Here is a 57,184-nt window from a genome sequence, read left to right as displayed (position 1 = left end):
AAAGCCGACGATGATGCTCTGGACGCAGAAATAGAACGCGACCGCCGTTCCCGCCGTGTCGCCAAAGGCGGCGAGCGCGCCGTTGGCCGTGACCGCCGTTGCAAGGACGATGCCGATTGCGATGATCCACATCGGCATGACGAAGCTGACCAGGGAAGGCTGCAGAAACAACTCTCCGAAGACAAGCAGCGCGGCGCCGAGAAGCAGCACTGCCATGCCTCTGGCAAGGCTGCCTGCAATGCCCCAGCGCATCACGAAGCCTTTGGCGAAACGCGCCGTCACGATCATCACCAGCGCCACCGTAGCAAAGACGAAGCTGAAGCCGATGCCGGAGAAGCCGGCTTCGTCGATCAAGATACGAGGTGCCGTCGAGAAGAAGACGAAGAAGGCGCCCATCGCCGTGCTGAAGCCACCCGTATAGACCCAGAAGGGAAGGCTTGTAAGGATCGGGCGGACATCGATCTTCGCGGTAACGGCAGGGCGGGTTTCGTGCCACCGCATGCTGGCGTTGAAAAGCGCGGCGATGGAAAGGAGACCGATGACGAGGAAGATGGCGCGCCAGCCGAAGCGATCCGATATCAGAGCTCCAGCGATCGGACCCAATGCGGGCACGAACGAGAGAATGGAGCCGAGAAGGCTATAGATCGTGCTGCTTTCGGGACGCCCGCCGTAGACGTCACGCACAGTTGCGAAAGTTGCGACGAGGGTCGCCGACGCGCCGACTGCCTGCAGCAATCTCAAGACCACGAAGAGCGGCGCCGACGAGGAGCCAGCAAGCAGAAAGGATGCAGCGGCAAAGAGTGCAGCACCTCCAAGCAGGACAGGCCGTCGTCCGATAATATCGGAAATTGGGCCGAAGACGATCTGGCCGACACCGAGCACGATCATGTAGAGGCTGAGGGTCAGTTGGATGATGGCCGGCGAAGTGCCGAGTGCCTCCGGCATCATCGGCACGATCGGCAAATAGATATCCATGGCGAGCGAGGCCAGGATGTCGAACGGTGCCATCAGCAGCAAGGCTGTCGGCAGGGAATAAGTCCAGTGCTGGATTTTGGGATAAGACATGGGAAAGAACCCGCTCAAATGATTTCATTCGGCGGCGATCTGTCTCTTCATCGGTATCGGGATTCACCGGACAGACGCCGCAACAACAGGACAAAGTTGTTGCGGCCTATTTGTCTGCGGACTTGGTTGTTCCCATCATGCGCCCCTGACTGCGGCTCCGCTCATTCCCGAAGCGCTTTGCCAAGTTTCTACCAGCAGAACTGGTATGCGACAATGGCATGCCAACACGCTTCCGATTGATTTAAGCAGCGCAAAACAAAAAGGCCGGGTTGCCCCGGCCTTCGTAAATTCCGTCTGTCCGAAGCGATTAACGCTTGGAGAACTGGAACGAGCGGCGGGCCTTTGCCTTGCCGTACTTCTTGCGTTCGACGACGCGGCTGTCGCGGGTCAGGAAGCCGCCCTTCTTCAGCACCGCGCGCAGGCCCGGTTCGAAGTAGGTGAGCGCCTTGGACACGCCATGGCGAACGGCACCGGCCTGGCCGGAGAGGCCGCCGCCGGCAACGGTTGCGACGATGTCGAACTGGCCGTCACGGGCAGCCGCAACGATCGGCTGGCGCAGGATCATCTGCAGCACCGGACGTGCGAAATATTCCGCGAATTCCTTGCCGTTGACGGTGATCTTGCCGGAGCCCGGCTTGACCCAGACGCGGGCGACGGCGTTCTTGCGCTTGCCGGTCGCGTAGGAGCGGCCGAGCGAATCGACCTTGCGGACGTGGGCCGGAGCAGCAGCTTCGGAAGCCGTGCCGAGATCCTTCAGGGAGGAGAGGTCAGCCATATCAGGCGCTCCTTACGTTCTTTTTGTTGAGCGCGGCAACGTCGAGGGCGACCGGCTGCTGGGCTTCATGGGGATGGTTGGAGCCGGCGTAAACGCGCAGGTTCTTCATCTGGCGACGGCCGAGCGGGCCACGCGGAACCATACGTTCGACGGCCTTTTCGAGGACGCGCTCCGGGAAGCGGCCTTCGATGATCTGGCGTGCGCTGCGTTCCTTGATGCCGCCGGCATAACCGGTGTGCCAGTAGTAGACCTTGTCGGAATACTTCTTGCCGGTGAAAACGACCTTTTCGGCATTGATGACGATGACGTTGTCGCCGTCGTCAACGTGAGGCGTGAAGGTTGCCTTGTGCTTGCCGCGCAGGCGCATAGCTATGATGGAAGCGAGACGGCCAACGACCAGCCCTTCGGCGTCGATGATCACCCACTTCTTCTCCACCTCTGCAGGCTTCTGGGAGAAGGTTGCCATAGTGAATACTCTCTTTTGGGACCCTTGGCCCGAAGGCTTGAAGGGCGTTTCTTGTTGCTTGGATTAGCAGGCTTGAGGCATGCCAAAAAGAAAGCAGCCCGGATAGGCTGCGTTCTGGCGCGGTGTATAAAGGGAATGTGATATTCGGTCAATATCGACTTTTCTGAGAGATCGGAAAAAAGAATAAGTGAAAACAACTAGTTATGTATATGGTATTATAATACCTCACATTTGTCGGCCGCAGATGTGCCGTGTTTGGCCTTTTCCGCGTCGCTTTCACCGGGTTTGAACCAACGCTCCACGGCCGAAAGCCGTTTTAATCCTCGAACTCGCGCAGGCATTTGATCATTTCGCGAAGACCGCGGGTCAGATGTTTGTCTCGCCGTAGAACCATGCCGAGGCGGCGCGTGAGCTGCGGGTTCAGCGATGAAGTCGTGACGAGGCCGGCGCGGTCGCGCTTCAGCGCCAGCCCCGGCAGGATCGACCAGCCGAGCCCCACGGCCACCAGCTCCTTGATCGCCTCGATGCTGCCGAACTCCATCGCAGGTCGGATCCTGGTATCCGGTGCAGCCAGCCACGTGTCGATTGCCCGCCTGGTATTGCCTCCCTCATAAAGCAGCAGTGTCCTGTCGCGCATGAACGCGGCGTCCGGTCCGCCGTCGGGCATGAGACTGCCCGCGGGGGCAACGGCCAGCAATTCCTCCTCGTAGAACGGTTCGATCTCGAAGTTCCGTCCCGATGCCGGCAGGGCGACGACGGCGATATCGAGGCTGTTGGCCTCCAGATCGCGCAGAATGTCGTCGGCATCGCCGATGCGCACGGTGATTTCGAGGCCGGGCATGGATTTTCTGGCGACGGCGATGGTGCGAGGAAGCAGATGGATCGACGCCGTGCCGCCGCTACCGATGCGCACGCGGCCGCTGGCTCCATCTCTGTACGGCATCATCGCTTCTTCCGCGGCGGCCGATTCCTGGAGCAGCCGCCTTGCGTGCACGAGCAGGTCGAGGCCTGCCGCGGTCGGCTGCGCCCGCCGCCCGACACGCTCGATCAGCCGGACGCCGAGCCGCTGTTCGAGCCCCTTGACCTGCAGGCTGACGGCCGGTTGCGTCAGGCCTTCCTTGTCGGCCGCAGCCGTAAAGCTTCCGAGATCGGCGACGTTGACGAAGGCGGCAAGCTGATCGAGGTGGAGAGGCATACAAAAGAAATCCTTATGCATATCATAATATCCATAAGCTTCTTTCGCGGCATCTTCCAGCGCATCTTTCATCCGTTGAAGAAAGGAAGAAGAGATGGCCCTGGAATTGAGCGGGATCCTTGACACACCTCGCGATATCGCTCGGTCGAGACTTCGCGGCATGGCGCGCTGGAGCCTGCGGCTGCTGATGACGATCGAACATCACCTCGAAAAGCGCCGCAGCCGCCGCACGCTTTCGGAACTCACTGACGACGAGCTTTCTGATGTCGGTCTGACCCGTGCGCAGGCGCGGGCCGAGACATCGAAGTCGTGGTTCTGGTCCTGACGTCCCGCAGCTACGCGGGGAGTGCGGATCCTGCTCGAAATTGCCGGCGCCTTGTGGCAAAACGTCTGACTGGAATCGAGCGCAGGGAGCAGCATCATGGCCGAAATCGTATCCTTCCCGGACGCAGCCAGAGCGGAGGGGGGCGGACTGCTGACCCGCTCTCTGCGCGACGGCGTGCTGCGGCTCGTGCTCGATAACCCGCCGGCCAATGTGCTTTCGATCGCGCTTCTCGAAGCCCTGATGGAAGAGCTCGATGCGGCCGGAGCGGAGCCGGATGTGCGTGTCGTCGTCATCGCCTCGACCGGCAACGTCTTTTCCGCGGGACATGATCTGAAAGAGCTGACGGCCCATCGCGCCGATGAAGATCAGGGTGCCGGTTTCTTCGAAAAGACCTTCCGGCTCTGCGCCGATCTGATGCTGAAGATCGCCCATCTGCCGAAGCCCGTCATTGCCGAGATCGATGGGCTGGCGACGGCTGCAGGCTGCCAGCTCGTTGCCTCCTGCGATCTGGCGATCTGCACGGATAGTTCGACATTCTGCACGCCGGGCGTCAACATCGGCCTCTTCTGTTCGACGCCGATGGTGGCCGTTTCGCGTGCAGCGCACCGAAAGCAGGCAATGGAGATGCTGCTGACCGGCGAGACGATCGACGCCTCGACCGCCAAGGATTTCGGCCTCGTCAACCGTATCGTGCCGAAGCAGTATCTGGCGCAGGTGGTTTCCAAATATGCGGCTGTGATCGCCAGCAAATCGCCGCTGACGCTGAAGATCGGCAAGGAAACCTTCTACCGGCAGCTCGAACTGCCGGTGGAAGCGGCATATGATTATACCGCCAGGGTGATGGTCGAGAACATGCTGACGCAGGATGCGCAGGAAGGGATCAGCGCCTTCCTCGGCAAGCGTAAACCTGAATGGAACTGCGAGTAATCACGCCAGTTTCAGAACCAGCCCGCCGATCGCGATGACGACGCCGGCGACGTAGCGCCAGATGCTGGCTTTTTCCTTGAAGACGGTGATCGAGATCACCAACGCAAAGAGGATCGCGGTTTCGCGCAGGGCTGCAACGGTCGCGACCGGGGCTTTCGTCATTGCCCAGAGTGCCAGCCCGTAGGAAGCGATCGAGCCGGCGCCGCCGATAAGACCGCGCCACCAGTTGCGGCGAACGTGACGCACGACTGCGAAAGCGCCGCGCTGCGACACCGCCCAGGAAAACAGCAGTACCGGCGGCAGCAGCGACATCCACAAGGTGTAGGAAACCGCATTGCCGGAGATGCGCGCGCCGACGCCGTCGACATAGGTGTAGCTGGCGATGACGCAGGCATTGGCAAGCGAGAGGACGACTGCGCTGCGGCTGCCGCGTCGCGCCTCCAAGGCGAGCATCAGCACGCCGGCGCAGATTGTCATTGTGCCGGCAAGAGCGCCGCCGGAAAGATTTTCCTTGAGGATGAAACCGCTTGTCGCGGCGATCAGGAGAGGAGCACAGCCACGCATCAGCGGATAGACGAGGCCGATGTCGCCTGCCCGATAGGCGGCGGCGACCAGCTGGAAATAAGCGAATTGCAGGATGGCCGAGGCGCCAATGAACGGCCATGCGGAGGCGTGTGGCAGCGGCAGGAACGCCAGGAACGGCAGTGCCGAAACGGCGCCGCCGGCAGAGATCAGCGCCGCATCCAGGGATTTATCGCTCCCTGCCTTGACGATGGCGTTCCATGTCGCGTGCAGCAGTGCGCCGAAGAGAACGAGCAGGATAACGTCGAGAGGCAAGGGAGTAAGTCCGGAGAAGATGAGAGGAAGCGGAATACGCCTCGCCTTCGGCGTCTGAAATTTCTGAAAAGACAACTGGGATTTGCACGAAAACGTGCGGCTGCGGTCGCTTATGCGTTCATATGTCGAATAGCATCCTTTCAGGATGTGAACAATGGTGGGGCATTGCGGCAATTTTTGCGTGCGCGCGATATACGTTCAATCCACGCGATGCTTTCAACTATGAGATGTTTCTAATGGACGAGGGAACAAACGGCGGAATTATCGCGAACAAAAGGAGAAAATATCTACGAGAATTCGGGAGGCGATTATTCTATGCTACTGAAATATAGATATTATTCTATAGCTTTGACATAGGGGAAAATTAAAGCCTTTGGTTGTGCAATCTTCAAGAAATCGCAGCGCGGAATTGAGCTCAGGCCTTTCGCAAACGCGAAAGACGTACAGTTTAGGCGGCTGTCACGACGGCGAAAAAATCAAAGCTGATGATGCGGAACGAAGAGCATCCCGTCAAGGTTGTCTATGCTCTGGCAGTTCAATACCTGGCAGCGGGGATTGTCTTTCGAAGGGATATGCGTCCATTCGGCATAATCGGTCGCGTCGCAATAATTGCTGTTGCGGACATAGCGATCATAGAGCGGCAAGCCATGCGGAGACTGGTAGCGGAAGATGACGGCGCCTTGATTGTGGATGGCAGCGCGCACGCTGGCACAGATCATGGCGAGCGGATTGTAACGCGAGATCGCCAGCGCCGGCGATGCGGCGAGCACGAGCATGAGGGCAAGAGCGATTCTTTTCATCGAATCATCCTCAGAGAGCAGCCAATTCATATATACGAAAGAGACACACCGCCGGTTTCATGAAAACGCAAAAAAACATGTCGGCTGTGCCGAAGGGCTTTCGGGAATGGAGAAGCGGACATGAATCACGACGCCTACACGGATGAATACCTCGCCGGAATTCTGCATTCGGCAAAAACCATCGCGCTGACCGGCGCTTCGCCCAATCCGGCCCGGCCGAGCAACGGCGTCATGGGCTATCTGCTGTCGCTTGGCTACGAGGTCATTCCTGTCAATCCAGGGCAGGCGGGCAAACAGATCCAAGGCCGTACCGTCTATGCCCGACTCGCCGACATTCCCGTGCCGATCGACATGGTCGACGTATTTCGCGCCTCCGAATATCTGGATGGTGTCGTCGAGGAGGCGCTGGTGCTGAAGCCGCTGCCGAAGATCATCTGGGCCCAGCTTGGCGTCCGCGACGATGCGGCTGCGGCAAAGGCGGAGGCTGCCGGCATCCAGGTCGTGATGAACCGCTGCCCTGCGATCGAGTATCCTCGTCTTATTGCCTGAGTTGCGGTCTGCTGAGATGGATTTTCCACCGAAGGCCCATGGGTTGAAACGGATCGCGGTTAACTTTCGTAAGCGACAGGCTATGATCCCGCCCGTCAGCAACAACGGGAGGACGACATGGCCAAGAATGATCCGGGATTCAATACGTTGGCGATTCATGCCGGCGCACAGCCCGACCCGACGACCGGGGCGCGGGTAACGCCGATCTACCAGACGACCGCTTTCGTCTTCAATGATTCCGATCATGCCGCCGCCCTCTTCGGGCTGCAGGCCTTCGGCAACATCTACACCCGCATCATGAACCCGACGCAAGCCGTGCTTGAGGAGCGCGTCGCAGCGCTCGAGGGTGGCACGGCAGCCCTTGCCGTTGCTTCCGGCCACGCGGCGCAGGTGATCGTCTTCCACAACATCATGCGCCCCGGCGAGAATTTCATCGCTGCCCGCCAGCTCTATGGCGGCTCGGTCAATCAGTTCGGCCATGCCTTCGAGAATTTTGGCTGGCAGGTGCGTTGGGCCGATGCCGCCGATCCGACAAGCTTCGAAAGCCAGATCGACGACAAGACACGCGGCATCTTCATCGAAAGCCTGGCCAATCCCGGCGGCACCTTCGTTGATATCGCGGCGATTGCCGACGTCGCACATCGCCACGGCCTGCCGCTGATCGTCGACAATACGATGGCGACACCCTATCTCATCCGCCCGATCGAGCACGGTGCCGACATCGTCGTGCATTCACTGACCAAGTTTCTCGGCGGCCACGGCAATTCCATGGGCGGCCTCATCGTCGACGGCGGCACCTTCGACTGGTCGAAATCCGGCAATTACCCGATGCTGTCGAGCCCGCGGCCGGAATATAACGGCATGGTGCTACACGCGACCTTCGGCAATTTCGCCTTCGCGATCGCTGCACGCGTGCTTGGCCTGCGCGACCTCGGGCCGGCGATCTCGCCCTTCAATGCCTTCCTGATCCTGACCGGCATCGAGACGCTGCCGCTCAGAATGCAGCGCCACAGCGACAATGCGATCGCCGTCGCCAAATGGCTGAAGGCGCACAGCAAGATCGCCTGGGTGAATTATGCCGGCCTCGACGACGACCCGAACCACGCCCTGCAGCAGCGCTACTCGCCGAAGGGCGCCGGCTCCGTCTTCACCTTCGGCGTCAAGGGCGGCTATGAGGCGGGCAAGACACTGGTCGAGGGGCTGGAGCTCTTCTCCCATCTTGCCAATATCGGCGATACCCGTTCGCTCGTCATTCATCCGGCCTCGACGACGCACCGGCAGTTAACCGACGAGCAGAGGATCGCTGCCGGCGCCGGGCCAGACGTCGTGCGCCTCTCCGTCGGCATCGAGGACGTCAAGGACATCATAGCCGATCTCGAACAGGCATTGTCCAAGATCTGAGTTCAGAGGGATCTACGGCGACCATGACAAATTTCATCACCTTCGATATCGACGGCGTCGAACCCGATTTCGGCGCCCCGGAGCCCGGCCGGATCATTTCCGGCGATCCGCATTTCCGCACATGGAATCTGGAGGAAGCCGAAGGCGGCCTCTATTCCGGCGTTTGGGAGGCGACGCCGGGCAAGTGGCGGATCACCTACGAGGAATGGGAATATTTCAGTCTGCTGTCCGGCCATTCGATCGTGACGGAGGATGGCGGTGAACCGGTTCATCTGAAGACGGGCGAGCGGATGATCCTCAAGCCCGGCTTCAAGGGAACGTGGGAAGTCGTTGAAACGACTCGCAAGGATTATGTGATCAAGGTTTGAGCGGGGGGCGAACGAAGCCGAGCCTGTCCCGTTTTCGGCTTCGCCTTTGTCGTCACTTTCACGGCGGTGCTCCGCAACGGCAAGCGGGCAACGACGGTGTTCGTGACGCGTTGTCCCGGATTGAAATGCTTTTAACCAATCCCATTAATCGCGCCTACATCGACAAATGCTAAACCTTATCTGCAGCGCATTGCGGACATGATGTCTCCTGCCGTCCCACAGACATGGCCTTGCAATTAATCTTTCCGGAATTTGCATGTCGTCAGATCTTGCAGGTAGGTACGTTCGCACCCAGACGTCTTCCATCATCGCAACAACGGTCTTCTTCCTTGTCGTCGCCCTCGTACTGACCGGCCTGGTGGCACATGTCGTCGTTACGATGACCCGGTCTGCGAACGAAATCGATGATGCCAGGGCCAGTCGCGCCGCCCGCGCGGCAATCGGTGCGTTTGTCAGTCGCCTGAGCGCGACAACGACGGATAATGCCGTATGGGATGATGCCTATAGCGCTGTCTCATCTTCGGCTGCCGCGGATTGGGCCTATGAGAATTGGGGGAAAACCAGCGAGGATTACGCGCTCTATGATGGCGCGATCGTGATTGGCCCTGATCGGTCTTCGATCGTCTCGGCCTATGCCAAAGGCAAGCCCTTCCAGCCGAGCGCGTTTTTCGGGCAAGGTTTTTATCAGCAGATCAATGTGGCTGCCGATCCGGAGCGGGCGCCAGTGATCAATTTCATCAAGACCGAAAACGGTATCGCTCTGATCGCATCGCAGGCAATCCAGCCTTTCCAAGCGACCGCGGAGCTTCCGAAGCTTAGCACGCTGAGTTTCTACAAGGAATTTACATCGGAAGTTATCGACACGCTTTCGAATGAACATGAACTTGAAGGCTTGCGACTTGAGACGACGCCGAAGCCTGAGTTCTTGAACACGCCGATCACCGACATGAAGGGGGCCGTCATCGGCTATCTCGTCTGGCCCAGCAAAGCGCCGGGAAGCGCCGTGTTTCATCAGGTGTACCCCTATGTTGCAGCCGCTATCGTCATCCTCGCGCTGTTCCTGATCGGCGTTCTGCTGGTTGGCGCCTCCGAGGCGCGGCGCCTGCGCCAATTGGCGCAAACAGCGATTTTCGAAGCCGACCACGATAGCCTGAGCGGTCTGTTGAACAGACACGGGCTTCTCAACCTGTTGGAAGGGCTGGAAAATTCGGCCTCTTCGCCACATCGGCTCTATCTGGTCGACCTTGATGGCTTCAAGGCCGTCAACGATGCCTGGGGCCATGCGGTGGGGGACGATTTGATCCGGCTGGTCTCGAAGGCGCTAGCCGCCTGCCACCCCGAGATCATTGCCACGGCGCGGCTCGGGGGCGATGAATTTGCGCTGGTGCACGTCGGTTCTGCCACGCGCGGAGAGATGGAAAAGACCATTCTGGCGCTGTTTGCCGAGCCCTTCAAAATCGACGGACGAACGATCGAGGTTGGCGCAAGCATCGGCGCTGCTGCCCGCAGCGGCGACGTCCCGCCCTTGGAGCTGCTCCGCAGAGCGGACATGGCCCTCTATCGTGCCAAGGCAAATGGTCGGGGCCAGGCGATCGAATACGACCCCGAACTGGACCGGGAACGCCAACGGGTCGCCGAACTGGAAGGCCTGTTGAAGAGCGCCATCAGCAGTGGCGCAATCGAAGCCGTTTTCCAACCTCTCGTCTCTGCTTCGACCGGCGCTGTGACCGGTCTTGAAGCACTGGCGCGCTGGCGAACTGCAACCGGAAATATCAGCCCGGAGATTTTCATCCCTCTTGCCGAGAGGTGCGGCCTCATCGATGCGCTCGGCGTTCATATGCTGAGAACATCGATCGAGCACGCCAAGAGCTGGCCCGATCTGGCATTGTCGGTGAACGTTTCGCCAATCCAGCTCTGCAATCCGGAATTTGCCGCTGAAGTGATCTCGGTCCTGCAGGAGCTCGATTTTAATCCCAACCGCCTGACATTGGAAATCACCGAAGGCGTTCTGATGACAAATCCGGATCAGGCCCGGCGGTCGATAGACCAGCTCAAGCATGTCGGCATCAAGTTCGCGCTTGATGACTTTGGCTGCGGCTACGCAAGCATTGGCGCATTGCGGCAGTTCGGGTTCGATCGCATGAAGATCGACCGCTCGCTCGTGTCTGCTCTCGACGAAGACTCAAATGGCGCCGATGTTCTGCGGGCAACCATCTCGCTCGCGACCGCGCTGCGGGTTCCCGTGACCGCGGAAGGGATCGAGACTGCTCGCCAGGCGGCGATCTTGCGCGATGCCGGCTGCGATCAGCTTCAAGGATATCTGATGGGAAAGCCTATGTCGGCATATGACATATCCAGCAGGCTGTTAGAAGAGTCAGCCGCATGATGCCGCCAAGGTCGTGGCATAGACTCGGTGTTGATGGCTCGTTACCGGCGTTCCAGCAGAGCGGTGACCGCTGAACGTGACTCCCTTTCACTCGCTGCCGGACGTCTTCACCGTTAACCGGTAACATTTGTCCTGCTGCCAGTCGCTGAAGGTCAAGCGCACGGAAGACTATACCGGCCGTTACGGCTGATCCGCAATCCCGGGATCGCTTCAGCGATGCCCGAAGGAGGAATCGATCACCATTGCAGATCCAGCCGGTCTAGCCCGTGGAAATGGTAGACGTCCTTGACCACGGGTGTCTTTGCCAGCTTGAGTCCGGCCAGCCGTTCGAACAGGATCGGCAGCACGACGTTGAGCTCCAGCCGTGCCAACGGCGCGCCGATGCAGAAATGGATGCCGGCGCCGAAGGAGAGGTTCGCCGCTTCGTTACGACCAGGCAGGAAGGTCAGCGGATCGGTGAATTTCGTCGGGTCGAGATTGGCGGCGGCGAGGATGAGGCTCACCTTGTCGCCGCGCTTGAAGGAGACCCCGTCGATTTCGGCTGGCTCCAGCGCCCAGCGCTGGAAGATGTGGACCGGCGCGCAGATGCGCAAGGTTTCCTCTACGGTGCGCTCCGTCGTCGCCTCGTCACGGAAGAGTTCCGCCGGATCGCAGCCGCTGTCGAGGATGGTGCGTACGGAATTGCCGATCTGGTGCACGGTCGCCTCATGCCCGGCATTGAGCAGCACGATCGTTGTCGAGACGAGCTCCTCTTCGGTCAGATACTGACCCTTGTGCTCGGTATGGATCATGTGGGTCAGCAGGTCGTCGCGCGGTTCGGTGCGGCGTTCTGTGATGACCGTTTTGACGTAGTCGGAAAATTCCTTCGCCGCCCGTTCGGCCTCGTCCTCCTGCTCGCGCGTACGGCCGAACATGTACATGCGGACATAGGCGTGCGACCAGGCGAGAAGTTGCGGTCCCATCTCTTCGGGAATACCGATCATCCGGGCAATCATCGTCACCGGGATGATGTCGGCAAAGGCCGAGAGCAGCTCGACCTCACGCTTCTCCGCGAAACCGTCGATCAGCCGATTGGCGAGTTCGGCAAGCTCCGGTTTCATCTTCTCGACATGGCGGGAAACGAAGGCGCGGTTGACGAGCGTACGCAGCCGCGTGTGCTCCGGCGGTTCGAGTTCGAGCAGGGAATAACGTTCCGAGAGATCGAAACTGGCAAGATGCGGCATCGGCTCGGCAAGGCAGAGCTCCTCGCGGCTGGCGATATGCAGGATCTGCCGGCCAAAGCGGCGGTCGCGCAGCAGACCGTTCACATGGTCGTAACCCGTGAAGAACCACTGCTTCTGCTCAAGCCAGTAGAAGGTCGGGCAATGGGCGTGAAGGGCCGCATAGACGGCATTCGGGTTACTGTAGAAGGCCGGGTTGCGGCCGTCCAGAGAGACATGACGGTTGGCGCGGTCGATCGAGAGAAAGGATGGGATCATCATGCCCCGAGGCTTAGCGGATTTGGTAAGCCTCGAAAAGATGTGGGGAGAGGGATCCCGGACTACCCGGCCCGCGACAGTGTGCCCATGCGTCGCAGCGCCTCGACCTGGTCGTCGACCGTCGGTACGAGTTCGCCGGCGGTGCTTGGCGGCGCAGCCGGGGCAGGGGCCGCGGCCTCCGCTTCGCCGAAGGTGACCGTGCAGTTGCGGCCGGCGGCCTTCGCCGCATAGAGCGCCCGGTCGGCAGCCGAGATCAGCTTGTCGATATTGGCTTCGATCGAGGAGGCGAGCGCGATGCCGATGCTGACCGTGACCGGAACGATAGCTTCGCCGGTGCTGACGGGAAGACTGCAGAATTCGGTGCGGATCGCTTCGGCGATCGCCTCGGCTTCCGTCTGGTCCGTGACCGCGGCGAAGGCGGCGAATTCCTCGCCGCCCATGCGGCCGAAGATGTTGTTTGGAATATACTGGCGGGCCATCCGCGCGAATGCGGTCAGCACCGCGTCGCCGGACTGGTGGCCGAAACGGTCGTTGACCCGCTTGAAATGGTCGAGATCGAAAAGCATGACCGCGACCTGGCGCCGGTCGTCATGGGCCTTTTCCTGGGTGGCGTCGAAATAGCCGAGCAGGCCGCGGCGGTTGAGCACGCCGGTCAGCGAATCGGTCAGGGTGAGCGCACGCAGGTGCCGTTCGGAACGCTCCATGATCAGCCGGCAGGTGAACGCGAACGCGATGGTGAGCAGGAAGGCGCTGGCCATGGCGGAAACGCCGCCGAGATCGGTCGCTTCGATATCGCTTGGCATCGTCAGCGCCATCATCAGCGCCGAGCCGAAGCACAGGCAGCCCTGGAGGACGAACACGCCCATCAGCTTACGGCGGGTACGCTCGCGGCGCATGTCGCCGGCGGCGACCGCCATTGCAAGTGCCGTCGCACCCGTCGCCGAAGCAAGGTTATAGAGCACCACCCGGTTTGAATAATCGCTGTTGACCCAGGGCAGGAAGACCCCGGCGAGCCAGATTGCCGGCGGCAGCAGCGCCCACCATTCGATCCGCTTGCGGTCGAGCGCCAGAAAACCCGCCACCCAGGCGCTCTGGCCGAGCAAGGCGATGGCGTTGCCCGCCTCTACGGAAAGCACGCTGGGGATTTCGCCGCGCAGCGCGACCATCGCAAAGCCAATGCCGGTCAGGAGGAAGCCCAAGCCCCAATAGAGATAGGCCTCGTTCCTGACGTTGTGGCGCCAGGCGACGAACAGCACCAAAGCGAGCGTCATGGCCTCTGAACACCAGATGGCGAGACCTGTAGCAATATTGAACACGGCAGCAACCCCTTGTCTGTCCGCTCTTTTCTGTTGGCTTGCATCCTTGCCGAGGAAGCTCGCCACTTCCTTAATGTCGCTGCGCTGCGGCATTGTTTTGGGCCGATATCTGCCGGTAGGCTTTCCGTTGGGTAAACGTGCATGAGTATTATCGAATAGAGTAAGCCTTCCTTCATCCTGCCATGGAGAAAAGATGGGGGAGATCAGGCCGAGGGCTCGCCGTTAACAGGCGTTTGGGGGAAAGAGGCTACCAGGAGCCGAAACTTAATGCATGTCGGTCGGAAGTGTGCAGCGGTTCCGGGATAGCGACATGCATGAAGAAGGCGCTAAAGCCGCTTGGCCCCGCCTTCTTAACGTTATCCTCATGCGTGTCTTGAAGAGGAGGGCCGGGACACTCTATGTAGGGGTAAGATATTTTTCTTTGATTCCCGGCGCCGGCCGGCGAGACGCTGACAAAGGACGCACATGAGAAACCCAGTCGATACCGCAATGGCCCTCGTGCCGATGGTCGTGGAACAGACCAACCGCGGTGAACGCTCCTACGACATCTATTCCCGTCTGTTGAAGGAACGCATCATCTTCCTGACGGGTGCCGTCGAAGACCATATGGCAACGCTCGTCTGCGCCCAGCTGCTCTTCCTCGAGGCCGAAAACCCGAAGAAGGAAATCGCCCTCTACATCAATTCGCCCGGTGGCGTCGTCACCGCCGGCATGGCGATCTACGATACGATGCAGTTCATCAAGCCCGCGGTTTCGACGCTCTGCATCGGCCAGGCCGCATCCATGGGCTCGCTGCTGCTGGCGGCCGGCCACCAGGACATGCGCTTTGCGACGCCGAATTCCCGCATCATGGTGCACCAGCCCTCGGGCGGCTTCCAGGGGCAGGCCTCGGACATCGAGCGGCACGCCCGCGACATCCTCAAAATGAAGCGCCGCCTGAACGAGGTCTACGTCAAGCACACCGGCCGGACCTACGAGGAAGTTGAAAAGACGCTCGATCGTGACCATTTCATGGATGCGGACGAAGCGCAGAGCTGGGGCGTGATCGACAAGGTTCTGACGTCGCGCCTCGAAATGGAAGGCGAACAGGCCTAGTAATTAATAGGGATGGTGTTTTCCTCGCCACAGTTCTATCCCATTTGTGATTGAACAAGGGCTTTCATCCGGCGACGAAGACGCTAATAGTAACTATTAATGCTATGTTGAATTTTTATGACATAGCATTCGGTATTCGAAGGGGAATTCGTTGCCGCCGGAACCCGGACATGATTGGTTGGGGCCGGTTCGTACCCCCTGAAGCCCTTCTCGGCAAAGGCTCCGGAAACGGAGTGCCGCCAGGAGCTGATAGAGTGGACCGCGATTTCGCCTTGAAATGCGGCGTGCTGGAAGGAAAATGATATGAGCAAGGTCAGCGGCAGCAACGGCGGCGACTCCAAGAACACTCTCTATTGTTCGTTCTGCGGAAAGAGCCAGCACGAAGTCCGGAAACTGATTGCCGGACCGACCGTCTTCATCTGCGATGAATGCGTCGAATTGTGCATGGACATCATCCGCGAGGAGAACAAATCCTCGATGGTCAAGTCCCGCGACGGCGTTCCGACGCCCCAGGACATCATCAAGGTCCTCGACGAATACGTCATCGGCCAGCGGCAGGCGAAGAAGATCTTGTCGGTTGCCGTTCACAACCACTACAAGCGCCTGGCGCACGCCTCCAAGAACGGCGAAGTCGAATTGGCGAAGTCGAACATCATGCTCGTCGGTCCGACCGGCTGCGGCAAGACCTATCTTGCCCAGACGCTCGCCCGTATTATCGACGTTCCCTTCACGATGGCCGATGCGACGACGCTGACCGAGGCCGGTTATGTTGGCGAGGATGTCGAAAACATCATCCTGAAGCTCCTTCAGTCGGCCGACTACAATGTCGAGCGTGCGCAGCGCGGCATCGTCTACATCGACGAAGTCGACAAGATTTCGCGCAAGTCTGACAACCCGTCGATCACCCGCGACGTCTCGGGCGAGGGCGTGCAGCAGGCGCTGCTGAAGATAATGGAAGGCACGGTTGCTTCCGTTCCGCCGCAGGGCGGCCGCAAGCACCCGCAGCAGGAATTCCTGCAGGTCGACACAACAAACATTCTGTTCATCTGTGGCGGCGCCTTCGCTGGCCTCGACAAGATCATTTCGGCTCGCGGCGAGAAGACCTCGATCGGCTTTGGCGCCACCGTCAAGTCCCAGGACGACCGTCGCGTCGGCGAGGTCCTGCGCGAACTGGAGCCGGAAGATCTGGTCAAGTTCGGCCTCATCCCGGAATTCATCGGCCGTCTGCCGGTTCTGGCGACGCTCGAGGACCTCGACGAGGACGCACTGATCCAGATCCTGTCCGAGCCGAAGAACGCGCTGATCAAGCAGTATCAGCGGCTGTTCGAGATGGAGGATGTGGAACTGAACTTCCATGAGGACGCTCTGCGTGAAATCGCCCGTAAGGCGATCGTGCGCAAGACCGGCGCCCGCGGCCTTCGCTCGATCATGGAGAAGATCCTGCTCGACACGATGTTCGAACTGCCGACGCTGGAAGGCGTGCGCGAGGTCGTCATATCAGAGGAAGTGGTGCGCGGTTCGGCCCGTCCGCTTTACATCTATGCCGATCGCCAGGAAGAAAAGGCAAACGCTTCGGCGTGAGCTTGATGGCTTTCGTGTGATTATTTTGGGGGCTTGCCATAGGCCGGCCCCTTTCTATTTGAAAAACCATGCGAGGCGCTGTTAGTATTTGCCGGTGGGAACCGAAGTTGCTTTTGCCGATGTTGCGCAAGGTTCGTGCCTGGCAATGATGCAATGATCCGTAAGTCTCTTGCTGGCGTTTGCATTTTAGCCGGGTCGGAAGTGGTAAGCGCCGGTCCAGCCACACGCGTCATAGTGTTGGCGTTCCGTTGTAATAAAGCTGTCACATCCGAGGGACGCGGGCGTTGGCGTGGCTTGAAAAGCGTAGTCAGAACCTCCACTTGTAGGAACAAGTGAGATTGCCGGCCGGTCCCAAGCGGCCGTGCACAGAGCCCGGCAACGGGACGATGGAAAGGACATAAAATGACGAAGAAAACGTCTGTAGCGACCAGCACTGCCTACCCTGTTCTGCCCCTGCGCGACATCGTGGTTTTCCCGCATATGATCGTGCCGCTATTCGTGGGACGGGAAAAGTCGATCCGTGCGCTCGAAGAGGTCATGGGTTCCGACAAGCAGATCATGCTGGTGACACAGATCAACGCCAGCGACGACGATCCGGATCCTTCCGCGATCCACAATGTTGGCACCGTGGCGAACGTGTTGCAGCTCTTGAAGCTGCCCGACGGCACCGTGAAGGTTCTGGTGGAGGGCCGCGCCCGCGCCGAGATCGACACCTATACCAGCCGCGAGGATTTCTATGAGGCGCTCGGCCATGTGCTCGAGGAGCCGCATGACGATCCGGTCGAGCTGGAAGCCCTGTCGCGTTCGGTCGTCTCCGAATTCGAGAGCTACGTGAAGCTCAACAAGAAGATTTCACCTGAAGTGGTCGGCGCCGCCAGCCAGATCGACGACTATTCCAAGCTCGCCGATACGGTCGCTTCGCATCTGTCGATCAAGATCACCGAGAAGCAGGAGATGCTGGAGACCACCAGCGTCAAGCAGCGCCTCGAAAAAGCCCTCGGCTTCATGGAAGGCGAGATCTCGGTCCTGCAGGTCGAAAAGCGGATCCGCTCGCGCGTCAAGCGCCAGATGGAGAAAACCCAGCGCGAATACTACCTCAATGAACAGATGAAGGCGATCCAGAAGGAACTCGGCGACGGCGAGGAAGGCCGCGACGAGATGAGCGAACTGGAAGAGCGCATCTCCAAGACCAAGCTGTCCAAGGAAGCCCGTGAAAAGGCCGATGCGGAGCTGAAGAAGCTGCGCCAGATGAGCCCAATGTCGGCGGAAGCCACCGTCGTGCGCAATTATCTGGACTGGCTGCTCGGCATTCCCTGGGGCAAGAAGTCGAAGATCAAGGCCGATCTCAACAATGCCGAGAAGATCCTCGAAGCCGATCACTTCGGTCTCGATAAGGTCAAGGAGCGCATCGTCGAATATCTGGCCGTGCAGGCCCGTGCCACCAAGATCAAGGGCCCGATCCTCTGCCTCGTCGGTCCTCCGGGTGTCGGCAAGACTTCGCTTGCCCAGTCGATTGCCAAGGCGACCGGCCGTGAGTATGTCCGCATGGCACTTGGCGGCGTTCGTGACGAAGCCGAAATCCGCGGTCACCGCCGCACCTATATCGGCTCGATGCCCGGCAAGGTCATCCAGTCGATGAAGAAGGCGAAGAAGTCCAACCCGCTCTTCCTGCTCGACGAGATCGACAAGCTCGGCCAGGACTATCGCGGCGATCCGTCCTCGGCCCTGCTCGAAGTGCTCGATCCGGCACAGAACATGACCTTCATGGACCACTATCTGGAAGTCGAATACGACCTGTCGGATGTGATGTTCATCACGACGGCGAATACGCTGAATATTCCAGCGCCCCTGATGGACCGCATGGAGATCATCCGTATCGCCGGCTACACCGAGGATGAAAAGCGCGAAATCGCCAAGCGGCACCTGCTGCCGAAGGCCATCAAGGAACATGCGTTGCAGCCGGAAGAATTCTCGGTCAGCGACGACGCCCTGATGGCGATCAGCCAGCAGTACACCCGCGAAGCCGGCGTCCGCAACTTCGAACGCGAACTGATGAAGCTCGCCCGCAAGGCGGTCACCGAAATCATCAAGGGCAAGGCGAAGTCCGTTCATGTGACGGCCGCCAACATCTCCGACTATCTCGGCGTCCCGCGCTTCCGCCATGGCGAAGCCGAGGGCGAGGATCAGGTCGGCGTCGTGACCGGTCTTGCCTGGACGGAAGTCGGTGGCGAACTGCTGACCATCGAAGGCGTGATGATGCCGGGCAAGGGCCGCATGACGGTCACTGGCAATTTGAAGGAAGTCATGAAGGAATCGATCTCGGCAGCGGCCTCCTATGTCCGCTCGCGCGCTGTCGATTTCGGCATCGAGCCGCCGCGCTTCGACAAGAGCGACATCCACGTGCACGTGCCGGAAGGCGCGACGCCGAAGGATGGCCCCTCGGCCGGCGTCGCCATGGCAACCGCGATCGTCTCAATCATGACCGGCATTCCGGTGGACAGGCATGTGGCCATGACTGGTGAAATCACCCTTCGTGGCCGTGTGCTGCCGATCGGTGGTCTCAAGGAAAAGCTGCTCGCAGCGCTTCGCGGCGGCATCAAGAAGGTGCTGATTCCGGAGGAAAACGCCAAGGACCTGGCGGAGATTCCTGATAACGTGAAGAACAACATGGAGATCATCCCGGTATCCCGCATGGGCGAGGTGATCAAGCATGCGCTGATCCGGCGGCCGGAGCCGATCGAATGGGATGGTACGGTGGAAACGCCGGTCATCGCAACGGTCGAAGGCCTCGATGAGACAGGCGCAACCATAGCGCATTGAGTGGCCTTTGCCACATTTATGCCCCATTGGGACAAAACACGGAAAAAGGCTGGCGGAAACGCCAGCCTTTTTTGTGAAAACGTCATGTAGACGCTTGCTTTTCCTTGATTTGCAGGGCTTTTGGGTTTTCGGCGGGCCTGATGAAACCTATTCTGCGCCTAGCTTACTTTTGAGTCGTTTCATACCATTTAGAAAGGGGTGGAAACATGAACAAGAATGAACTCGTGTCCGCAGTAGCCGAAAAGGCAGGACTGACGAAGTCTGACGCGGCTTCCGCTGTTGACGCGGTTTTCGACGTTGTCCAGGCTGAGCTCAAGAACAAGGGCGACATCCGCCTCGCGGGTTTCGGCAGCTTCACCGTTTCTCATCGTGCCGCAACGAAGGGCCGTAATCCGTCAACGGGCGCTGAAGTCGACATTCCGGCTCGCAACGTGCCGAAATTCACGCCCGGCAAGGGCCTGAAGGACGCCGTCAACGGCTGATCTGAGATTATCCACCAGTCGGAAACGAGACCGGCTGTGCAGGATTTGAGAGGGGTTCGGCTTTGCCGGACCCCTTTTGCTTGGCGGTCGGTGCGAAGCGAGCGGACAATCGCCTGACGTGATCAGGTGCAAAATGCCGCATCTGTCATGCCTGTGTCATGCCGCTCCCCCAGAAAACCTATGTTTCGAATGTTCGATACATGGGGGATTTCATGACAATTTCATCGCGCAAGGCAGCGCTTGCTGCCGTGCTTCTCGCATCCGTTGCTTTTCCGGCCGCGGCCGAACCGGTTTTCAACCGCATCGCCTCCTTTCCGGTTGCGGCGAACCTGCCGGCCGACAAGGACAAGCTGTCGGCGAGCTCCGCAGAAATCATCACCGCGACCGACGACGGCAACACGCTGATCTATAGCGACAGCCCGCTCGGCGCGATCGGCTTCATCGACATTACCGACGCCAAGGCACCGAAGGCCGGCGGCGCGGTGATGATGGACGGCGAGCCGACATCGGTCACCTCCAGCGCCGGCAAGGCGCTCGTTGCTGTCAACACCTCCGAAAGCAAGGCGAAGCCCTCGGGCCGTCTCGCGATCGTCGACGTGGCGACCAAGAAGATCGAGAGCACCTGCGATCTCGGCGGCCAGCCGGATTCGATCGCCCTCAACAAGGACAAGACGCTCGGCGCCATCGCAATCGAAAACGAGCGCGACGAAGACGTCAATGACGGCAAGATCCCGCAAATGCCGGCCGGCGACCTCGTCGTCTTCCAGGTCAAGAACGGCACCGTCGACTGCGGTACCATCAAGCACGTGGCGCTGACCGGGCTTACCGGCGTCGCCCCTGAAGATCCGGAGCCGGAATTTGTCGCCTTCAACGGCCTGAACGAAATTGCCCTGACGCTGCAGGAGAACAATGAGATCGTCATCATCGACGCCAACACGGCTGACGTGAAGACGCATTTTTCCGCCGGCAGCGTCGATCTCTCCGGTATCGACACCAAGCGTGACGGCGCCCTGAAATTCTCGGGCGAAGCCAAGGGCGTGCTGCGCGAGCCCGACGCCGTGAAGTGGCTGGACGACAACCGCCTTGTCGTCGCCAATGAAGGCGACTACCAGGGCGGCTCGCGCGGCTTCACCATCTTCGACAAGACGGGCAAGCTTCTCTACGAATCAGGCGCATCTTTCGAACGCGCCGTTGCCCATATCGGCCACTATCCGGAAAGCCGTTCGGGATCGAAGGGTGTCGAGCCCGAAGGCCTTGAAGCCGCCAAGTTCGGCGATGATCAGTATTTCTTTCTGCTCGCCGAGCGTGCCTCGGTCGTCGGCGTCTACAAAGATACCGGCGCCGGTCCCGAGCTCGTCCAGTTGCTGCCGTCGGGCATTTCGCCGGAAGGCGCGATCGCCATTCCCGCGCGTAATCTTCTTGCGACTGCCAACGAACTCGACCTCGGCAAGGACGGCGGCGCGCGTTCGCATGTGATGATCTACGAGCGCTCGGAAGGCGAGAAGGCCTATCCGCAGATCGTCTCTGCCGAAAAGGACGGCAATCCGATCGGCTTCGCAGCCCTTTCGGGTCTCGCCGCCGTTCCGGGCGAGCCGGGCATGCTCTACGCGGTAAGCGACAGCGTTCTGGGCTCGCAGCCGACGATCTACACGATCGACGCCAGCAAGAAGCCGGCCGTCATCACCGACGCCCTCGTCGTCAAGCGTGACGGTGCCCCAGCCCAGAAGCTCGACATCGAAGGCATCGCGGCTGCCGCCGATGGCTCCTTCTGGCTCGCCTCGGAAGGCTACAGCGAGCGTCTCGTTCCGCACGCGCTCTACAACGTCAATGCCAAGGGTGGCATCAAGGCCGAGATCGCCCTGCCGAAGGAGCTCGTCGCCAACGAAATCCGCTACGGCTTCGAAGGCGTGACCATTATCGGCACCGGCGACGACACCACGCTCTGGATGGCGGTCCAGCGCGAGTGGAGCGACGATGAGAAGGGCTTCGTCAAGCTCGTCTCCTACAATCCGAAGAAGAAGGAATGGGGTGCCGTTCGCTATCCGCTCGACAAGACGGAAAGCGGCTGGGTCGGCCTGTCGGAAATCTCGGCTCAAGGCGACAGCGTCTACATCATCGGCGATGCCGCCAGGCTGAAGAAGCTCTACAAGATCGCGATATCGGACCTGAAGCCCGCCAAGCTCGGCGGTGAGTTGCCGGTCGTCAAGAAGACCGAAGCGCACGACTTCCTCGGCGAGCTGAAGTCTGCCACCAACGGCTATGTGCTGGACAAGCTTGAAGGCTTCACTTTCGACGCGTCGGGCAAGCCCTACGCGGTCACCGACAATGACGGCGTCAGCGACTCCTCCGGCGAGACCCTGTTCTTCCCGGTCGATCTGGTCGGCACCAACTGAGCCCACCAACAGACCTTGACGGATCGATAATATGCAAATGGCCGGGCGAAAACCCGGCCATTTGCATTTTGAAGTGTTGGACGCCTACCAGCGCTGATGCACATGCGGCGCGATCAGCCGCTCATAGATCTCGCGCGTTGCCGCCATGACGTCGGCCGACAGCGGCGCAAGGTCGGCGGCCGCCGCGTTGGCCTTGGCTTGCTCGCCATTGCGGGCACCGGGGATGACGACGATGACCGCATCGCTCATCAGGATCCATCGGAGCGCGAAGGCGGCCATGGTCGCGCCCTGGGGCACCAGCTTGCGCACCTCTTCCACCGCCTGCAGGCCGACCTCGAACGGCACGCCGGCAAATGTCTCGCCGACATCGAAGGCTTCGCCGTTGCGGTTGAAATTGCGGTGGTCGTCGCTGGCAAAATGTGTGTCCCGGGTGATCTTGCCGGAGAGAAGACCGCTTGCGAGCGGCACGCGGGCGACGATCGCCACATTCCTGCGGCGTGCTTCCTGGAAGAACAGGTGATTGGGGCGCTGGCGGAAGATGTTGTAGATGATCTGGATGCTGACGACGCCGGGATATTCGATCGCCTTCAGGCCGTCCTCGACCTTTTCGACGCTGACGCCGTAACCCTTGATCTTGCCGGCCTTCTGCAGCGCGTCCAGGCCCCCGAATACCTCCGGTTGGTAAAGCACGTCGCGCGGCGGGCAGTGGAGCTGTACGAGGTCGAGACTGTCGACGGCAAGATTCGTCAGGCTGCGGTCGATGAAGCCTTCGAGATTAGCCTTGGTGTAGCCTTCGGCGACATGCGGGTTGAGGCGACGGCCCGCCTTGGTGGCAACCATCGGCCGTTCGCCGCCGCGCGTCTTCAACACGTCGGCAATGATTTTTTCCGAGCGGCCGTCGCCATAGACATCCGCCGTGTCGATGAATGTCATGCCGGCATCGAGCGCGGCATTCAGCGCCGCGCGTCCGTCGGCCTCGCTGATGTCGCCCCAGGAGCCGCCGATCTGCCAGGCGCCGAAGCCGACGTTGGTGACGGTGAAGGGCATGCGGCCAAAAGCATGGTGTTTCATGAAAAATCCTCCCTACTGCATGTCGCCCGGAAGTGTGCGGGGACAACGACATGCATGAAAACAAAGAGCCAAAGCGCGTCGCATGATTCAAGCAAGATGCAACGCGCTGATGAAAGACACTGGCACTATCAGCCGGGCGACTCCGCGGCAATTGCCGATCAGGCTTTGATTGGTCGCCCCGATGAAATATCGTTCTGCTACAAGGCTTCAACCGCATGGATGGAAAAGGACAGATGATGGAGATCAAACCCGCCGGCTCTCGCCCCTCGACGAAGCCACCGGCCGACTATTTCACCGGCGCCGTTCGTCAGGATCCGCTGATGGAGACGCCGGCGCCAGCACGGGCGAGGGCGGTCTCCGTCACCTTCGAACCCGGCGCCCGCACGGCCTGGCATACGCATCCGCTCGGCCAGACGTTGATCGTGACATCAGGCAAAGGTCTCGCCCAGAGCTGGGGCGGGGAGATCCGCGAGATCCGCGCTGGCGATACCGTCTGGTTCGCGCCGGGCGAAAAACATTGGCATGGTGCTGCCCCCGACACGGCGATGACGCACATCGCCATCCATGAAGCGCTGGACGGCAGCCACGTCGACTGGATGGAAAAGGTCAGCGACGAGCAATATTCCGGCAAGGTCTGATTAGAGCCGCTTCAGGCAATAGGAAAAATGCGCGTGCGATCTGACCGTCAGGAACTCGAATTGCCAGCCGTAATCCTTGCAGAATTTGGTGACCGCCTCGACGACGCCATAGACGATCGGCTTGACCGTATTGCCGGTGCAGAAATCATGCCCGGCAATACGCCCCGTGCGCTTCACCTTCTTTTCGCAGAGCAGCAATTCCTGCCAGGTCAGCTCGAAGGAATGATCGGTATCGATATAGGCCCAGTCGAGGAAATCGTCCGCGAATTCGGCAAGCTTCTCAAGCGATGTGCCCTGCATCAGATGCAGCCGGCCGGCCTCGATCTCGGCCGCGAAATTCGTGTGGATCGCGTCGAGCCCGGAGCTGTAGCGATCCATCGACCAGGGATCGATGAGATAGAGCTCTGCCGGGCGATTCTTTTCCAGGATCTCCGCCGTATATTCGCCGAAGGCTGCTCCTACCTCGACGCCGATACCGCCGTTCGGAATCCGATAGAGCAGTTCGCCGCGATCCGGCAGCAGCCGGGCGTTTTCCATGTGGTAGGCGCTGAGCGGGGTGCGCGGCATGCTCGCCCGGAGCGCCTGCCTTTCTTCACGTGTCTTCATCTCTGATCCCGGGATTGCGGGCGACTGACGGCCCTGATGCGGTTTGACGGGAAGGTAGGAGCAGCCGGCACCGATGACAACCGCATGACAGGAATTTGCTTCTTTCGAACAAACCGCTAAGTTCCATCTGTGAACTGACGAAAAAGCCTCGGGAGGAGCGATTTCATGAGACGCATGTGGCCTGAAGAATTCAACGCCATCATCAGCGGAGCTGAGGAGGTGATGTTGGAAACACCAGCCGAGGCCGGCGAAGCGCCGCTGCAGCGCAAGGCGCTGAAGGCGCGAATCACCATGCAGGATTACGAGCGGATCTGGCCGCTCGCCGAGATGCGCTTCCGGCTTGGCGAAAGAGATGGCAAGGCCATCACGCTGATTACCACCAACCCCCACTATCATCCCTGGCACCCGAAGGACGGCGGCAGCGTCGATTCCGTGTCGGAAAGTGGCCGCCATTACAAGACGGATTATCTCGTCGTGCACTTCCTGCTCGACGACGTGAAGGAAACGTCTCCCGCCTGAGGTGCTGAGGCCCGGTGCGGCCGGAAGCCGCACCGGCGTCCTGTGGAAGCCAAGTTGATCCCGACGCTGATGACAACAGCGGCGATATCGCTAAGCTTGGCGAAACATATCCTTACGAAATTGGAGGTTCCCGTGACGGGCAATGCGCTGGATATCCCGGTCAAAACTGCGGATGGTCGCGAGACCACGCTCAACGAATACAAGGGCAGGGTGCTCTTGGTGGTCAATGTCGCCTCGAAATGCGGTCTCACGCCACAATATGAGGGGCTGGAAAAGCTCTATGGGGAAAAGCGCGAGCGCGGCTTCGTCATCGCCGCCTTTCCCGCTAACGACTTCAAGGGTCAGGAGCCCGGCACCGACGCCGAGATCCTCGATTTCTGCACCAGCACCTACGACGTCACCTTCCCGATCTTCTCGAAGATCTCGGTCAAGGGCGAAGCCCAGCATCCGCTTTACCGGCAACTGACCAAGTCGGGTGTCGCGACGACGGGCGACGGCCCGATGCGAGAACGCCTGAAATCCCATGGGCTGACAGGCGGAGATGAGGACGACATCCTCTGGAACTTCGAAAAATTCCTGATCGGCCGCGACGGCAAAGTCGCCGCCCGCTTCGCGCCTGACGTGACGGCGGATGATTCGCGGCTGGTTTCGGCGGTGGAGAAAGAACTGGCGAAGAGATGAAATGGTGGGCGATGAGTGCCTGTGGACGGCGAGGCATGCCCATCACCCCAAAAACATGGTCACATCTGCGTCAGAGAAAATGAGAAGGCGCATCGCGCGCCGCTCATAAATGAAACCCGGTTTTGGAAAAACGAAAATGTATATTCATCGCCACTTTGACCGCTGTCTCTGAAAGACGCGGGGAATCGGCTGATTGTGCTTAAGACGCCGCGCTGGCTGGCTTTGCTGATTTCCAGGCTGCAGGCTGAATTGTCGGCATCGACCGAAAAATTAATCGGCAGATCCGACGGCATTCTCAGGAGATAGGTCCTGGCTTCACGGGCCGGGGTTTCTCCCGAGGTCTTGATCGTCTGGTCCCCGGCAGACAGGAAAACCTCTTGGGCCGGCTCTTTGGCAATGCACGGGGGCGCAGCCACGCTGGCGATAAGCAGCGCAGAGATTTTGATAGCGATTTTCATGAAGTGTCTCCTGACGAAACACCTTGCGCAGATCGTGACCGGATTAGCGAACTAATTCGGAATCCCACTCTGATGGACAAGCAGCGGGAACTTTAGAAATGGTGGGCGATGACGGACTCGAACCGCCGACATCCTCGGTGTAAACGAGGCGCTCTACCAACTGAGCTAATCGCCCATCGCAAACGAAGCCGGATCGGCCTGCCGCGTTGGTGGCCGTGATCTATGCGGATCGAGGCAAAACCGCAAGAGTGTTTGTGAAGATTTTTTGATTTTTTTGGTGGTGGTCCCGTGTCTTGCAATGACCCTTAGGCTGGGCTCGGCTGTTGAAAAGTGAGGGGAGGGCGGCGAGCATTCCCGTTTCGAAGGCGTTGCGTCTGCGGCTGAGCATCGCTGCGGAAGACGGAAGTGCCGGCTTTTGTTCGTCTGGCGCCCAACCCGCCGAAACAATTCACCGACTGTCATTGTTTTGTCTCCAAACCTGCTTGACACTAAAAGGCGAACCCCGTAGTTAGCCGCTCATCGAAACGGGCAGCCGTTTTGGAGAGGGTGCGAAGGCATCCGGACTGCTTGAAATGAATTGCGGGTGTAGCTCAGTTGGTTAGAGTGCCGGCCTGTCACGCCGGAGGTCGCGGGTTCGAGCCCCGTCACTCGCGCCATTTCAAGTCTTGTAAAACGCAAATGCGATTTGTCGTTTGTCCGGATTTCCTAATCCTCGCGGCCGTAAAATGGCCGATCAATGCGCGGGTGTAGCTCAGTCGGTTAGAGTGCCGGCCTGTCACGCCGGAGGTCGCGGGTTCGAGCCCCGTCACTCGCGCCATTTCTTCCGAAAGCCATGCAGTTTCCAGTGGTCAGCCATGCGCGCTGAAGCGGCTTGCACGGATTTGTCGCGACATCGTTGCACCTGCTTGATAATGTCCGCGCGACACGCGTCGAATTGCCTCCGTAAAAGTCTTGCGCCGAGGCCTCGGCTGCGCTAACCACGGCTTGTTGCAACGCACATTCGCTTGCCGGGCATTTGCCCAAATGCGCCGCCTGGCGTCACCGGCAAGCAGGGATGAACATGATGACTGAACTGCTCAGTTCTTATATTCCGATCGCTATCTTCATTGCTATTGCGCTCGTTATCGGCCTGGCGCTGCTCATTGCGCCGTTCGCCGTGGCGTTCAAAGCGCCCGATTCGGAAAAGCTCTCGGCTTACGAGTGCGGCTTCAACGCTTTCGACGACGCCCGCATGAAGTTCGACATCCGTTTCTACCTCGTGTCGATCCTCTTCATCATCTTCGACCTCGAAGTCGCCTTCCTCTTTCCCTGGGCCGTGTCTTTCGGCGCCATCGGCTGGTTCGGCTTCTGGTCCATGATGGTCTTCCTTCTCGTGCTGACCATCGGCTTTATCTATGAATGGAAGAAGGGAGCCCTGGAATGGGAGTAGCCCCTGTGAGCAATCAGCCGCTTGTGGCACAGCAGCCGAAGGGGATCATTGATCCCTCGACCGGCAAGCCGATCGGCAGCAACGACCCGTTTTTTGGCGAGATCAACAACGAGCTTGCTGACAAAGGGTTTCTCGTCACCTCGACCGACGAACTGATCAACTGGGCCCGCACCGGCTCGCTGATGTGGATGACCTTCGGCCTTGCCTGTTGCGCCGTCGAGATGATGCAGCTGTCGATGCCGCGTTATGACGTCGAGCGCTTCGGTTTTGCGCCGCGCGCCTCGCCGCGCCAGTCCGACGTGATGATCGTCGCCGGCACGCTGACCAACAAGATGGCGCCGGCGCTGCGCAAGGTCTACGACCAGATGCCCGAGCCGCGCTATGTCATCTCGATGGGCTCCTGCGCCAATGGCGGCGGCTATTATCACTATTCCTATTCGGTGGTGCGCGGCTGCGACCGTATCGTGCCGATCGACATCTACGTGCCGGGCTGTCCCCCCACGGCAGAGGCGCTGCTTTATGGCGTGCTTCTGCTGCAGAAGAAGATCCGGCGTACCGGCACGATCGAACGCTAAGGGTTAAGGACAAGGCATATGAGTGAAGCCCTGACTGAGCTTGCGTCCTACCTTGGCGAAGCGCGCGTTAATCTGATTGCCGCATCGCAGATGAAGTATGGCGAACTGACGCTGACGACGACGGGTGAGAACCTGATCGCCCTGCTGACCTTCCTGCGCGACGACGCCAAATGCGGTTTCGTCAACCTGATCGATATTTGCGGGGTCGATTGGCCGCAGCGCGAGCTGCGTTTCGACGTCGTCTATCACCTGCTGTCGCCGAAGAAGAACCTGCGCATCCGCGTCAAGGTCGCGACCGACGAGGATACGCCGGTCCCGTCGGCCTGCCCGGTCTATCCGGGCGCCGACTGGTTCGAACGCGAGACCTGGGACATGTATGGCGTGCTCTTCACCGGCCATCCGGACCTGCGCCGCATTCTGACCGACTACGGATTCGAAGGCCACCCGCTGCGCAAGGACTTCCCGACGACCGGTTTCGTCGAGGTTCGCTATGACGATGCGGCAAAGCGCGTCGTTTACGAGCCGGTCGAACTGAAACAGGAATTCCGCAATTTCGACTTCATGTCTCCCTGGGAAGGCACGGAATATGTGCTGCCGGGCGATGAGAAGGCGAAGCCGTAGCGGCGAATAGTGAGTAGCGAATAGCGAATAGTTGGAAGGGGCGGGCAGACGATAAACTCCTACAAGGATCTTAAGGTCTGGCAGATTGCGATCGATCTCGCGGTGGATTGTTATCAACTGACCAGAAAATTTCCCAGGGAGGAGGTTTACGGTCTGACAGCTCAGATACGCAGGGCGGCGAGTTCGATCGCAGCCAATATTGCTGAAGGACACGGACGTGAGGTCACGGGAAGTTTCATTCAGTTTCTGCGTATCTCTCAAGGTTCGTTGAAGGAATTGGAAACGCATATGCTCATTTCTCATCGCATCGGCCTGATCGACGAGAGTGAGTTCAGGCAGATGACCGGAAAGTGCGACGAGATCGGACGAATGATTCGGGCGCTGATACGGAGTCTCCAGGAGAAGTAATGAGACCGAACGAAACTATTCGCTATTCGCCATTCGCTATTCGCTTGATTGGCAACGCGTTTGGCATGGAGCACGCAGCATGACCGAACATAACGTCCGCAACTTCAACATCAACTTCGACCGCAGCATCCGGCGGCGCACGGCGTTCTTCGTCTTGTCCTGGAGCTTGACGGCGAAATTGTGGAGCGTGTCGATCCGCATATCGGCCTTTTGCATCGCGGCACCGAGAAGCTGATCGAGACCAAAACTTATCTTCAGGCCGTGCCCTATTTCGATCGGCTCGATTACGTCGCGCCGATGAACCAGGAACATGCCTATGCGATGGCTGTCGAAAAGCTGCTCGGCATCGAGATCCCGATCTGCGGCCAGCTGATCCGCGTTCTCTATTCGGAAATCGGCCGCATCCTCTCGCATCTTCTGAACGTCACCACGCAGGCCATGGACGTTGGCGCGCTGACGCCGCCGCTCTGGGGCTTCGAAGAGCGTGAAAAGCTGATGGTGTTCTACGAGCGCGCCAGCGGCTCACGCATGCACGCCGCCTATTTCCGTCCGGGCGGCGTCCACCAGGATCTGCCCGAACAGCTTGTGCAGGATATCGGTAACTGGTGCGACCCGTTCCTGAAGGCGCTCGACGACATCGACAACCTATTGACCGGCAACCGCATCTTCAAGCAGCGCAACGTCGATATCGGCGTCGTCTCGCTGCAGGAATGCTGGGCCTGGGGCTTCTCCGGCGTCATGGTGCGTGGTTCGGGTGCGGCCTGGGATCTGCGTCGCGCCCAGCCCTATGAATGTTATTCCGATCTCGAATTCGACATCCCGATCGGCAAGAATGGCGACAACTACGACCGATATCTGATCCGCATGATCGAGATGCGCGAATCGGTCCGCATCATGAAGCAATGCGTCAACCGCCTGCTCTCGGATGCAAAGACCGGTCCCTTCTCGTCGATCGACGGCAAGGTCGTACCGCCGAAGCGCGGCGAGATGAAGCGCTCGATGGAAGCGCTAATCCACCACTTCAAACTCTATACCGAAGGCTACCATGTGCCGGCCGGCGAGGTTTATGCCGCCGTCGAGGCGCCGAAAGGTGAGTTCGGCGTCTATCTCGTCTCCGACGGCACCAACAAGCCCTATCGCTGCAAGATCCGCGCGCCGGGTTACGCCCATCTGCAGGCGATGGACTTCATGTGCCGCGGTCACCAGCTTGCCGACGTCGCGGCCGTGCTCGGCTCGCTCGACATCGTCTTCGGCGAGGTGGACCGCTGATGCAGCTTCTGCCGCTGGCCATCGCAATTCTTCTTTCGGCATCCGGGGTTTCGGCTCAGGACTCCGATAATCTCGGCACGCCGCTGGGCCGTAAGGAAGAGACGCCGCCGGCGCAGCAATCGTCCATGGGCGAGCTTTTGTCCAAGGGCTATCAGATCAAGGCTGCCATTCCGAACGGCAGCAAATTCGTAGTGTTTTTGCAAAAAGACCAGTCGGCCTATGCCTGCGAAATGCAGTCTTTGACCGCTTCGCGGTGTGGAACCCTAAACTGACAAGGCGTGAGGAAGAATGTCCGTTCGTCGATTAGCCGAAGATCAATTCCAGCCTGCCGCATTCGCATTCAGCGATGAGAATGCGGTCTGGGCGGACAAGACGATCCAGAAATACCCCGCCGGCCGCCAGCAATCGGCGGTCATCCCGCTGTTGATGCGGGCGCAGGAGCAGGACGGCTGGGTCACGCGCGCGGCGATCGAAAAGATCGCCGACATGCTCGACATGGCCTATATAAGAGTGCTCGAGGTCGCGACCTTCTATACGCAGTTCCAGCTGCATCCGGTCGGCACGCGCGCCCATGTCCAGGTGTGCGGCACGACGCCCTGCATGCTGCGCGGCTCCGAAGCGCTGATGTCGGTCTGCAAGAGCAAGATCCATGCCCATGCCTTCGAGCGCAATGCCGAAGGCACGCTGTCCTGGGAAGAGGTCGAATGTCTCGGGGCCTGCGTCAACGCGCCGATGGTGATGATCGGCAAGGACACCTATGAAGACCTGACGCCCGAGCGTCTCGAAGAGATCATCGACATCTTTGCCGCCGGCAATGGCGCCAGCATCAAGCCCGGCACCCAGATCGATCGGGTGTTTTCGGCGCCCGAAGGCGGCCTGACCTCGCTGACGACCGAAGAGCCGAAGGCAAGGACGCGCGCCAAGAAGGCCGACGTCGAAACCGTGTCGGCTCCGGTCGACCGCGCTCCCGTTCCGCCCTCCGAGGCCGGCCGCGCGAAAAGCACCGATGCCGAAACCAATGCCGCCCTGAAGACGCCGGCAACGGCGCCGAAGGCGGCTGCGAAAAACTCAAAGGCAGCCGAGCAGCAGCCGATATCGGGCACTGGGGCTGCCGAACCGGCGCCGAAAGCTGCCGTCAAAGCGGAAGCTGCCCCCGCGGCAAAGCCCGCTCTGACCGACAAGAATCGGCCGGTCGGCATCGAAAAGCCCGCCGCACCGGATGATTTGAAGATGATCTCGGGCGTCGGCCCGAAGATCGAGGCGACGTTGAACGAAATCGGCATCTTCACCTTCGCGCAGGTCGAAGGCTGGAAGAAGGCCGAACGCGAATGGGTCGACGGCTATCTGAATTTCCGCGGCCGCATCGAGCGCGACGACTGGGTCAAGCAGGCCAAGGCGCTCGCCAAGGGCGGGGAAGCGGAATATATCAAGGTCTTCGGCAAGAAGCCGCGGTAAGAGGTGAAGCATGTTACAAGATAAAGACCGCATCTTTACCAACATCTACGGCCTCAAGGACAAATCCCTGAAGGGCGCGATGAGCCGCGGCCATTGGGACGGCACCAAGCAGATCCTCGAAAAGGGCCGCGACTGGATCATCAACGAGATGAAGGCGTCAGGCCTTCGCGGTCGTGGCGGCGCCGGTTTCCCCACAGGCCTCAAATGGTCCTTCATGCCGAAGGAAAGCGACGGCCGCCCGCACTACCTCGTGGTCAACGCCGACGAGTCCGAGCCCGGCACCTGCAAAGACCGCGACATCATGCGCCACGATCCGCATACGCTGATCGAAGGCTGCGTCGTTGCGAGCTTCGCGATGGGCGCCAATGCGGCCTATATCTATGTGCGCGGCGAATATATCCGCGAGCGTGAAGCGCTGCAGGCGGCGATCGACGAATGCTATGATTATGGCCTGCTCGGCAAGAACAACAAGCTCGGCTGGGACATGGATATCTTCGTCCATCACGGCGCCGGCGCCTATATCTGCGGCGAAGAAACCGCGCTGCTCGAAAGCCTCGAAGGCAAGAAGGGCCAGCCGCGCCTGAAGCCGCCGTTCCCGGCCAATATGGGCCTCTACGGCTGCCCGACGACGGTCAACAATGTCGAATCGATCGCTGTCGCGCCGACGATCCTGCGCCGCGGCGCCGGCTGGTTCTCGGCCATCGGCCGTCCGAACAATGTCGGCACCAAGCTGTTCATGCTCTCCGGCCACGTCAACAAGCCGTGCACGGTCGAAGAGGAAATGGGCATCACCTTCCGCGAACTGGTCGACCGCCATGCCGGCGGCATCCGCGGCGGCTGGGACAACCTGCTCGCCGTCATTCCGGGCGGCGCATCCTGCCCGATCGTTCCGGCCAAGGACATCATCGACTGCCCGATGGATTTCGACGGCCTGCGCGGCGTCGGCTCTTCCTTCGGTACGGCCGCCGCGATCGTCATGGATAAGTCCACCGACGTCATCAAGGCGATCGCCCGTATCTCCGCCTTCTTCAAGCATGAGAGCTGCGGCCAGTGCACGCCCTGCCGCGAAGGCACCGGCTGGATGTGGCGCGTGATGGAGCGCATGGCCAAGGGCAATGCCCAGAAGCGCGAAATCGACATGCTGTTCCAGGTGACGAAGCAGATTGAAGGCCACACTATCTGTGCGCTGGGCGATGCCGCCGCATGGCCGGTGCAGGGTCTGATCCGTAACTTCCGTCCCGAGATCGAAAAGCGTATCGACCAGTATACGGCAAGCGCGCTTGATCACGGTGCGGTTCTGGAGGCGGCTGAATAATCATGGCGGACAACGCATCCAAGGATGGGAAGAAGGAAGAAGTCGCCGATTTCGCGGCCGGTTTCGGCCGTCTAGCCGCCGAGATGCTGGAAAATGCACGGGCGATGCCGGTGCATCCGCTGATGGCGCAGCCCGCGGCAGCCTTTGCCGCCGCAACGGCGATCGGATTCGGTATCTCGACCCAGATGGCCGGCGCTTTCTTCGGGGCCTGGCACAGCGCCCTGGAAACCACCGGCAAGGTCGCGGCCGCCCTCGATGACACGCCGCCGGACGAGCCGATGCCCGATGTCGATATCCGGCCGGAGAATATTCGCTCGCAGGTCAAGCCTTTCACCAAGCCGCCGGCCGAGAAGAAGGCAAAGCCGACACTGACTGTTGTCAGGTCGATCAGCGCGCCGATCCGTCAGCCAGCCAAAGCCGGCAGTGAAGGCAAAACCGGTTGCGCGGGCAGGAAAGGCAGACGATCTCAAGCTGATCGCCGGCATCGGCCCGAAGCTGGAGCAGGTGCTGAAGGCCAAGGGCATTCGTAGCTTCGCCGAGATTGCCGCCTGGACCGACGAGGAAATCGCCCGGCTCGACGTCGAACTCGGCTTCAACGGCCGCATCGGCCGTGACGACTGGACCGGTCAAGCAAAAGTTCTGGCAGGACGGGGCCGCAGGAAGAAATGAACTGTCCGGCCGTGTCGATCGGCCGGAAAGATGGGCAGGTCGGCGGACGGGCGGGGGCCTCAAGATGCCGGTGCGGGTTCCGGATCTGGAACGCGCGACAGAGAATTTGAGCGACATCAGCTGCCGGCAGGACGAAAGATCCGGCTTGGCAATGAGAGTGCTGCAAAAATAGGTTTGTTTGCCGTCATCAGGCAAACGGGAAACAGGACTGAGCGACGATGGCAAAACTGAAGATTGACGGCAACGAGATCGAAGTTCCGGATCATTACACGCTACTGCAGGCGTGCGAGGATGCCGGCGCTGAGGTTCCGCGCTTCTGCTTCCATGAGCGCCTGTCGGTTGCCGGCAACTGCCGCATGTGCCTTGTCGAGGTGAAGGGCGGCCCGCCGAAGCCGCAGGCTTCCTGCGCCATGAGCGTGCGCGATATCCGCGGCGGCCCGAACGGCGAACTGCCTGAGGTCTTCACCAACACCCCGATGGTCAAGAAGGCCCGCGAAGGTGTGATGGAATTCCTGCTGATCAACCATCCGCTGGATTGCCCGATCTGCGACCAGGGCGGCGAATGCGACCTGCAGGACCAGGCGATGGCCTTCGGCATCGACACCTCGCGCTACCAGGAAGACAAGCGCGCCGTCGAGGACAAGTATATCGGCCCGCTCGTCAAGACGGTGATGAACCGCTGTATCCACTGCACGCGCTGCGTCCGCTTCACCACCGAGGTCGCCGGCATTTCCGAGCTCGGCCTGATCGGCCGCGGCGAGGATGCCGAGATCACCACCTATCTCGAACAGGCGATGACCTCCGAGCTGCAGGGCAATGTCGTCGACCTTTGCCCGGTCGGTGCGCTTACCTCGAAGCCTTTCGCCTTCACCGCGCGCCCGTGGGAGCTGAACAAGACCGAATCGATCGACGTCATGGATGCCGTCGGTTCGGCGATCCGCGTCGACACCCGCGGCCGCGAAGTCATGCGCATCCTGCCGCGCGTCAATGAGGCGATCAATGAGGAGTGGATTTCCGACAAGAGCCGCTTCATCTGGGACGGCCTGAAGACCCAGCGCCTCGACCGGCCCTATGTTCGCCGCGACGGCCGCCTGCAGCCCGCCACTTGGGCCGAAGCCTTCGGCGCTATCAAGGCCGCCGTCGGCGCAACCTCGGGCGACAAGATCGGCGCGATATCAGGCGACCTCGCTTCCGTCGAGGAAATGTATGCGCTCTCCGAACTGGTGAAGTCGCTGGGGTCGGCCAATCTCGACTGTCGCCAGGATGGGGCGGCACTCGATCCTTCGCTCGGCCGTGCAAGCTATCTCTTCAACCCGACCATATCCGGCATCGACCAGGCCGATGCGCTATTGATCATCGGCGCCAATCCGCGCTTCGAGGCGGCCATCCTCAACGCCCGCATCCGCAAGCGCTGGCGCCGCGGCAAGTTCCCGATCGGCGTGATCGGCGAGCGTGCTGAACTGCGCTACAGCTATGATTACCTCGGCGGCGGTCCCGACACGCTGAAGGATCTGGTCGACGGCACCCACGCCTTCGCGGACGTGCTGAAGAACGCCGCCAAGCCGATGATCATCATCGGCCAGGGCGCGCTGTCGCGCACCGATGGCCCCGGCGTTCTCGCCAGTGCTGCCAAGCTCGCCGGCTCGGTCGGCGCGGTCGTCGAAGGCTGGAACGGCTTTGCCGTCCTCCATACTGCTGCCGCGCGTGTCGGCGGCCTCGATCTCGGCTTCGTGCCGGGCGCCAAGGGTGTCGATGCCGCCGAGATGCTGACGGCGATGGACGTGCTCTTCCTGCTCGGCGCCGACGAGCTCGACTTCACCGCCAAGAAGGCCAAGCTCACCATCTATATCGGCTCGCATGGTGATAATGGCGCGCATCATGCCGACGTCATCCTGCCGGCGGCAGCCTATACCGAAAAGTCCGGCACCTGGGTCAATACCGAAGGCCGCGTCCAGATGGGCAACCGCGCAGGTTTTGCGCCGGGTGACGCCCGCGAGGACTGGGCGATCATCCGTGCCCTTTCCGATGTGCTCGGCAAGAAGCTTCCCTTCGATTCGCTCAGCGAATTGCGTGTCCGGCTCTATACCGCTTTCCCGCATTTCGCCGCCATCGACGAGATCGCCGAAACCAATAGCGCCCAAATTGCCGCAGTTGCGAAAAAAGCCGGCAAGATGAACAAATCCGGGTTTGCGTCGCCGGTGAAAGACTTCTATTTGACGAACCCGATAGCGCGTGCCTCGGCTGTCATGGCGGAGTGCTCGGCATTGGCCCGCAACAACTTCAAAGTCGCGGCAGAGTAAGGGCAGGGGACTATGGATTCTTTCTTTTCAAGCTATGTCTTGCCGACGATCATCATGGTCGGCCAGTCGCTGCTGCTTCTCGTCTGCCTGCTCGTCTTCATCGCCTATGTGCTCCTCGCCGACCGCAAGATCTGGGCGGCCGTTCAGCTGCGCCGCGGCCCGAACGTCGTCGGTCCCTTCGGCCTGTTCCAGTCCTTCGCCGACCTTTTGAAGTTCGTCTTCAAGGAGCCGATCATTCCGGCCGGCGCCAACAAGGCGGTCTTCCTGCTTGCTCCGCTGGTGACGGTGCTTCTGGCACTGTCCACCTGGGCGGTGGTGCCGCTGGCCGATGGATGGGTAATCGCCAACATCAATGTCGGCATCCTCTATATTTTCGCGATCTCTTCGCTTGAGGTTTACGGCATCATCATGGGCGGCTGGGCTTCGAACTCGAAGTATCCGTTCCTCGGCGCGCTGCGCTCGGCGGCACAGATGGTGTCCTATGAAGTCTCGATCGGCTTCGTCATCGTCACCGTGCTTCTCTGCGTCGGCTCGCTGAACCTGACCGATATCGTCAATGCGCAGCATACCGGCCTCGGCACCATGCTCGGCCTGCCGGCGTCGTTCCTCGACTGGCACTGGCTGTCGCTCTTCCCGATGTTCATCATCTTCTTCATCTCGGCACTTGCCGAGACAAACCGCCCGCCCTTCGACCTTCCGGAAGCCGAATCGGAACTCGTCGCCGGCTTCATGGTCGAATACGGCTCGTCGCCATACATGATGTTCATGCTCGGCGAATATGCGGCCGTCTGCCTGATGTGTGCGCTGACGACGATCCTCTTCCTCGGCGGCTGGCTGCCCCCGGTTGATATCTGGATCCTCAACTGGGTCCCAGGCATCATCTGGTTCACGCTGAAGGCTTGCCTGGTGTTCTTCATGTTCGCGATGGTCAAGGCCTTCGTTCCACGCTACCGCTACGACCAGCTCATGCGCCTCGGCTGGAAGGTCTTCCTGCCGCTGTCGCTCGGCATGGTCGTCATCGTTGCATTCGTGCTGAAACTGATGGGTTGGGCATGATGGTGCCCGCTCTCGTTTCCGGCAAAATTGGAGGTTGAAGATGGCAAGCATGTCCGGCTCCATCAGCTCGCTGTTTCTCAAGGAATTCGTCGGCGCGTTCTTTCTGTCGATGCGCTATTTCTTCCGCCAGAAGGCGACGATCAACTATCCCTTCGAAAAGGGTCCAGTTTCCCCGCGTTTCCGCGGCGAGCATGCGCTGCGCCGTTATCCGAACGGCGAGGAACGCTGCATCGCCTGCAAGCTTTGCGAGGCGATCTGTCCTGCCCAGGCAATCACCATCGAGGCGGGGCCGCGCCGCAATGACGGTACGCGCCGCACGGTCCGTTATGACATCGACATGGTGAAGTGCATCTATTGCGGCTTCTGCCAGGAAGCCTGCCCGGTCGATGCGATTGTCGAAGGCCCGAATTTCGAATTTGCGACGGAAACCCGCGAAGAGCTCTATTTCGACAAGGCGCGGCTTCTGGACAACGGAGACCGGTGGGAGCGCGAAATCGCCCGCAACATCGCGATCGACTCGCCGTATCGCTGATTGAGATTTTGAAATGCCGCGATGGAGCTTAAGTGCTCCTGTCGTGGTCAACATGCACAGGAGCTTTGCCGGTTAGCACCAGCGAAAGCTCCATCGGGCAGGGAAACTCCCGGCTGCCCGGGGGAAGATGAAAAAGGCACCAACATGGGTCTGCAGGCTCTATTTTTCTATCTTTTCGCCTTTGTCGCGGTGGCGTCGGCGTTCATGGTCATCTGGGCGAAGAACCCGGTTCACTCGGTTCTCTTCCTGATCCTGGTGTTCTTCAACGCGGCCGGCCTCTTCCTGCTGGCCGGTGCCGAATTCCTGGCGATGATCCTGCTCGTCGTCTATGTCGGCGCCGTCGCCGTTCTCTTCCTCTTCGTGGTGATGATGCTGGATATCGACTTCACCGAACTGAGGGCCGGCGTTCTCGAATATGCGCCGATCGGCGGGCTGATTGGGGTGATCCTGGCGGCCGAACTGATCGTCGTCATCGGCGGCAGCGTCATCTCGCCTGAAATCGCCAAATCAGTCGCCATGCCGATTCCGGCGTTGAGCGAGCGCACCAATACCGCCGCCCTCGGTGACGTGCTCTACACCAACTACATCTATTTCTTCCAGATCGCCGGTCTGGTGCTCCTGGTCGCGATGATCGGCGCGATCGTGCTGACGTTGAGACACCGCACCAACATCAAGCGGCAGAATATTCCGAGGCAAGTTGCCCGCACGCCCGCCACCGCCGTCGAGGTGGTTTCGGTCAAGCCCGGGCAGGGCGTCTAAAGGCAGGTCAAGGAACAAAGAACATGGTCATCGGACTTTCCCACTACCTGACGGTCAGCGCCATCCTCTTCACGCTCGGCGTCTTCGGCATCTTCCTGAACCGGAAGAACGTTATCGTCATCCTGATGTCGATCGAACTGATCCTGCTTGCCGTCAACATCAACATGGTCGCCTTCTCCCACTTCCTGAACGACATCGTCGGCCAGGTCTTCGCGCTGTTCATCCTGACAGTGGCGGCTGCCGAAGCGGCGATCGGTCTTGCAATTCTCGTTGTCTTCTACCGCAACCGCGGCTCGATCGCGGTCGAAGACGTCAATATGATGAAGGGCTGAGTGGCTCATGTTCCTCTATAAGGCTATCGTCTTTCTTCCCTTGATCGGTGCGATCGTCGCCGGCCTGTTCGGCCGCGCGATCGGCGCCAAGGCTTCGGAATATGTCACCAGCGGCCTTATGATCATCGCCGCCATCTTGTCCTGGGTCGTCTTCTTCACCGTCGGCATGGGTCATGCCGAAGGCGGCCCGATCAAGGTCGAGGTGCTGCGCTGGATCCAGTCCGGCGGCATCGACGTTTCCTGGTCGCTGCGTGTTGATACGCTGACGTCGGTGATGTTGATCGTCGTCAACACGGTCTCGACTTTGGTGCATGTCTATTCGATCGGCTACATGCATACCGATCCGCATCGCCCGCGCTTCTTCGCCTATCTCTCGCTCTTCACCTTCGCCATGCTGATGCTGGTGACTGCTGATAACCTTGCCCAGATGTTCTGCGGCTGGGAAGGCGTCGGTCTCGCCTCCTATCTGCTGATCGGCTTCTGGTTCAAGAAGCCGTCGGCGACGGCTGCGGCGATGAAGGCCTTCATCGTCAACCGCGTCGGCGACTTCGGCTTCGTGCTCGGCATTGCCGGCGTCTTCGCGCTGTTCGGCTCGATCAACCTCGACACGATCTTTGCCAATGCCTCGAACTTCGCCCCGCATGAGGGCGGCGGCGAAGCGGGCGAGGTGATCCTCAATCTCTTCGGCATGCAACTCGACAAGGCGCATGCACTGACCGGTATCTGCCTGCTGCTCTTCATGGGCGCGATGGGCAAGTCGGCGCAGTTCCTGCTGCACACGTGGCTGCCGGACGCCATGGAAGGCCCGACTCCGGTCTCGGCCCTTATCCATGCCGCCACCATGGTCACCGCCGGCGTCTTTCTCGTCGCCCGCATGTCGCCGCTTTTCGAACTGTCGCCGGATGCGCTGGTTGTCGTCACCGTCATCGGCGCCATCACCGCCTTCTTTGCGGCAACCGTCGCTCTCGTGCAGAACGACATCAAGCGTGTCATCGCCTATTCCACCTGCTCGCAGCTCGGCTATATGTTCGTGGCACTGGGAGCCGGAGCCTATGGCGCAGCGATCTTCCATCTCTTCACGCACGCCTTCTTCAAGGCGCTACTCTTCCTCTGCGCCGGTTCGGTTATCCATGCCGTCGATGGCGAGCAAGACATGCGCTACATGGGCGGCCTGTGGCCGCATATTAAAGTTACCGCCGTGCTGATGATCATCGGCACGCTGGCAATCACCGGTTTTGGCATTCCCTTCACGCCGATCGGTTTTGCCGGATTCTTCTCCAAGGACGTGATCATCGAGGCGACCTATGCATCGCATTCGCCGGTCGCGGGCTTCGCCTTCGCGTTGCTGGTCATCGCGGCTCTCTTTACGAGCTTCTATTCCTGGCGCCTGATTTTCATGACCTTCTTCGGCAAGCCGCGCGCCTCGCACGAGGTGATGCACCACGTCCACGAGTCGCCGCAGGTCATGCTGGTGCCGCTCTATCTTCTGGCGATCGGCGCGGTAGTTGCCGGCGTGATCTTCGAAGGCCGGTTCTACGGCGAGGAATATGCCGAGTTCTGGAAGGGGGCGCTCTTCACAGGCGCAGAGAACGAACTCGTCGAAGAGTTCCACCATGTTCCGGCGCTCGTCGGCTTGAGCCCCTTCATCGCCATGGTTCTCGGCTTCGTCACCGCCTGGTACATGTATATCCGCTCGCCGCAGACGCCGCGCATCCTCGCGCAGCAGCACCGCGTGCTCTACCAGTTCCTGTTGAACAAGTGGTATTTCGACGAACTCTATGATTTCCTCTTCGTCCGCTCCGCCAAGGCGCTCGGTCGCTTCCTGTGGAAGAAGGGGGATGTCGGCGTCATCGACACCTACGGCCCGAACGGCGTCGCCGCTCGCGTTGTCGCCGTCACCGATCGCGTGGTTCGCCTGCAGACCGGTTACCTCTATCACTACGCCTTCGCCATGCTGATCGGCATTGCGGCGCTCGTTACCTGGATGATGCTCGGGAGTTCCTTCTGATGACCGATTGGCCTATTCTTTCAACGGTCACCTTCCTGCCGCTGGTCGGCGTGGTGCTCCTGCTATTGATGAACGGCGAGAGCGAAAGCGGTCGCAAGAACGTGCTGTGGATCTCGCTGATCACCACCGTCTTCACCTTCGTCGTTTCGCTCTTCGTCTGGACCAGGTTCGACAATGCCAATCCAGGCTTCCAGATGCTCGAGAAGCATGACTGGCTCGGCACCGGCATCGGCTACCACCTCGGCGTCGACGGCATCTCGATGCTGTTCGTCATCCTCTCGACCTTCCTCATGCCCTTCTGCGTGCTGGCGAGCTGGCTCTCGATCGAGAAGCGCCTGAAGGAATACATGATCGCCTTCCTCATCCTCGAAACGATGATGGTCGGCGTCTTCGTCTCGCTCGATATCGTGCTGTTCTACGTCTTCTTCGAGGCGGGCCTCATTCCGATGTTCCTGATCATCGGCGTCTGGGGCGGCAAGGACCGCGTCTATGCGAGCTACAAGTTCTTTCTCTATACGCTGCTCGGCTCGGTGCTGATGCTGCTCGCCATCATGGCGATGTACTGGCAGGCTGGCACGACCGATATCGCCGCGCTGCTCGACCACAAGTTCCCACCGGCGCTGCAGACCTGGTTATGGCTTGCCTTCTTCGCCTCCTTTGCGGTGAAGATGCCGATGTGGCCGGTCCATACCTGGCTTCCTGATGCCCACGTTCAGGCGCCGACGGCAGGCTCGGTGATCCTGGCCGGCGTGCTGCTGAAGCTCGGCGGCTACGGTCTCATCCGCTTCTCGCTCGGCATGTTCCCGGTCGCGTCCGATTATTTCGCGCCGCTCGTCTTCGCCATGTCCGTCATCGCCATCATCTACACCTCCCTGGTGGCGATGATGCAGGACGATATCAAAAAGCTGATCGCCTATTCCTCCGTGGCCCACATGGGCTACGTCACCATGGGCATCTTTGCCGCCAACATGCAGGGTGTTCAGGGGTCGATCTTCCAGATGCTGTCGCACGGCATCGTCTCCGGCGCGCTCTTCCTCTGCGTCGGCGTGGTCTACGACCGTACCCACACCCGCGAGATCAACGCCTATGGCGGCCTCGTCAACAATATGCCGAAATATGCCGTGGCGATGATGGTCTTCACCATGGCCAATGTCGGGCTTCCCGGCACGTCGGGGTTCATCGGCGAATTCCTGACGCTGATCGGCGTCTTCCGCGTCAACACCTGGGTAGCGCTCTTTGCCGCCACCGGCGTCATCCTCTCAGCCGCCTACGCGCTCTGGCTTTATCGCCGGGTGATCTTCGGCGCGCTGGAGAAGGAAAAGCTGAAGGCGCTGCTCGACCTTTCCAGGCGCGAACAGCTGATCCTCTACCCACTGGTCGCGCTGACCATCTTCTTCGGCGTTTATCCGGCTCCGGTCTTCGATGCGACGGCCGCCTCGGTGGATCTGCTGGTCAACAATTACACGGCCGCCGTGCACGCAGCGCAGAATGTTGCGCTGTCTATGAAATGATGACGGGACTTATTGGACATGACCGCTGAAACAATTCTCCTCAGTCTGCATCTTTCCGCGCCGGAGCTCATCCTCGCGGTCGGCGCCCTTGTCCTGTTGATGGTCGGCGTCTTCTCCGGCGAGCGGTCGGGCCTTGTCGTCACCGGCTTGGCGATCGTCCTGCTCCTGGCATCCGGCCTGTGGCTGCTCTTCGTGCCGGCAGAAGGCCTTGCCTATGGCGGCGTCTACATGGCCGACGGCTTCTCGCGCTTCATGAAGCTGGTGGCGTTGATCGGTTCGCTGGTCGCCATATTCATGTCGATCGGCCACGCCCGTGAAAATCAGCTCGACAAGTTCGAGTTCCCGGTTCTCCTGGTGCTTGCGACCCTTGGCATCCTGCTGATGATCTCGGCCAACGACCTGATCTCGCTCTATCTCGCGCTGGAACTGCAGTCGCTGGCGCTCTATGTCGTCGCAGCGATCAACCGTGACAGCCTGAAGTCGACCGAAGCCGGCCTGAAATATTTCGTCCTCGGCGCGCTTTCCTCCGGCATGCTGCTCTACGGCATGTCGCTGGTCTACGGCTTCACCGGCCATACCCACTTCTCCGAGATCGCCCAGGCGCTGTCCGTCGAGGGCGCGCGTTCGCTCGGCCTGATCTTCGGCCTGGTCTTCATCCTCGCCGGCATCGCCTTCAAGATCTCCGCCGTTCCCTTCCATATGTGGACGCCGGATGTTTATGAAGGCGCACCGACACCGGTCACCGCCTTCCTGGCCGCCGCACCCAAGGTCGCCGCCATGGCGATGATGACCCGCATCGTCATCACCGCCTTCCAGCCGGTTCTGGCGGACTGGCAGCAGGTCGTCGTCTTCATCTCGATCGCCTCAATGCTGCTCGGCTCGTTTGCCGCGATCGGCCAGAAGAACATCAAGCGACTGATGGCCTATTCCTCGATCGGCCACATGGGTTATGCCCTGGTCGGCCTCGCCGCCGGCAACCAGACCGGCGTCACCGGCGTGATGCTTTATATGGTCATCTATATGGTCATGACGCTCGGCAGCTTTGCGATCATCATGTCGATGCGCCGCAAGGACGGCACCATCGTCGAAAATGTCGATGATCTCGCCGGCCTCTCCACAACGAACCCGTTTATGGCCGTGGTGCTGACGGCGCTGATGTTCTCGCTTGCCGGCATCCCGCCGCTCGCCGGCTTCTTCGCGAAGTACTTCGTCTTCGTCGCCGCCATTGAAGCCAAGCTCTATGCGCTCGCCATCATTGGCGTTCTCGCCTCGGTCGTTGGCGCTTACTATTATCTGCGTGTCATCAAGCTGATGTGGTTCGATGAGGCCACCGGCGAATTCGCCCGTGTCTCCGGAGCGCTGCGTTTGGTCTTCGGCCTCTCCGGTCTCTTCGTCACCGCCTATGTCCTCATCGGCGGCCCGATCGGCGGCGCGGCAGAGCTTGCCGCCGCGACGCTCTTTTGATGGCTGCCGACGGACGGCGCCGGATATCGCTCGGCGATTTCAGGCACGAGGCTCTGTCGGAAACATCGTCTACCAACAGCGAATGCCTCGCCCGGGCTCGGGCGGGCGATGGCGGCAATCTCTGGGTGACCGCTGAGAGGCAGACGGGCGGCCGCGGCCGCCGCGGCAGGCTCTGGGTTTCCGAGCGCGGCAATCTCTACGCTTCCCTTCTTCTGATCGACCCCGCCCCGATGGAGCGCCTTGGCTCCCTGCCGTTGGCGATCGCCGTTGCCGTGCACCAGGCGATCCGCAGGGTGCTGCCGCTCGGTGCCGAACCGCTCGAGGTCAAATGGCCGAACGATATTCTCATCGGCCGAAAGAAGACCTGCGGCATTCTCGTCGAAGGCGAGGGGCTGCCGGACGGACGTTACGCGCTGATCGTCGGCATCGGCATCAATATCTCTGTGATGCCGGACAATCCGCTCTACCCCGCCACCTGCCTGCGCCAGCAGGGAAGTGCGGCTTCGCCGGAGGAGCTCTTCGCGCATCTCTTCGCCGCCACGGCGGAAGTGCTTGAAATATGGGACCAGGGCCGCGGCATCGGCGAGATCACGGCGCTCTGGCGCGCGATCGCCTGCGGCATCGGCGAAAAGATTACGGTGAATTTGCCGGACCGATCGATTTCCGGACAATTCGCCGGAATTGATGATAATGGCTTGTTGATGCTCGATACCGGCACTGGCAGGATAATGCCCATTGCTGCCGGTGATGTGTTTTTTGGATAGCGGAAAAAACAAAAATTATGGCGAAACAGGACGAACTGGTATTCCTGCCTCTGGGCGGTGTCGGTGAGATTGGCATGAATCTCGCTCTCTATGGCTACGGCCCGCCCGAGCATCGCCAGTGGATCATGGTCGATTGCGGCGTCACTTTTCCGGGGCCGGACCTGCCGGGCGTCGACCTCGTATTGCCCGATATCCGCTTCCTCGCCAGCGAGCGAAAGAACCTCAAGGCGATCATCATCACCCATGCGCATGAAGACCATTATGGTGCGCTCGCCGACCTTTGGCCCGGCCTCAACGTGCCGGTCTATGCCTCTGGTTTTACATCAGGTCTGCTCGAAGCCAAGCGCAATTTCGAGAAGGCCAAGATCGGCGAAGTGCCGGTGACGCCGTTCAAAGCCGGCGATACGATCAATGTCGGCCCCTTCAGCATCGAAGGCGTCGCCGTCAACCATTCGATCCCCGAGCCGATGTCGCTGATGATCCGCACGCCGGTCGGCAATGTCATCCATACCGGTGACTGGAAGATCGACCACGAGCCTTCGCTTGGACCCCTGACCGACGAGACACGTTTCCGCCAGCTCGGCGACGAGGGCGTTCTGGCGCTGATGTGCGATTCCACCAATGCGCTGCGCGACGGCGTCTCGCCCTCCGAAAAGGATGTGTCCGAAAGCCTGCGCAAGATCATCGAGGATGCCGAGGGCAGGGTGGCGATCACCACCTTCTCGTCGAATGTCGGGCGTATCCGCACCGTAGCCGAGGCTGCCGAGGCGGCAGGCCGCGAAGTGCTGCTGCTCGGCAGTTCGCTGAAGCGCGTCGTCGACGTCGCCCAGGATGTCGGCCTGATGGAAGGGGTGAAGCCCTTCATCTCCGAGGAGGAATACGGCTATATCCCGCGTGACAAGGTCGTCGTCATTCTCACCGGCAGCCAGGGCGAGGCGCGGGCAGCTCTTGCCAAGCTCTCCCGCGACGAGATGCGTAATGTGGCCTTTGCGGCGGGCGATATCGTCGTCTTTTCCTCGCGCGCCATTCCCGGCAACGAGAAGGCGATCCAGGACATCAAGAACGGCCTCGTCGAGCAAGGCGTGCACATCATCACGGATACCGAGGCGCTGGTCCACGTTTCCGGCCATCCGCGGCGCAACGAGCTGCAGCGGATGTATGAATGGACGCGGCCGAAGATCGTCGTGCCGGTGCATGGCGAGGCGATACATCTGACGGCCCACAAGGAGCTTGCCGAGCAATCCGGCATCGCGCTGGTGCCGCGGGTGCGCAACGGCGACATCCTGCGGCTGGCGCCCGGTCCGGTCGAGGTGATCGGCGAGGCGCCGCATGGTCGCATCTACAAGGACGGCACGCTGATCGGTGATTTCGACGAGATGGGGATCGGCGAGCGCAAGAAGCTCTCCTATGTCGGCCATGTCGCTGTTAACGTCGTGCTCGACGCCCGCTATGACATCGTCGGCGAACCCGACCTCATTTCGATCGGCCTGCCGACCTACGATGATGAGGGAGAGGATATGGAGGATATGCTCTTCGACGCGGCGGTCAGCGCCATCGAGAGCATTCCGCGCGCCCGCCGCAAGGATATCGACATGCTGCAGGAGGCCGTGCGCCGCGCCATCCGCTCGGCCGCGAACAACACCTGGGGCAAGAAACCCCTTGTCACCGCCTTCGTCACCAAGGTCTGACCATGCTCGGCCGGGTCAACCATATCGCCATCGCCGTGCCCGATCTGGCCGCGGCGACGGCGGCCTATCGCGATACGCTGGGTGCTGCCGTATCGCAGCCGCAGGCTCTGCCGGAGCATGGCGTCACCGTCGTCTTCGTCGAATTGCCGAACACCAAGGTCGAGTTGCTGCAGCCGCTCGGGGCTACCTCGCCGATCGCCGCCTTCCTCGAAAAGAACCCGTCCGGCGGCATGCACCACATCTGCTACGAGGTGGACGATATCCTTCTCGCCCGTGACCGACTGGTCGATGCGGGCGCAAGGGTGCTCGGCGACGGCCGGCCGAAGACCGGCGCGCACGGCAAGCCGGTGCTCTTTCTGCACCCCAAGGATTTCTTCGGCACGCTGATCGAACTCGAACAGGCCTGAGCCCTGCAACGGCAGAAATAGCCCTGCTGCGGCAGAGTGACCCGAAGACGGCTAAACCTTTCGTTCGCTTTGAGTTGGTCGCGATTCCGCCGTATAACGACGCGATATCAGCGCGGCATCAACGGGAACCATAATGCTCCAGATCTTTCTTCAGGGATTTGCCGTCTACTTCGTCATCTGGTGGATGACGCTTTTTGCCGTCCTGCCAATCGGCCTGCGCACCCAGGCGGAAGATGATAATGTCGTGCTCGGCACCGTCCCGAGCGCGCCCACCCGGTTTCGCGCCGCTTTCGTGTTTTCGCTGACGACGCTGATTTCGGCCTTGGTCTATGGCCTCTGGTACGTCTGCGACACCTATTTCGGCTGGGGCTTCGACGCCCTGCCGCAGCTCGGTCCTAGCTTCTATTGAATCGTAGCTTTTGCTCAAACTTTGAGCAGATGCAAGCTTATTGAAGGCGAGTTTCGTCATACCAGCGTCACGCTGTTGCGGCAAAGAGCTCGCCTAACGGAATGACGGCTATTCCCTTACGGAAGTCGGTCGGGTTTTTGGATGGGATGGATGACGAAAAGCCAAAAAAAAACAAGGCTAAAAGCCTTGTTTTAAGTATCGCGTGATCTGTAACCGTTGCCGGGGCTGCGACGAGCGCGCCTAAGATCTGATCCTCCCAAGACTTGACCGCGAATTCGACAAGAATTTAACTTCCTGCCTGTTTTGTGAGCTAAAACTAGCTCAAACATTGGGCTTTGTCATCAGCTTTTTTTGCATTTTTGCTACACTCTAGTAAAATTTTTCTGTTGACAAGATTTTCGTTCAAGTCCTTATAAACACGCGCTTTTTCATGCCCTTTTATTTTGCGGGTGCGAACATGCGCTTCCGGGAGGTTGCCGCCATCCGTTGCGGGTTTCCTTCCTGCCGCGAAGCGGCTATGAACGCTCCCGACATTAACAATGGTCTTTCGATTCCGCCTGCTGCGGGATCTCAACTGCTCCGGAATCCGCCATGCGTCTGTCCCGTTATTTCATGCCCATCCTTAAGGAAAACCCCAAGGAGGCGGAAATCGTCTCCCACCGGCTGATGCTGCGTGCCGGCATGATCCGCCAGCAATCGCAGGGCATTTATTCATGGCTGCCGCTGGGCAAGCGCGTGCTCGACAAGGTCAACGCCATTATCCGCGACGAGCAGAACCGCGCCGGCGCCATTGAGCTGTCGATGCCGACACTGCAATCGGCCGAACTCTGGCAGGAAAGCGGCCGCTACGACGCCTACGGCAAGGAGATGCTGCGCATCAAGGACCGTCAGGATCGGCCGATGCTCTACGGCCCAACCAACGAAGAGATGGTGACGGATATTTTCCGCTCCTCCGTCAAGTCCTACAAGGACCTGCCGCTTAATCTCTATCATATTCAGCTGAAGTTCCGTGACGAGATCCGTCCGCGCTTCGGTACCATGCGATCGCGTGAATTCATGATGAAGGATGCCTATTCCTTCGATCTGACGCGCGAAGCGGCGGAGCATTCCTATAACAAGATGTTCGCCGCCTATCTCAGAACCTTCGACCGGCTCGGCCTGCGCGCTATCCCGATGCGCGCCGATACCGGCCCGATCGGCGGCAAGCTCAGCCATGAATTCATCATCCTCGCCGACACCGGCGAATCCGAAGTCTTCTGCCACAAGGATTTCGTCGATTTCGATATTCCCGGTGCACACACCGATTTCGATAGCGTCGAGGGCCTGCAGGCGATCTTCGACAAATGGACCTCGCTCTATGCCGCGACCTCGGAAATGCACGACGAGGCGGTCTTCAACGCCGTTCCCGAAGGCAACCGCCTGTCGGCACGCGGCATCGAGGTCGGCCACATCTTCTATTTCGGCACGAAATATTCCGAGCCGATGGGCGCGAAAGTGCAGGGACCTGACGGCAAGGAACACTTCGTTCATATGGGTTCCTACGGTATCGGCCCGACACGCCTTGTTCCCGCCATCATCGAAGCATCGCATGATGATAACGGAATCATCTGGCCGGCATCCGTCGCGCCCTTCGATATCGTTGTGATCAACATGAAGGCGGGCGATCAGGCCTGTGACGATACCTGCGAGCTGATCTATGCCGCGCTGAGCAAGGCCGGCAAGGATGTGCTCTATGACGATACCGACGATCGGGCCGGCACGAAATTCGCGACCGCCGACCTGATCGGTATACCCGTCCAGATCATCGCCGGCCCGCGCGCGGTCGCAAACGGCGAAGTGGAAGTGAAGGACCGCAAGACCGGCGCCCGCGAAACGATGACCATCGAAGCGGCGATCAATCGGTTCGTGGCTTAAGGAAACGGAGGCGAAATGGCAGAGGCAGCAGTGGACCGGAGTTCAAAATCCGGCTTGGGTCCGGCTGGCAAGCCATTTTCCACCTTCGAACGACTCGTGGCGTGGCGTTATCTGCGCGCCCGCCGCAAGGAGGCCTTCATCTCGGTGATCGCCGGCTTCTCCTTCGTCGGCATCATGCTGGGCGTTGCGACACTGATCATCGTCATGGCCGTCATGAACGGCTTCCGAACCGAGCTCGTATCGCGCATCCTCGGCATTAATGGCCACATGATCGTCCAGCCGGTCGACGGCCCCTTCACCGATTATCCCGCTCTCAGCGGCAAGCTCGCCGCCGTGCCCGGCGTCAAGATGGCGCTGCCCCTGGTGGAAGGCCAGGTGCTCGCCTCCTCCCAGGCCGGCGGCAGCACCGGCGCTCTGGTGCGCGGCGCCCGCGCCGAGGACCTGACCAAGCTCAAGACGATCTCCGACAACATCAAATCCGGCGACATGGTGGGGTATGCCTCCGGCGACGGCGTCCTGATCGGCACCCGCATGGCCGACCAACTCGGTCTGCGCGTCGGCGACCTCATTACGCTGACGTCGCCAGATGGTGACATTACGCCGATGGGCGTCAGCCCGCGCATCAAGTCCTACAAGATTTCCGGCCTTTTCGAGATCGGCATGTCGGAATATGATTCCTCGATCATCTTCATGCCGCTCGAGGAAGCGCAGCTCTATTTCAATGCCGAGGGACTGGTGCAGTCGATCGAGCTCTTCGTCGACCACCCCGACGATATCGACAATCTGAAGCCCAAGGTGGAGGAGGCGGCCGGCCGCCAGATTGCCATCACCGACTGGCGCCAGCGCAACCAGACCTTTTTCTCGGCGCTGCAGGTCGAGCGCAACGTCATGTTCATGATCCTGACACTGATCGTGCTTGTCGCGGCGCTGAATATCATCTCCGGTCTCATCATGCTGGTGAAGGACAAGGGCAGCGATATTGCCATCCTGCGCACCATGGGTGCCAGCGCCGGCGCGATCATGCGCATCTTCTTCATGACCGGAGCGGCCATCGGCATCGTCGGCACCATTGCCGGTGTGCTGCTCGGTGTTCTCGTCTGCGTCAACATCGAATCCGTCCGCCAGTTCTTCTCCTGGATTTCGGGCACCGTGCTCTTCAGTCCGCAGGTCTATTTCCTCAGCCAACTGCCGGCCGAGATGGATCTCAGCGAAACGATCTCGATCGTCGTCATGGCGCTGACGCTCTCCTTCATCGCGACCATCTTCCCGGCCTGGCGAGCCTCCAGGCTCGATCCGGTGCAGGCCCTGCGCTACGAATAAGGAATGCCGCCTTCATGAAACGCAACGTCGTTCTCAAGCTTACCGGCGTCGAGCGCCATTATGGGCAGGGCGGTACGCTGCTCTCGATCCTCAAGGGCGCGGACTTTTCGATATCGAAGGGGGAGATTGTCGCTCTCGTCGCCCCTTCCGGTACCGGCAAGTCGACACTGCTGCATGTCGCCGGCCTGTTGGAGCATCCGGACGGCGGTGAAGTCAACATCAACGGCCATGCCTGTGACGGCTTGAGCGATGAGAAACGCACCGCAATCCGCCGCAGCGAAATCGGCTTCGTCTACCAGTTCCACCACTTGCTGCCGGAATTCTCGGCGCTCGAAAATATCATGATGCCGCAGCTGATCGCCGGGCTGTCTTGGAAGGAGGCCGGAGAGCGGGCCGGCCAGCTTCTCGATTATATGCGCATCGGCCATCGCGGCTCGCATCGCCCGGGCGAGCTTTCCGGCGGCGAGCAGCAGCGGGTTGCGATTGCCCGCGCCGTCGCCAATGCGCCGACCCTGCTTCTTGCCGACGAGCCGACCGGCAATCTCGACCCTGAGACGGCAAGCTATGTCTTCGACGCGCTGGAAGCGCTGGTGCGCCAGTCCGGCCTTGCGGCTCTTATCGCCACCCATAATCACGAGCTCGCCCGCCGCATGGATCGGCGCGTGACGATCTCCGACGGCAAGATCGTCGATTTCTGAGACTGCGGCTCACGGCTGTCCGGTTTGCGCCGATGGCTGCCCCTCACCCTCTCCCCGTAAAAAACGGGGCGAGGGGACGTGCCAAACGCAGCGTCGAGGGTAGGGAAAGCCGTTGCGGCATGTCCCTTCGCCCCGCGAGCGGGGAGAAGGTGGCGGCAGCCGGATGAGGGGCTGATCTCGTCGACCTCCTGGCCGGACAATATGCACTTTTGACAGAACAGCAGTGGGCAGCCGATCAAGGGATGATCAGTCCGCCGCGATAGTCGAGCATATAGGGCTTCTGGCCGTAGACCATGATGCATTCGTGCCCGGCGAACCGCGCGCAGTCGCCTTCGCTGCGATCGATATAGCGGCCGAACGGATGGTCGAATTCCATTCCGCCGAGAAACCGGCCCTCTCGATACATCGCCGAAAGGGCCGCCTTGATCACCGTTCCGGCTGCTGCGCCGTTGATGAGATCAGGCGCAATGACGCAGCCGAAATAATTCATCGCCCAGACGGGCTCGTCGGCAAACCATACCACTTCCTGTCCGGCGAAATCGGTGCCGCCGAAATAGCTGTCGAGATAGCGCCAGTTGCCGCGTTCGTAACCGATGTCGTGGGAGCTTGGCCGGCAGGGCGGGCGCGCCACGCCGCCGCCGACATAGGTTGCAGCCTTCGCCTCCACCACGAATGCGTTCAGCATCGCAATATCCAACATGCCATTCTCCTCTCCGCTAGATGCTGGCAAATACGCTGCGAAGTGTAAAGAACAAAAAGGGAACGATGGCCGGAATTAGACGGACGGCCGAGGAGGCTGGCCGTCTAGGCGCCGTGAGGATCCGGGACGGGCCGAGAAGGGGAAACCTGCTAGCCGTCACATTGGGCGCTGGCTCGCAGCGATTCACAGGTGCACATCCCGGCATTTTTCCAACACAAGAAAGAAGGAAAAGATTCCTGTTGACAACAGAACATACATAGAACAAACTGAAAACATAACGAGTAAAGGAGAGCCCGGTGACTGACATGATCCGTGATATCGCAGCATTCACCTCCATCGCAATGTTCGTTGCCAGCTTCTCGCTCATCGTCATGGCGTTCTAAAGTTTTCAGGGGATCGCATGGCAATCATGCGGTCCGGACGCGGGACTTCTTCTGGACATCATCGCCCTTTATGCCGACAATGCGTCCGATTCATTCGGGTGATTGGGAAGGCATGTCATGGCGGATACGGCAAAGGGTTCAACGGGTGAGGCGGCCGGCGGACGCCGGGCTTCATCCACCTGAGGGTCCATTCCGCCTATTCGCTTCTCGAGGGCGCTCTGCCGCTGAAGAAGATCCTCTACAAGGCGACCGGCGACAGCCAGCCGGCGATTGCGATTACCGACACCAACAATCTGTTCGTCGCCCTCGAATTCTCCCAGAAGGCGATGGAGGACGGCCTGCAGCCGATCATCGGCTGCCAGGTCTCGATCGACATGGAAGACGGGCTGGAAACCGAAAAGCGCGGCGGTCAGCAGGCTCTGGTCAAGCTGCCGGCGATCGTTCTTCTCGCTGCGACGGATGCCGGTTACGAACGGCTGGTCGATCTCGTCAGCCGGGCCTATCTCGGCGGCGAGAGCAACCAGGCTGTTCATATCAGCACCTCCTGGCTGGAGGAGGCAGGCACGGAAGGGCTGATCGCATTGAGCGGCGCCCTGACCGGGCCAGTCGACGTGGCGATCAAGGAGGGCCATCCCGCTCAGGCGGAAGCCCGGCTGCTCACGCTGAAGCGTCTCTTCGGCGACCGGCTCTATGTCGAACTGCAGCGGCACGGCACTTACGACAAGCGGCACGAGCAGAAGATTATCGGGCTCGCCTATGCTCACGACCTGCCGCTGGTTGCGACCAACGAGGCGTTCTTCCCGACGCGCGACGATTACGACGCCCATGATGCGCTGATGGCGGTCGCGCACAACGCCATCGTCTCCGACGACAGCCGCTTTCGCCTGACGCCGGATCACTATCTGAAGAGCCGGGCCGAAATGGCCAAGCTCTTCGCCGACCTGCCGGAAGCGCTTGAAAATACCATCGAGATCGCCAGGCGCTGCTCCTTCGTGCTGAAGACGCGAAAGCCGATCCTGCCGCGCTTCACCGGTGCGACCAACGATGCCGAGGAGGCCGAACGCGCCGAGGCGAGCGAGCTGCGCCGCCAAGCGGTCGAAGGGCTGGACATGCGGCTTGCGACGCTCGGCATGTCGCCGGGTTACGAGGAAAAGGATTATCGCGAACGGCTGGATTTCGAACTCAGCGTCATCGAGCGCATGCGTTTTCCCGGCTACTTCCTGATCGTTGCCGACTTCATCAAATGGGCCAAGCAGCATGACATTCCGGTCGGCCCCGGCCGTGGTTCGGGCGCCGGTTCGCTGGTCGCCTATGCCTTGACGATCACCGACGTCGATCCCTTGCGTTTTTCGCTGCTCTTCGAGCGCTTCCTCAATCCGGAACGCGTCTCGATGCCGGACTTCGACATCGACTTCTGCCAGGACCGCCGCGAAGAGGTGATCCGCTACGTCCAGGCCAAATATGGCCGTGAGCAGGTGGCGCAGATCATCACCTTCGGTTCGCTGCAGGCACGTGCCGCCCTTCGCGACGTCGGCCGCGTGCTTGAGATGCCCTACGGCCAGGTCGACAAGATCTGCAAACTCGTGCCGAACAACCCCGCCAATCCGACGCCGCTGTCCAAAGCGATCGAGGAGGAGCCGAAGCTGCAGGAGGAGGCGGCGAAGGAACCTGTTGTCGCGCGCCTGCTCGACATCGCCCAGAAGATCGAGGGGCTATACCGCCACGCCTCGACCCATGCCGCCGGCATCGTCATCGGCGACCGGCCGCTTTCCAAGCTGGTGCCGATGTATCGCGATCCGCGCTCCGATATGCCGGTTACTCAGTTCAACATGAAATGGGTCGAGCAGGCAGGCTTGGTCAAATTCGACTTCCTCGGCCTGAAGACCCTGACGGTGCTGAAGGTCGCGGTCGATTTCGTCGCCAAGCTCGGCGTCAAGGTCGATCTCGCGGCCATTCCTCTCGACGATAAGAAGACTTACGAGATGCTGTCGCGCGGCGAGACGGTCGGTGTGTTCCAGGTGGAAAGTGCCGGCATGCGCAAGGCGTTGATCGGCATGAAGCCGGACTGCATCGAGGACATCATCGCGCTGGTGGCGCTCTATCGTCCAGGCCCGATGGAGAACATCCCGACCTACAATGCTCGCAAGCACGGCGACGAAGAGCTGGAATCGATCCATCCGATGATCGACCACCTGCTCAAGGAAACGCAAGGGGTCATCGTCTATCAGGAACAGGTGATGCAGATCGCCCAGGTTCTATCAGGCTATTCGCTGGGGGAGGCCGACCTTCTGCGCCGCGCCATGGGTAAGAAGATCAAGGCCGAGATGGACCAGCAACGCGAGCGCTTCGTCGTTGGCGCCGTCAGGAACGGCGTATCGAAGCCGCAGGCCGACAATATCTTCGAACTGCTGGCGAAGTTCGCCAATTACGGCTTCAACAAATCGCATGCCGCCGCTTATGCCATTGTCTCTTACCAGACGGCCTACATGAAGGCGCACTACCCGGTCGAATTCCTGGCCGCTTCGATGACGCTCGACATGTCCAACACGGAAAAGGTCAATGATTTCCGTCAGGATGCTAAGCGCCTCGGCATCGAGGTGATCGCACCCTCGGTGCAGAGCTCCTTCCGTCATTTCGAGACCGGCGACAACCGCATCTACTACGCGCTCGCCGCCCTCAAGGGCGTCGGCGAATCCGCCGTCGACCATATTGTCGAGGTGCGTGGCGACAAGCCCTTTGCGAGCATCGAGGACTTCTGCCTGCGCATCGATCCGCGTCAGGTCAATCGTCGCGTGCTCGAAAGCCTGATCTATGCCGGCGCCTTCGATTGTTTCGACATGGACCGCGCCCAGCTAGCAGCCGGCCTTGATCGCATTCTCGGTTATGCCCAACGCGCCCAGGAGAACAAGCTGAGCGGCCAGTCGGACATCTTCGGCAGTACGTTGACGTCGGGGCCTGAGAAAATCTCACTGCCGCCGTTCTCGCCCTGGCTCCCCTCCGAGCGGCTGCTCAAGGAGTTCCAGGTGCTGGGCTTCTATCTCACAGCCCACCCGCTCGATTCCTACAACAATATCCTGCAGAAGATGCGGGTGCAGACCTTTGCCGAATTTTCCGCCGCCATCAAACAGGGCGCGGCCAATGCGCGCCTTGCCGGTACCGTCATCTCGAAGCAGGAGCGCAAGACCCGCACCGGCAACAAGATGGGCATCATCGTCTTCTCCGATTCTTCGGGCCAGTTCGAAGCGGTGCTGTTTTCGGAAATGCTGAACCAGTATCGCGACGTGCTTGAGTCTGGAAAATCCTTCGTGCTGACTGCGACCGGCGAGGAGCGGCCGGAGGGCATTGGCCTGCGCATCCAGACGATCCAGTCGCTGGAGGAAAAGTCGCTGCAGATGCAGAAGGCGCTACGCGTTTATGTCCGCGATTCCGGACCGCTGGGAATGGTTGCCGGCCATTTGAACGCCAAGGGCGATGGCCTCGTTTCCTTCATCGTCATCAAGGAAGAGGGCAAACGCGAGGTGGAGGTGGCGCTGCCGGAGAAATACCGCATCACGCCGGAGATCGCCGCCGCCCTTCGCGCCGCCCCCGGCGTCGTCGACGTCGAGCTTGTCTGATTAATGTATGTGCCTCGGAAGTGTGCAGCGGTTCCGGGATAACGACATGCATAAAACAAAGAGCGTGATGGCCATCATCCGCGGGTGATCGTGATGAAATCCGTGCCTTCGCCGGTCTCTCGGCCGAGGCCGGTATCGGAGATCGTCAGCGTCGAGCCGGGCGCGACGAGGGCGTCGATCTGGCGGCGGGTCTCGTCGGGGATGGTAATTCGGCTGAGCGATCGAGCGATCGGCTCGCCTGTGACGATCGAGCTTTCCTGATTGGTGATGCCGAGCCGTTTCATAGTCTCCCGCGAGAGATTGTTCTCGAGCGTGATACCGAGCCAGTCGGCGGTGCCGGCCTTTTCATCGACCGCATGCAGCGTGAAGAAATGTGTGCCGAGCGCCAGTCTCGGATCGGCGATCGTCACCGGCGCTTCGAAGATCGGCTTGAAGGCCTGCCGCACCATGATGACGCCGTTCGGCGGCTCGCCCTTGCCAGCCGCGGCATAGACTTCTCTGAGGAGCGTGTCGGAGACCAGGCTCCTGTCGCCGGCAAATTCCGCCGGCCGTAGCGTCTTGAAAGCCTTGATCGCCTGCATGGTCGACGAACCGAGCAAGCCGTCCGGATTGCCAGCGGAAAAACCGAGCTGGTTGAGCAGGCTCTGGATGTCAATCACCGTCTCGCGCAACGTCCGGCGCGTAATCAGCATGCTGATCGGCTCGGACGGCGGCTTGGGTTCGGGCGCTGCAATCGGCTGCACTGCCGGCATCGGCATCGCAGCGGTATCGTTCATCGCCACCTGCACCGGCTTCTCAGGGCTGTCGGGCATGGAGGGCCGCAGTTCCACATCCGAAAGTAGCGGCATCGCCGCCGGTGCATCCGGATGGAAAAGAGTCGGATGATCGATCGGTTGCGGCACCAGTTCACCGTCGCTGATAATGACGGGGACACCGGGATCGGTCATCCCATAGAGCATTTTTGCGAAGGCGCTGGGCATGCGCACGCAGCCATGCGAGGCCGGATAACGCGGCACCGAATTGGATTCGTGCAGCGCGATGCCGGACCAGGTCAGCCTTTGCATGAACGGCATCGGCGCCGCCGAATAGAGATTGGATTCGTGATATTTCTGCTTTTCCAGCACCGAGAAGATGCCGCTTGGCGTCGTGTGGCCGTCCTTGCCGGTCGAGACCTTCGAGGCCGCGACGACCTCGGTGCCGTCATAGACCACAAGCGACTGCTTATCCTTGGAAACGATGATCTGCAGCGTGCGCGCATCCGCGGCAAGAGCGGGGTGCACGAGTGCGGTGGCCGACAGCAAGCCGAGGCCGAAGACGAGACGCGAGAACATGAAACCCAACCATACGCAATA

The 57,184-nt window shown here is 60.4% G+C and carries 50 protein-coding genes, 3 tRNA genes and 3 pseudogenes (1 of these 56 running past the window's edge); 42 read left to right on the top strand and 14 right to left on the bottom strand.

The features are described from left to right. The 4 genes from cml to ACS4RR_RS17390 form a co-directional block, all read right to left on the bottom strand. A protein-coding gene (gene cml, locus ACS4RR_RS17405; protein WP_456189062.1) for a CmlA/FloR family chloramphenicol efflux MFS transporter crosses the window boundary here: on the bottom strand, positions 1-1,065 show its 5' portion. 123 nt of this gene lie to the left of the window's left edge; only the first 1,065 of its 1,188 coding nucleotides appear in the window; the start codon lies at positions 1,063-1,065; the stop codon falls past the left edge of the window. 307 nt (positions 1,066-1,372) lie between these two features. Further along, positions 1,373-1,840 carry a 30S ribosomal protein S9 gene (gene rpsI / locus ACS4RR_RS17400; RefSeq protein ID WP_017963826.1) on the bottom strand — a complete coding sequence of 156 codons (468 nt, stop codon included), beginning with the start codon at positions 1,838-1,840 and terminating at the stop codon, positions 1,373-1,375. A 1-nt stretch (position 1,841) separates the two neighbouring features. Next, positions 1,842-2,306, bottom strand: a complete 465-nt coding sequence (gene rplM / locus ACS4RR_RS17395; protein ID WP_003558420.1) for a 50S ribosomal protein L13 — start codon at positions 2,304-2,306, stop codon at positions 1,842-1,844. Positions 2,307-2,622: 316 nt separating this feature from the next. Further along, positions 2,623-3,522: a LysR family transcriptional regulator gene (locus ACS4RR_RS17390; RefSeq protein WP_260110609.1), complete on the bottom strand. Its 900-nt coding sequence runs from the start codon at positions 3,520-3,522 to the stop codon at positions 2,623-2,625. A gap of 73 nt (positions 3,523-3,595) precedes the next feature. On the opposite strand from ACS4RR_RS17390, the gene ACS4RR_RS17385 reads away from it, so the two are divergent. Together ACS4RR_RS17385 and ACS4RR_RS17380 are read left to right on the top strand one after the other, a co-directional pair. Next, on the top strand, positions 3,596-3,826 hold the full coding sequence (locus ACS4RR_RS17385) for a DUF1127 domain-containing protein (protein WP_170278509.1): 231 nt from the start codon (positions 3,596-3,598) through the stop codon (positions 3,824-3,826). A 96-nt stretch (positions 3,827-3,922) separates the two neighbouring features. After that, complete coding sequence (locus ACS4RR_RS17380) at positions 3,923-4,753, top strand: enoyl-CoA hydratase (protein WP_222384754.1); 831 nt, start codon at positions 3,923-3,925, stop codon at positions 4,751-4,753. Here the strand turns inward: ACS4RR_RS17380 and ACS4RR_RS17375 are convergent, their stop codons facing one another. Beyond that, a complete protein-coding gene (locus tag ACS4RR_RS17375) occupies positions 4,754-5,590 on the bottom strand; it encodes an EamA family transporter (protein WP_222384755.1) in 837 nt (278 codons plus the stop codon). A 476-nt stretch (positions 5,591-6,066) separates the two neighbouring features. Next, entirely contained in the window at positions 6,067-6,390 is a 324-nt protein-coding gene (locus tag ACS4RR_RS17370) for a hypothetical protein (RefSeq protein ID WP_456189061.1), read from the bottom strand. Positions 6,391-6,510: 120 nt separating this feature from the next. On the opposite strand from ACS4RR_RS17370, the gene ACS4RR_RS17365 reads away from it, so the two are divergent. The 4 genes from ACS4RR_RS17365 to ACS4RR_RS17350 all read left to right on the top strand — a co-directional run bounded on the left by ACS4RR_RS17365 (position 6,511) and on the right by ACS4RR_RS17350 (position 11,094). Next, positions 6,511-6,939, top strand: a complete 429-nt coding sequence (locus ACS4RR_RS17365; protein ID WP_456189060.1) for a CoA-binding protein — start codon at positions 6,511-6,513, stop codon at positions 6,937-6,939. A gap of 117 nt (positions 6,940-7,056) precedes the next feature. After that, positions 7,057-8,340, top strand: a complete 1,284-nt coding sequence (locus ACS4RR_RS17360) for an O-acetylhomoserine aminocarboxypropyltransferase (RefSeq protein WP_222384757.1) — start codon at positions 7,057-7,059, stop codon at positions 8,338-8,340. A gap of 23 nt (positions 8,341-8,363) precedes the next feature. Further along, positions 8,364-8,708: a cupin domain-containing protein gene (locus ACS4RR_RS17355; protein WP_222384758.1), complete on the top strand. Its 345-nt coding sequence runs from the start codon at positions 8,364-8,366 to the stop codon at positions 8,706-8,708. A gap of 256 nt (positions 8,709-8,964) precedes the next feature. Next, positions 8,965-11,094, top strand: coding sequence for a bifunctional diguanylate cyclase/phosphodiesterase (locus tag ACS4RR_RS17350; protein WP_456189059.1), 2,130 nt, complete (start codon positions 8,965-8,967; stop codon positions 11,092-11,094). A gap of 236 nt (positions 11,095-11,330) precedes the next feature. On the opposite strand, the gene ACS4RR_RS17345 is transcribed toward ACS4RR_RS17350, so the two are convergent. Together ACS4RR_RS17345 and ACS4RR_RS17340 are read right to left on the bottom strand one after the other, a co-directional pair. Continuing rightward, positions 11,331-12,575 (bottom strand): cytochrome P450, encoded by a 1,245-nt coding sequence (locus ACS4RR_RS17345; RefSeq protein ID WP_260058104.1) that lies wholly within the window; start codon positions 12,573-12,575, stop codon positions 11,331-11,333. Between the two features lie 59 nt (positions 12,576-12,634). Then, entirely contained in the window at positions 12,635-13,888 is a 1,254-nt protein-coding gene (locus ACS4RR_RS17340) for a sensor domain-containing diguanylate cyclase (protein ID WP_456189058.1), read from the bottom strand. Between the two features lie 465 nt (positions 13,889-14,353). On the opposite strand from ACS4RR_RS17340, the gene clpP reads away from it, so the two are divergent. The 5 genes from clpP to ACS4RR_RS17315 all read left to right on the top strand — a co-directional run bounded on the left by clpP (position 14,354) and on the right by ACS4RR_RS17315 (position 22,259). Continuing rightward, complete coding sequence (clpP, locus tag ACS4RR_RS17335) at positions 14,354-14,983, top strand: ATP-dependent Clp endopeptidase proteolytic subunit ClpP (protein ID WP_017963838.1); 630 nt, start codon at positions 14,354-14,356, stop codon at positions 14,981-14,983. 303 nt (positions 14,984-15,286) lie between these two features. Beyond that, positions 15,287-16,564 carry an ATP-dependent Clp protease ATP-binding subunit ClpX gene (clpX, locus tag ACS4RR_RS17330; RefSeq protein WP_017963839.1) on the top strand — a complete coding sequence of 426 codons (1,278 nt, stop codon included), beginning with the start codon at positions 15,287-15,289 and terminating at the stop codon, positions 16,562-16,564. A 402-nt stretch (positions 16,565-16,966) separates the two neighbouring features. After that, a complete protein-coding gene (gene lon, locus ACS4RR_RS17325) occupies positions 16,967-19,384 on the top strand; it encodes an endopeptidase La (protein WP_162117231.1) in 2,418 nt (805 codons plus the stop codon). A gap of 206 nt (positions 19,385-19,590) precedes the next feature. Then, positions 19,591-19,866 (top strand): DNA-binding protein HupB, encoded by a 276-nt coding sequence (gene hupB / locus ACS4RR_RS17320; protein WP_003558438.1) that lies wholly within the window; start codon positions 19,591-19,593, stop codon positions 19,864-19,866. Between the two features lie 212 nt (positions 19,867-20,078). Next, positions 20,079-22,259, top strand: a complete 2,181-nt coding sequence (locus ACS4RR_RS17315; RefSeq protein WP_456189057.1) for an esterase-like activity of phytase family protein — start codon at positions 20,079-20,081, stop codon at positions 22,257-22,259. Between the two features lie 84 nt (positions 22,260-22,343). Here ACS4RR_RS17315 and ACS4RR_RS17310 read toward each other — a convergent pair whose 3' ends face one another. Beyond that, positions 22,344-23,330 carry an aldo/keto reductase gene (locus tag ACS4RR_RS17310; protein WP_260110615.1) on the bottom strand — a complete coding sequence of 329 codons (987 nt, stop codon included), beginning with the start codon at positions 23,328-23,330 and terminating at the stop codon, positions 22,344-22,346. 54 nt (positions 23,331-23,384) lie between these two features. On the opposite strand from ACS4RR_RS17310, the gene ACS4RR_RS17305 reads away from it, so the two are divergent. Together ACS4RR_RS17305 and ACS4RR_RS17300 are read left to right on the top strand one after the other, a co-directional pair. Continuing rightward, positions 23,385-23,567, top strand: coding sequence for a hypothetical protein (locus tag ACS4RR_RS17305; RefSeq protein ID WP_456189056.1), 183 nt, complete (start codon positions 23,385-23,387; stop codon positions 23,565-23,567). After that, on the top strand, positions 23,567-23,968 hold the full coding sequence (locus ACS4RR_RS17300; RefSeq protein WP_246726208.1) for a (R)-mandelonitrile lyase: 402 nt from the start codon (positions 23,567-23,569) through the stop codon (positions 23,966-23,968). Before ACS4RR_RS17305 ends, ACS4RR_RS17300 begins: the two co-directional genes overlap by 1 nt. Here ACS4RR_RS17300 and ACS4RR_RS17295 read toward each other — a convergent pair whose 3' ends face one another. Further along, a complete protein-coding gene (locus ACS4RR_RS17295) occupies positions 23,969-24,574 on the bottom strand; it encodes a class I SAM-dependent methyltransferase (RefSeq protein ID WP_456189055.1) in 606 nt (201 codons plus the stop codon). Positions 24,575-24,739: 165 nt separating this feature from the next. Between ACS4RR_RS17295 and ACS4RR_RS17290 the strand changes: the two genes are divergently transcribed. Further along, the gene (locus ACS4RR_RS17290) at positions 24,740-25,093 is read left to right on the top strand and encodes a hypothetical protein (protein ID WP_260110617.1); all 354 of its coding nucleotides are present in this window, start codon (positions 24,740-24,742) and stop codon (positions 25,091-25,093) included. Positions 25,094-25,225: 132 nt separating this feature from the next. Next, positions 25,226-25,774 (top strand): glutathione peroxidase, encoded by a 549-nt coding sequence (locus ACS4RR_RS17285; RefSeq protein ID WP_260110618.1) that lies wholly within the window; start codon positions 25,226-25,228, stop codon positions 25,772-25,774. Between the two features lie 59 nt (positions 25,775-25,833). Here ACS4RR_RS17285 and ACS4RR_RS17280 read toward each other — a convergent pair whose 3' ends face one another. Both ACS4RR_RS17280 and ACS4RR_RS17275 read right to left on the bottom strand, forming a co-directional pair. Then, complete coding sequence (locus tag ACS4RR_RS17280; protein ID WP_162117237.1) at positions 25,834-26,232, bottom strand: hypothetical protein; 399 nt, start codon at positions 26,230-26,232, stop codon at positions 25,834-25,836. Positions 26,233-26,331: 99 nt separating this feature from the next. Then, positions 26,332-26,407: transfer RNA gene (locus tag ACS4RR_RS17275), tRNA-Val, on the bottom strand. 404 nt (positions 26,408-26,811) lie between these two features. On the opposite strand from ACS4RR_RS17275, the gene ACS4RR_RS17270 reads away from it, so the two are divergent. The 26 genes and pseudogenes from ACS4RR_RS17270 (at position 26,812) to ACS4RR_RS17145 (ending at position 51,135) form a co-directional block, all read left to right on the top strand. Continuing rightward, a tRNA-Asp gene (locus ACS4RR_RS17270) sits at positions 26,812-26,888 on the top strand. 84 nt (positions 26,889-26,972) lie between these two features. Continuing rightward, positions 26,973-27,049 (top strand) — tRNA-Asp (locus ACS4RR_RS17265). 246 nt (positions 27,050-27,295) lie between these two features. Further along, positions 27,296-27,661: an NADH-quinone oxidoreductase subunit A gene (locus ACS4RR_RS17260; protein WP_010055493.1), complete on the top strand. Its 366-nt coding sequence runs from the start codon at positions 27,296-27,298 to the stop codon at positions 27,659-27,661. Continuing rightward, on the top strand, positions 27,652-28,236 hold the full coding sequence (locus ACS4RR_RS17255; RefSeq protein ID WP_003547368.1) for a NuoB/complex I 20 kDa subunit family protein: 585 nt from the start codon (positions 27,652-27,654) through the stop codon (positions 28,234-28,236). The genes ACS4RR_RS17260 and ACS4RR_RS17255 overlap by 10 nt, the downstream gene beginning before the upstream one ends. An 18-nt stretch (positions 28,237-28,254) precedes the next feature. Continuing rightward, positions 28,255-28,857 carry an NADH-quinone oxidoreductase subunit C gene (locus tag ACS4RR_RS17250; protein WP_260110619.1) on the top strand — a complete coding sequence of 201 codons (603 nt, stop codon included), beginning with the start codon at positions 28,255-28,257 and terminating at the stop codon, positions 28,855-28,857. An 84-nt stretch (positions 28,858-28,941) separates the two neighbouring features. Beyond that, on the top strand, positions 28,942-29,265 hold the full coding sequence (locus ACS4RR_RS17245; RefSeq protein WP_206120164.1) for a four helix bundle protein: 324 nt from the start codon (positions 28,942-28,944) through the stop codon (positions 29,263-29,265). 79 nt (positions 29,266-29,344) lie between these two features. After that, positions 29,345-30,534 (top strand): annotated as a pseudogene (locus ACS4RR_RS17240) (NADH-quinone oxidoreductase subunit D). Further along, positions 30,534-30,806, top strand: a complete 273-nt coding sequence (locus ACS4RR_RS17235; protein WP_456189054.1) for a hypothetical protein — start codon at positions 30,534-30,536, stop codon at positions 30,804-30,806. The pseudogene ACS4RR_RS17240 and the gene ACS4RR_RS17235 overlap by 1 nt, the downstream one beginning before the upstream one ends. 16 nt (positions 30,807-30,822) lie before the next feature. Then, entirely contained in the window at positions 30,823-31,989 is a 1,167-nt protein-coding gene (locus tag ACS4RR_RS17230; protein ID WP_260110621.1) for an NADH-quinone oxidoreductase subunit E, read from the top strand. A gap of 10 nt (positions 31,990-31,999) precedes the next feature. Further along, positions 32,000-33,304, top strand: a complete 1,305-nt coding sequence (gene nuoF / locus ACS4RR_RS17225; protein WP_003558451.1) for an NADH-quinone oxidoreductase subunit NuoF — start codon at positions 32,000-32,002, stop codon at positions 33,302-33,304. Positions 33,305-33,306: 2 nt separating this feature from the next. Next, positions 33,307-33,973: pseudogene (locus tag ACS4RR_RS17220) on the top strand (helix-hairpin-helix domain-containing protein). Between the two features lie 218 nt (positions 33,974-34,191). Continuing rightward, positions 34,192-36,273 (top strand): NADH-quinone oxidoreductase subunit NuoG, encoded by a 2,082-nt coding sequence (gene nuoG, locus ACS4RR_RS17215; RefSeq protein WP_260110623.1) that lies wholly within the window; start codon positions 34,192-34,194, stop codon positions 36,271-36,273. Positions 36,274-36,285: 12 nt separating this feature from the next. Continuing rightward, positions 36,286-37,329 (top strand): NADH-quinone oxidoreductase subunit NuoH, encoded by a 1,044-nt coding sequence (gene nuoH / locus ACS4RR_RS17210; RefSeq protein WP_260110624.1) that lies wholly within the window; start codon positions 36,286-36,288, stop codon positions 37,327-37,329. Positions 37,330-37,369: 40 nt separating this feature from the next. Then, a complete protein-coding gene (nuoI, locus tag ACS4RR_RS17205) occupies positions 37,370-37,861 on the top strand; it encodes an NADH-quinone oxidoreductase subunit NuoI (RefSeq protein ID WP_017963855.1) in 492 nt (163 codons plus the stop codon). Positions 37,862-38,005: 144 nt separating this feature from the next. Further along, positions 38,006-38,620, top strand: a complete 615-nt coding sequence (locus ACS4RR_RS17200; protein ID WP_017963856.1) for an NADH-quinone oxidoreductase subunit J — start codon at positions 38,006-38,008, stop codon at positions 38,618-38,620. Positions 38,621-38,643: 23 nt separating this feature from the next. Continuing rightward, on the top strand, positions 38,644-38,952 hold the full coding sequence (gene nuoK / locus ACS4RR_RS17195; RefSeq protein ID WP_027685143.1) for an NADH-quinone oxidoreductase subunit NuoK: 309 nt from the start codon (positions 38,644-38,646) through the stop codon (positions 38,950-38,952). Between the two features lie 7 nt (positions 38,953-38,959). After that, entirely contained in the window at positions 38,960-40,960 is a 2,001-nt protein-coding gene (nuoL, locus tag ACS4RR_RS17190; protein ID WP_260110625.1) for an NADH-quinone oxidoreductase subunit L, read from the top strand. After that, positions 40,960-42,471: an NADH-quinone oxidoreductase subunit M gene (locus tag ACS4RR_RS17185; RefSeq protein ID WP_260110626.1), complete on the top strand. Its 1,512-nt coding sequence runs from the start codon at positions 40,960-40,962 to the stop codon at positions 42,469-42,471. Before nuoL ends, ACS4RR_RS17185 begins: the two co-directional genes overlap by 1 nt. An 18-nt stretch (positions 42,472-42,489) precedes the next feature. Beyond that, a complete protein-coding gene (gene nuoN / locus ACS4RR_RS17180; protein ID WP_260110627.1) occupies positions 42,490-43,935 on the top strand; it encodes an NADH-quinone oxidoreductase subunit NuoN in 1,446 nt (481 codons plus the stop codon). Continuing rightward, entirely contained in the window at positions 43,935-44,699 is a 765-nt protein-coding gene (locus tag ACS4RR_RS17175) for a biotin--[acetyl-CoA-carboxylase] ligase (protein WP_260110628.1), read from the top strand. The genes nuoN and ACS4RR_RS17175 overlap by 1 nt, the downstream gene beginning before the upstream one ends. A 17-nt stretch (positions 44,700-44,716) precedes the next feature. Then, positions 44,717-46,387, top strand: a complete 1,671-nt coding sequence (locus ACS4RR_RS17170; RefSeq protein ID WP_260110629.1) for a ribonuclease J — start codon at positions 44,717-44,719, stop codon at positions 46,385-46,387. Between the two features lie 2 nt (positions 46,388-46,389). Beyond that, a complete protein-coding gene (gene mce / locus ACS4RR_RS17165) occupies positions 46,390-46,794 on the top strand; it encodes a methylmalonyl-CoA epimerase (RefSeq protein ID WP_170278529.1) in 405 nt (134 codons plus the stop codon). Positions 46,795-46,927: 133 nt separating this feature from the next. After that, a complete protein-coding gene (locus tag ACS4RR_RS17160; protein WP_017963864.1) occupies positions 46,928-47,203 on the top strand; it encodes a DUF1467 family protein in 276 nt (91 codons plus the stop codon). Between the two features lie 591 nt (positions 47,204-47,794). Continuing rightward, a complete protein-coding gene (gene proS, locus ACS4RR_RS17155; protein WP_260110630.1) occupies positions 47,795-49,117 on the top strand; it encodes a proline--tRNA ligase in 1,323 nt (440 codons plus the stop codon). A gap of 15 nt (positions 49,118-49,132) precedes the next feature. Beyond that, positions 49,133-50,437, top strand: a complete 1,305-nt coding sequence (locus ACS4RR_RS17150) for a lipoprotein-releasing ABC transporter permease subunit (protein ID WP_260110631.1) — start codon at positions 49,133-49,135, stop codon at positions 50,435-50,437. 14 nt (positions 50,438-50,451) lie between these two features. Next, the gene (locus ACS4RR_RS17145) at positions 50,452-51,135 is read left to right on the top strand and encodes an ABC transporter ATP-binding protein (protein ID WP_017963867.1); all 684 of its coding nucleotides are present in this window, start codon (positions 50,452-50,454) and stop codon (positions 51,133-51,135) included. Between the two features lie 235 nt (positions 51,136-51,370). Here ACS4RR_RS17145 and ACS4RR_RS17140 read toward each other — a convergent pair whose 3' ends face one another. Beyond that, positions 51,371-51,835: a DUF5680 domain-containing protein gene (locus ACS4RR_RS17140; RefSeq protein ID WP_222384775.1), complete on the bottom strand. Its 465-nt coding sequence runs from the start codon at positions 51,833-51,835 to the stop codon at positions 51,371-51,373. A gap of 500 nt (positions 51,836-52,335) precedes the next feature. Between ACS4RR_RS17140 and dnaE the strand changes: the two are divergent. Beyond that, positions 52,336-55,832, top strand: a pseudogene (dnaE, locus tag ACS4RR_RS17135) (DNA polymerase III subunit alpha). A gap of 74 nt (positions 55,833-55,906) precedes the next feature. Here the strand turns inward: dnaE and ACS4RR_RS17130 are convergent. Next, entirely contained in the window at positions 55,907-57,163 is a 1,257-nt protein-coding gene (locus tag ACS4RR_RS17130; protein ID WP_260110633.1) for a L,D-transpeptidase family protein, read from the bottom strand. Positions 57,164-57,184: the final 21 nt, after the last annotated feature.

It is taken from the genome of Rhizobium zaerense (assembly GCF_051810725.1).
Lineage (GTDB): Bacteria > Pseudomonadota > Alphaproteobacteria > Rhizobiales > Rhizobiaceae > Rhizobium > Rhizobium leguminosarum_I.
Note: the sequence above shows the minus strand (reverse complement) of the source record. Positions and strands in the feature narration are given on the sequence as shown.

Coding starts and splice junctions, on each gene's coding strand:
- rpsI (WP_017963826.1), bottom strand. CDS start 1,840: ATGGCTGACCTCTCCTCCCTGAAGGATCTCGGCACGGCTTCCGAAGCT.
- rplM (WP_003558420.1), bottom strand. CDS start 2,306: ATGGCAACCTTCTCCCAGAAGCCTGCAGAGGTGGAGAAGAAGTGGGTG.
- ACS4RR_RS17390 (WP_260110609.1), bottom strand. CDS start 3,522: ATGCATAAGGATTTCTTTTGTATGCCTCTCCACCTCGATCAGCTTGCC.
- ACS4RR_RS17385 (WP_170278509.1), top strand. CDS start 3,596: ATGGCCCTGGAATTGAGCGGGATCCTTGACACACCTCGCGATATCGCT.
- ACS4RR_RS17380 (WP_222384754.1), top strand. CDS start 3,923: ATGGCCGAAATCGTATCCTTCCCGGACGCAGCCAGAGCGGAGGGGGGC.
- ACS4RR_RS17370 (WP_456189061.1), bottom strand. CDS start 6,390: ATGAAAAGAATCGCTCTTGCCCTCATGCTCGTGCTCGCCGCATCGCCG.
- ACS4RR_RS17365 (WP_456189060.1), top strand. CDS start 6,511: ATGAATCACGACGCCTACACGGATGAATACCTCGCCGGAATTCTGCAT.
- ACS4RR_RS17360 (WP_222384757.1), top strand. CDS start 7,057: ATGGCCAAGAATGATCCGGGATTCAATACGTTGGCGATTCATGCCGGC.
- ACS4RR_RS17355 (WP_222384758.1), top strand. CDS start 8,364: ATGACAAATTTCATCACCTTCGATATCGACGGCGTCGAACCCGATTTC.
- ACS4RR_RS17350 (WP_456189059.1), top strand. CDS start 8,965: ATGTCGTCAGATCTTGCAGGTAGGTACGTTCGCACCCAGACGTCTTCC.
- ACS4RR_RS17345 (WP_260058104.1), bottom strand. CDS start 12,575: ATGATGATCCCATCCTTTCTCTCGATCGACCGCGCCAACCGTCATGTC.
- clpP (WP_017963838.1), top strand. CDS start 14,354: ATGAGAAACCCAGTCGATACCGCAATGGCCCTCGTGCCGATGGTCGTG.
- clpX (WP_017963839.1), top strand. CDS start 15,287: ATGAGCAAGGTCAGCGGCAGCAACGGCGGCGACTCCAAGAACACTCTC.
- lon (WP_162117231.1), top strand. CDS start 16,967: ATGACGAAGAAAACGTCTGTAGCGACCAGCACTGCCTACCCTGTTCTG.
- hupB (WP_003558438.1), top strand. CDS start 19,591: ATGAACAAGAATGAACTCGTGTCCGCAGTAGCCGAAAAGGCAGGACTG.
- ACS4RR_RS17315 (WP_456189057.1), top strand. CDS start 20,079: ATGACAATTTCATCGCGCAAGGCAGCGCTTGCTGCCGTGCTTCTCGCA.
- ACS4RR_RS17310 (WP_260110615.1), bottom strand. CDS start 23,330: ATGAAACACCATGCTTTTGGCCGCATGCCCTTCACCGTCACCAACGTC.
- ACS4RR_RS17305 (WP_456189056.1), top strand. CDS start 23,385: ATGAAAACAAAGAGCCAAAGCGCGTCGCATGATTCAAGCAAGATGCAA.
- ACS4RR_RS17300 (WP_246726208.1), top strand. CDS start 23,567: ATGGAGATCAAACCCGCCGGCTCTCGCCCCTCGACGAAGCCACCGGCC.
- ACS4RR_RS17295 (WP_456189055.1), bottom strand. CDS start 24,574: ATGAAGACACGTGAAGAAAGGCAGGCGCTCCGGGCGAGCATGCCGCGC.
- ACS4RR_RS17290 (WP_260110617.1), top strand. CDS start 24,740: ATGAGACGCATGTGGCCTGAAGAATTCAACGCCATCATCAGCGGAGCT.
- ACS4RR_RS17280 (WP_162117237.1), bottom strand. CDS start 26,232: ATGAAAATCGCTATCAAAATCTCTGCGCTGCTTATCGCCAGCGTGGCT.
- ACS4RR_RS17260 (WP_010055493.1), top strand. CDS start 27,296: ATGACTGAACTGCTCAGTTCTTATATTCCGATCGCTATCTTCATTGCT.
- ACS4RR_RS17255 (WP_003547368.1), top strand. CDS start 27,652: ATGGGAGTAGCCCCTGTGAGCAATCAGCCGCTTGTGGCACAGCAGCCG.
- ACS4RR_RS17250 (WP_260110619.1), top strand. CDS start 28,255: ATGAGTGAAGCCCTGACTGAGCTTGCGTCCTACCTTGGCGAAGCGCGC.
- ACS4RR_RS17235 (WP_456189054.1), top strand. CDS start 30,534: ATGCAGCTTCTGCCGCTGGCCATCGCAATTCTTCTTTCGGCATCCGGG.
- ACS4RR_RS17230 (WP_260110621.1), top strand. CDS start 30,823: ATGTCCGTTCGTCGATTAGCCGAAGATCAATTCCAGCCTGCCGCATTC.
- nuoF (WP_003558451.1), top strand. CDS start 32,000: ATGTTACAAGATAAAGACCGCATCTTTACCAACATCTACGGCCTCAAG.
- nuoG (WP_260110623.1), top strand. CDS start 34,192: ATGGCAAAACTGAAGATTGACGGCAACGAGATCGAAGTTCCGGATCAT.
- nuoH (WP_260110624.1), top strand. CDS start 36,286: ATGGATTCTTTCTTTTCAAGCTATGTCTTGCCGACGATCATCATGGTC.
- nuoI (WP_017963855.1), top strand. CDS start 37,370: ATGGCAAGCATGTCCGGCTCCATCAGCTCGCTGTTTCTCAAGGAATTC.
- ACS4RR_RS17200 (WP_017963856.1), top strand. CDS start 38,006: ATGGGTCTGCAGGCTCTATTTTTCTATCTTTTCGCCTTTGTCGCGGTG.
- nuoK (WP_027685143.1), top strand. CDS start 38,644: ATGGTCATCGGACTTTCCCACTACCTGACGGTCAGCGCCATCCTCTTC.
- nuoL (WP_260110625.1), top strand. CDS start 38,960: ATGTTCCTCTATAAGGCTATCGTCTTTCTTCCCTTGATCGGTGCGATC.
- ACS4RR_RS17185 (WP_260110626.1), top strand. CDS start 40,960: ATGACCGATTGGCCTATTCTTTCAACGGTCACCTTCCTGCCGCTGGTC.
- nuoN (WP_260110627.1), top strand. CDS start 42,490: ATGACCGCTGAAACAATTCTCCTCAGTCTGCATCTTTCCGCGCCGGAG.
- ACS4RR_RS17175 (WP_260110628.1), top strand. CDS start 43,935: ATGGCTGCCGACGGACGGCGCCGGATATCGCTCGGCGATTTCAGGCAC.
- ACS4RR_RS17170 (WP_260110629.1), top strand. CDS start 44,717: ATGGCGAAACAGGACGAACTGGTATTCCTGCCTCTGGGCGGTGTCGGT.
- mce (WP_170278529.1), top strand. CDS start 46,390: ATGCTCGGCCGGGTCAACCATATCGCCATCGCCGTGCCCGATCTGGCC.
- ACS4RR_RS17160 (WP_017963864.1), top strand. CDS start 46,928: ATGCTCCAGATCTTTCTTCAGGGATTTGCCGTCTACTTCGTCATCTGG.
- proS (WP_260110630.1), top strand. CDS start 47,795: ATGCGTCTGTCCCGTTATTTCATGCCCATCCTTAAGGAAAACCCCAAG.
- ACS4RR_RS17150 (WP_260110631.1), top strand. CDS start 49,133: ATGGCAGAGGCAGCAGTGGACCGGAGTTCAAAATCCGGCTTGGGTCCG.
- ACS4RR_RS17145 (WP_017963867.1), top strand. CDS start 50,452: ATGAAACGCAACGTCGTTCTCAAGCTTACCGGCGTCGAGCGCCATTAT.
- ACS4RR_RS17140 (WP_222384775.1), bottom strand. CDS start 51,835: ATGTTGGATATTGCGATGCTGAACGCATTCGTGGTGGAGGCGAAGGCT.
- ACS4RR_RS17130 (WP_260110633.1), bottom strand. CDS start 57,163: ATGTTCTCGCGTCTCGTCTTCGGCCTCGGCTTGCTGTCGGCCACCGCA.